Origin of the sequence: Streptomyces sp. NBC_00414 (assembly GCF_036038375.1) — a bacterium.
Lineage (GTDB): Bacteria > Actinomycetota > Actinomycetes > Streptomycetales > Streptomycetaceae > Streptomyces.
Window position 1 is genome coordinate 10092408 of sequence record NZ_CP107935.1, and the last position, 57201, is coordinate 10149608.

General features: G+C 69.5%; 50 protein-coding genes and 4 pseudogenes (2 of these 54 running past the window's edge). 18 read left to right on the forward strand and 36 right to left on the reverse strand.

Annotated features, from left to right (window positions below; all coding sequences use genetic code 11):
- The 3 genes and pseudogenes from OHS59_RS43180 to OHS59_RS43190 form a co-directional block, all read left to right on the forward strand.
- A pseudogene (locus tag OHS59_RS43180) lies at positions 1-62 on the forward strand (ABC transporter permease); its annotated part reaches 190 nt to the left of the window's first position; the annotation flags it as partial.
- 554 nt (positions 63-616) lie between these two features.
- On the forward strand, positions 617-856 hold the full coding sequence (locus OHS59_RS43185) for a hypothetical protein (RefSeq protein WP_328498809.1): 240 nt from the start codon (positions 617-619) through the stop codon (positions 854-856).
- Positions 856-1233 carry a fic family toxin-antitoxin system, toxin component gene (locus OHS59_RS43190; RefSeq protein WP_328498810.1) on the forward strand — a complete coding sequence of 126 codons (378 nt, stop codon included), beginning with the start codon at positions 856-858 and terminating at the stop codon, positions 1231-1233. The genes OHS59_RS43185 and OHS59_RS43190 overlap by 1 nt, the downstream gene beginning before the upstream one ends.
- A 140-nt stretch (positions 1234-1373) precedes the next feature.
- Here OHS59_RS43190 and OHS59_RS43195 read toward each other — a convergent pair whose 3' ends face one another.
- The 9 genes from OHS59_RS43195 to OHS59_RS43235 form a co-directional block, all read right to left on the reverse strand.
- Positions 1374-2807: a COG1470 family protein gene (locus tag OHS59_RS43195; RefSeq protein WP_328498811.1), complete on the reverse strand. Its 1434-nt coding sequence runs from the start codon at positions 2805-2807 to the stop codon at positions 1374-1376.
- Positions 2808-3093: 286 nt separating this feature from the next.
- On the reverse strand, positions 3094-5448 hold the full coding sequence (locus tag OHS59_RS43200) for a 2-dehydropantoate 2-reductase (RefSeq protein ID WP_328498812.1): 2355 nt from the start codon (positions 5446-5448) through the stop codon (positions 3094-3096).
- Entirely contained in the window at positions 5445-6263 is an 819-nt protein-coding gene (locus OHS59_RS43205) for an SDR family NAD(P)-dependent oxidoreductase (protein WP_328498813.1), read from the reverse strand. The genes OHS59_RS43200 and OHS59_RS43205 overlap by 4 nt, the downstream gene beginning before the upstream one ends.
- Positions 6263-7594: an MFS transporter gene (locus OHS59_RS43210; protein ID WP_328498814.1), complete on the reverse strand. Its 1332-nt coding sequence runs from the start codon at positions 7592-7594 to the stop codon at positions 6263-6265. Before OHS59_RS43210 ends, OHS59_RS43205 begins: the two co-directional genes overlap by 1 nt.
- Positions 7591-8589: a polysaccharide deacetylase family protein gene (locus tag OHS59_RS43215; RefSeq protein WP_328498815.1), complete on the reverse strand. Its 999-nt coding sequence runs from the start codon at positions 8587-8589 to the stop codon at positions 7591-7593. The genes OHS59_RS43210 and OHS59_RS43215 overlap by 4 nt, the downstream gene beginning before the upstream one ends.
- 198 nt (positions 8590-8787) lie before the next feature.
- Positions 8788-9810 (reverse strand): Lrp/AsnC family transcriptional regulator, encoded by a 1023-nt coding sequence (locus tag OHS59_RS43220; protein WP_328498816.1) that lies wholly within the window; start codon positions 9808-9810, stop codon positions 8788-8790.
- Positions 9811-9989: 179 nt separating this feature from the next.
- Positions 9990-10973 carry a nitrilase-related carbon-nitrogen hydrolase gene (locus OHS59_RS43225; RefSeq protein ID WP_328498817.1) on the reverse strand — a complete coding sequence of 328 codons (984 nt, stop codon included), beginning with the start codon at positions 10971-10973 and terminating at the stop codon, positions 9990-9992.
- A 248-nt stretch (positions 10974-11221) separates the two neighbouring features.
- On the reverse strand, positions 11222-12382 hold the full coding sequence (locus tag OHS59_RS43230) for a hypothetical protein (protein ID WP_328498818.1): 1161 nt from the start codon (positions 12380-12382) through the stop codon (positions 11222-11224).
- 393 nt (positions 12383-12775) lie between these two features.
- A complete protein-coding gene (locus OHS59_RS43235) occupies positions 12776-13435 on the reverse strand; it encodes a TetR/AcrR family transcriptional regulator (protein WP_443061597.1) in 660 nt (219 codons plus the stop codon).
- An 85-nt stretch (positions 13436-13520) separates the two neighbouring features.
- Here OHS59_RS43235 and OHS59_RS43240 point away from each other — a divergent pair, with 85 nt between their 5' ends.
- The 3 genes from OHS59_RS43240 (at position 13521) to OHS59_RS43250 (ending at position 15877) form a co-directional block, all read left to right on the forward strand.
- Entirely contained in the window at positions 13521-14462 is a 942-nt protein-coding gene (locus tag OHS59_RS43240; protein ID WP_328498819.1) for an aldo/keto reductase, read from the forward strand.
- Positions 14463-14634: 172 nt separating this feature from the next.
- On the forward strand, positions 14635-15429 hold the full coding sequence (locus OHS59_RS43245) for a hypothetical protein (RefSeq protein WP_328498820.1): 795 nt from the start codon (positions 14635-14637) through the stop codon (positions 15427-15429).
- Entirely contained in the window at positions 15422-15877 is a 456-nt protein-coding gene (locus OHS59_RS43250; RefSeq protein ID WP_328498821.1) for a GntR family transcriptional regulator, read from the forward strand. Before OHS59_RS43245 ends, OHS59_RS43250 begins: the two co-directional genes overlap by 8 nt.
- Positions 15878-15918: 41 nt before the next feature.
- On the opposite strand, the gene OHS59_RS44660 is transcribed toward OHS59_RS43250, so the two are convergent.
- On the reverse strand, positions 15919-16281 hold the full coding sequence (locus OHS59_RS44660; protein ID WP_443061598.1) for a GNAT family N-acetyltransferase: 363 nt from the start codon (positions 16279-16281) through the stop codon (positions 15919-15921).
- Between the two features lie 358 nt (positions 16282-16639).
- Positions 16640-17242 (reverse strand): annotated as a pseudogene (locus tag OHS59_RS44665) (GNAT family N-acetyltransferase); the annotation flags it as partial.
- Between the two features lie 45 nt (positions 17243-17287).
- Here OHS59_RS44665 and OHS59_RS43260 point away from each other — a divergent pair.
- Both OHS59_RS43260 and OHS59_RS43265 read left to right on the forward strand, forming a co-directional pair.
- On the forward strand, positions 17288-17767 hold the full coding sequence (locus OHS59_RS43260) for a DUF5959 family protein (RefSeq protein WP_328498822.1): 480 nt from the start codon (positions 17288-17290) through the stop codon (positions 17765-17767).
- A 682-nt stretch (positions 17768-18449) separates the two neighbouring features.
- Positions 18450-19283, forward strand: coding sequence for a PIG-L family deacetylase (locus tag OHS59_RS43265; RefSeq protein ID WP_328498823.1), 834 nt, complete (start codon positions 18450-18452; stop codon positions 19281-19283).
- 421 nt (positions 19284-19704) lie between these two features.
- Here the strand turns inward: OHS59_RS43265 and OHS59_RS43270 are convergent, their stop codons facing one another.
- Positions 19705-20205 (reverse strand): GNAT family N-acetyltransferase, encoded by a 501-nt coding sequence (locus tag OHS59_RS43270; RefSeq protein ID WP_328498824.1) that lies wholly within the window; start codon positions 20203-20205, stop codon positions 19705-19707.
- A gap of 198 nt (positions 20206-20403) precedes the next feature.
- Between OHS59_RS43270 and OHS59_RS43275 the strand changes: the two genes are divergently transcribed.
- Positions 20404-21099, forward strand: coding sequence for a S1 family peptidase (locus OHS59_RS43275; protein ID WP_328498825.1), 696 nt, complete (start codon positions 20404-20406; stop codon positions 21097-21099).
- A 635-nt stretch (positions 21100-21734) separates the two neighbouring features.
- Here OHS59_RS43275 and OHS59_RS43280 read toward each other — a convergent pair.
- The 4 genes and pseudogenes from OHS59_RS43280 to OHS59_RS43295 all read right to left on the reverse strand — a co-directional run bounded on the left by OHS59_RS43280 (position 21735) and on the right by OHS59_RS43295 (position 25534).
- Positions 21735-23171, reverse strand: coding sequence for an FG-GAP repeat protein (locus tag OHS59_RS43280; protein WP_328498826.1), 1437 nt, complete (start codon positions 23169-23171; stop codon positions 21735-21737).
- A 280-nt stretch (positions 23172-23451) separates the two neighbouring features.
- A complete protein-coding gene (locus tag OHS59_RS43285) occupies positions 23452-23994 on the reverse strand; it encodes a DUF6368 family protein (protein ID WP_328498827.1) in 543 nt (180 codons plus the stop codon).
- 223 nt (positions 23995-24217) lie between these two features.
- Positions 24218-24640, reverse strand: coding sequence for a VOC family protein (locus tag OHS59_RS43290; RefSeq protein ID WP_328498828.1), 423 nt, complete (start codon positions 24638-24640; stop codon positions 24218-24220).
- Positions 24641-24697: 57 nt separating this feature from the next.
- Positions 24698-25534, reverse strand: a pseudogene (locus tag OHS59_RS43295) (IS5 family transposase).
- A 157-nt stretch (positions 25535-25691) separates the two neighbouring features.
- Between OHS59_RS43295 and OHS59_RS43300 the strand changes: the two are divergent.
- On the forward strand, positions 25692-26024 hold the full coding sequence (locus OHS59_RS43300) for a hypothetical protein (RefSeq protein ID WP_328498829.1): 333 nt from the start codon (positions 25692-25694) through the stop codon (positions 26022-26024).
- A 102-nt stretch (positions 26025-26126) separates the two neighbouring features.
- On the opposite strand, the gene OHS59_RS43305 is transcribed toward OHS59_RS43300, so the two are convergent.
- Both OHS59_RS43305 and OHS59_RS43310 read right to left on the reverse strand, forming a co-directional pair.
- Complete coding sequence (locus OHS59_RS43305) at positions 26127-26429, reverse strand: antibiotic biosynthesis monooxygenase (protein WP_443061599.1); 303 nt, start codon at positions 26427-26429, stop codon at positions 26127-26129.
- 311 nt (positions 26430-26740) lie between these two features.
- Positions 26741-26962 carry a hypothetical protein gene (locus OHS59_RS43310; RefSeq protein WP_328498831.1) on the reverse strand — a complete coding sequence of 74 codons (222 nt, stop codon included), beginning with the start codon at positions 26960-26962 and terminating at the stop codon, positions 26741-26743.
- Between the two features lie 287 nt (positions 26963-27249).
- Between OHS59_RS43310 and OHS59_RS43315 the strand changes: the two genes are divergently transcribed.
- A complete protein-coding gene (locus OHS59_RS43315; RefSeq protein ID WP_328498832.1) occupies positions 27250-27807 on the forward strand; it encodes a hypothetical protein in 558 nt (185 codons plus the stop codon).
- Between the two features lie 402 nt (positions 27808-28209).
- Here the strand turns inward: OHS59_RS43315 and OHS59_RS43320 are convergent, their stop codons facing one another.
- The 5 genes from OHS59_RS43320 to OHS59_RS43340 form a co-directional block, all read right to left on the reverse strand.
- Positions 28210-28557, reverse strand: coding sequence for a MerR family transcriptional regulator (locus OHS59_RS43320; protein ID WP_328498833.1), 348 nt, complete (start codon positions 28555-28557; stop codon positions 28210-28212).
- Positions 28558-28594: 37 nt separating this feature from the next.
- Positions 28595-29533 (reverse strand): aldo/keto reductase, encoded by a 939-nt coding sequence (locus OHS59_RS43325; RefSeq protein WP_328498834.1) that lies wholly within the window; start codon positions 29531-29533, stop codon positions 28595-28597.
- 373 nt (positions 29534-29906) lie between these two features.
- On the reverse strand, positions 29907-30302 hold the full coding sequence (locus OHS59_RS43330) for a hypothetical protein (protein WP_328498835.1): 396 nt from the start codon (positions 30300-30302) through the stop codon (positions 29907-29909).
- Between the two features lie 171 nt (positions 30303-30473).
- The gene (locus OHS59_RS43335; protein WP_328498836.1) at positions 30474-31631 is read right to left on the reverse strand and encodes a hypothetical protein; all 1158 of its coding nucleotides are present in this window, start codon (positions 31629-31631) and stop codon (positions 30474-30476) included.
- 410 nt (positions 31632-32041) lie between these two features.
- A complete protein-coding gene (locus OHS59_RS43340) occupies positions 32042-32782 on the reverse strand; it encodes a vWA domain-containing protein (RefSeq protein WP_328498837.1) in 741 nt (246 codons plus the stop codon).
- A gap of 198 nt (positions 32783-32980) precedes the next feature.
- Here OHS59_RS43340 and OHS59_RS43345 point away from each other — a divergent pair, with 198 nt between their 5' ends.
- Positions 32981-33442: an excalibur calcium-binding domain-containing protein gene (locus OHS59_RS43345; RefSeq protein ID WP_328498838.1), complete on the forward strand. Its 462-nt coding sequence runs from the start codon at positions 32981-32983 to the stop codon at positions 33440-33442.
- Positions 33443-33530: 88 nt separating this feature from the next.
- Positions 33531-33846: pseudogene (locus tag OHS59_RS43350) on the forward strand (IS5/IS1182 family transposase); the annotation flags it as partial.
- A gap of 11 nt (positions 33847-33857) precedes the next feature.
- On the opposite strand, the gene OHS59_RS43355 reads toward OHS59_RS43350, so the two are convergent.
- From OHS59_RS43355 to OHS59_RS43365, 3 genes are all read right to left on the reverse strand, one after another.
- Positions 33858-34676, reverse strand: coding sequence for a hypothetical protein (locus OHS59_RS43355; protein ID WP_328498839.1), 819 nt, complete (start codon positions 34674-34676; stop codon positions 33858-33860).
- A 28-nt stretch (positions 34677-34704) separates the two neighbouring features.
- Positions 34705-35472 carry an SDR family oxidoreductase gene (locus OHS59_RS43360; RefSeq protein WP_328498840.1) on the reverse strand — a complete coding sequence of 256 codons (768 nt, stop codon included), beginning with the start codon at positions 35470-35472 and terminating at the stop codon, positions 34705-34707.
- 68 nt (positions 35473-35540) lie between these two features.
- Positions 35541-35846 carry a putative quinol monooxygenase gene (locus tag OHS59_RS43365; protein ID WP_328498841.1) on the reverse strand — a complete coding sequence of 102 codons (306 nt, stop codon included), beginning with the start codon at positions 35844-35846 and terminating at the stop codon, positions 35541-35543.
- 112 nt (positions 35847-35958) lie between these two features.
- On the opposite strand from OHS59_RS43365, the gene OHS59_RS43370 reads away from it, so the two are divergent.
- Positions 35959-36495 carry a winged helix-turn-helix transcriptional regulator gene (locus OHS59_RS43370; protein ID WP_328498842.1) on the forward strand — a complete coding sequence of 179 codons (537 nt, stop codon included), beginning with the start codon at positions 35959-35961 and terminating at the stop codon, positions 36493-36495.
- Between the two features lie 94 nt (positions 36496-36589).
- Here OHS59_RS43370 and OHS59_RS43375 read toward each other — a convergent pair whose 3' ends face one another.
- The 3 genes from OHS59_RS43375 to OHS59_RS43385 form a co-directional block, all read right to left on the reverse strand.
- Positions 36590-40834, reverse strand: coding sequence for a trypsin-like peptidase domain-containing protein (locus OHS59_RS43375; protein WP_328498843.1), 4245 nt, complete (start codon positions 40832-40834; stop codon positions 36590-36592).
- On the reverse strand, positions 40818-41129 hold the full coding sequence (locus OHS59_RS43380) for a trypco2 family protein (RefSeq protein ID WP_328498844.1): 312 nt from the start codon (positions 41127-41129) through the stop codon (positions 40818-40820). The genes OHS59_RS43375 and OHS59_RS43380 overlap by 17 nt, the downstream gene beginning before the upstream one ends.
- A 193-nt stretch (positions 41130-41322) precedes the next feature.
- Positions 41323-42315 (reverse strand): LacI family DNA-binding transcriptional regulator, encoded by a 993-nt coding sequence (locus OHS59_RS43385; protein ID WP_328498845.1) that lies wholly within the window; start codon positions 42313-42315, stop codon positions 41323-41325.
- Between the two features lie 328 nt (positions 42316-42643).
- Between OHS59_RS43385 and OHS59_RS43390 the strand changes: the two genes are divergently transcribed.
- The 3 genes from OHS59_RS43390 (at position 42644) to OHS59_RS43400 (ending at position 46552) form a co-directional block, all read left to right on the forward strand.
- Positions 42644-44362 carry a discoidin domain-containing protein gene (locus OHS59_RS43390; protein WP_328498846.1) on the forward strand — a complete coding sequence of 573 codons (1719 nt, stop codon included), beginning with the start codon at positions 42644-42646 and terminating at the stop codon, positions 44360-44362.
- Between the two features lie 268 nt (positions 44363-44630).
- Positions 44631-45965, forward strand: coding sequence for a DUF1996 domain-containing protein (locus tag OHS59_RS43395; protein ID WP_328498847.1), 1335 nt, complete (start codon positions 44631-44633; stop codon positions 45963-45965).
- An 11-nt stretch (positions 45966-45976) separates the two neighbouring features.
- Positions 45977-46552 carry a DUF305 domain-containing protein gene (locus OHS59_RS43400; RefSeq protein WP_328498848.1) on the forward strand — a complete coding sequence of 192 codons (576 nt, stop codon included), beginning with the start codon at positions 45977-45979 and terminating at the stop codon, positions 46550-46552.
- A 366-nt stretch (positions 46553-46918) separates the two neighbouring features.
- Here OHS59_RS43400 and OHS59_RS43405 read toward each other — a convergent pair whose 3' ends face one another.
- The 7 genes from OHS59_RS43405 to OHS59_RS43435 all read right to left on the reverse strand — a co-directional run bounded on the left by OHS59_RS43405 (position 46919) and on the right by OHS59_RS43435 (position 55308).
- Positions 46919-48442 (reverse strand): GMC family oxidoreductase, encoded by a 1524-nt coding sequence (locus OHS59_RS43405; protein ID WP_328498849.1) that lies wholly within the window; start codon positions 48440-48442, stop codon positions 46919-46921.
- Positions 48439-49326 (reverse strand): hypothetical protein, encoded by an 888-nt coding sequence (locus OHS59_RS43410; RefSeq protein ID WP_328498850.1) that lies wholly within the window; start codon positions 49324-49326, stop codon positions 48439-48441. The genes OHS59_RS43405 and OHS59_RS43410 overlap by 4 nt, the downstream gene beginning before the upstream one ends.
- Before the next feature lie 180 nt (positions 49327-49506).
- Positions 49507-50805: a diaminopimelate decarboxylase gene (gene lysA / locus OHS59_RS43415; RefSeq protein ID WP_328498851.1), complete on the reverse strand. Its 1299-nt coding sequence runs from the start codon at positions 50803-50805 to the stop codon at positions 49507-49509.
- On the reverse strand, positions 50796-52217 hold the full coding sequence (locus OHS59_RS43420; RefSeq protein WP_328498852.1) for an aminobutyraldehyde dehydrogenase: 1422 nt from the start codon (positions 52215-52217) through the stop codon (positions 50796-50798). Before OHS59_RS43420 ends, lysA begins: the two co-directional genes overlap by 10 nt.
- An 81-nt stretch (positions 52218-52298) precedes the next feature.
- A complete protein-coding gene (locus tag OHS59_RS43425) occupies positions 52299-53540 on the reverse strand; it encodes a metal-dependent hydrolase family protein (protein ID WP_328498853.1) in 1242 nt (413 codons plus the stop codon).
- Positions 53541-53544: 4 nt separating this feature from the next.
- Positions 53545-53922 carry an AtuA-related protein gene (locus tag OHS59_RS43430; RefSeq protein WP_328498854.1) on the reverse strand — a complete coding sequence of 126 codons (378 nt, stop codon included), beginning with the start codon at positions 53920-53922 and terminating at the stop codon, positions 53545-53547.
- Positions 53923-55308, reverse strand: a complete 1386-nt coding sequence (locus tag OHS59_RS43435) for an acyclic terpene utilization AtuA family protein (protein WP_328498855.1) — start codon at positions 55306-55308, stop codon at positions 53923-53925.
- Positions 55309-55375: 67 nt separating this feature from the next.
- Between OHS59_RS43435 and OHS59_RS43440 the strand changes: the two genes are divergently transcribed.
- Positions 55376-57201: the 5' portion of a S9 family peptidase gene (locus OHS59_RS43440; protein WP_328498856.1), read on the forward strand. 250 nt of this gene lie beyond the right edge of the window; 1826 of the gene's 2076 nt are visible here — the first part of the coding sequence; the start codon lies at positions 55376-55378; its stop codon lies off the right edge, out of view.

Below are 57201 nucleotides of genomic sequence, written 5' to 3' on the forward strand. Positions count from 1 at the left end.
GCCTGCAGCCAGCCGTCCGCGCGTCCCGCCTCTCGCCGACGCTCGCGCTCCACCCGGCTTGAACCCGTTGGACCAGGACACCAAGTGTCAGGCGGTGTTACGTAGAAGCCCGTTGGCTTTGTCCGGTCTGTGAGTGTGGGCAACTTGCCCTGGGGCAGCACCAGATGGCCGGCGAGCGGTTCGGAAGACAGCCGAACCGCTCCGCACGAGGCCCCGCCAGTGTCTCGACACTCACAGACCGCTCTCGCCCACGTCAGCGGCGGCGCAGCATCATGACGACGGCGATGATGATGATAATGACGACGACGGTACCGAGACCTATGTACACGGGTTTCTCTTTCTGTCGGAAGAGCGGCACCCATCGGTGTCGCAGAAGGCCGGGTGCCCCCGTGGAGGCCTTTCACCCCGCCCACGAGATTCCGTCGTTCTGCTGTGACCTGTGACCTGTGACCTGTGACCTGTGACCTGTGACCTGCGACCAGTGCCCGGCCTGCCCGTCGCCCGTGGTCCCGGCGGAGCAGTCGTCCGAGATCTGCTCGTACTGGATCCGTCCGCGACTGCGGCAGGAATGAGGAGCCCCTGTACCAAGACTGGTAACGACTGTTACCATGCGGGAATGGCTAAGACACAACTGGGCGCACGAGTGGACCAGGACATTGCGGAACTCGCGCGAAAGCGTGCCGCCGACCTGGGGCTGAGCATCGGGGACTACCTCGCCCGGCTGGTCCAGGACGATGCCAGCGGCCTGCGCGCCCGCAGCGTCGAGGCGGCTGCTCGCTTCCTCGCCGATCACCAGTCGGTCTTCGACGACGCCGAGGATGCACGCCAGGCGCCCGAGGGAGTACGCGTAGCCTGATGGACCTGCACATCGACGTTGCCTGGATCCTGCAGGTCGCCGAGGCGGCCGGAGCGGACGACCCCGCCCCCGACGACTACGGAGTTCCGGTCTCGGCGGTCGCCCGTCACCGGGCCGAGCTCTTCGAGCAGCGTGTCTACGGCAGTCCGTACGCCAAGGCCGCTGCCCTGATCCACACGCTGGGCCGGTGCCGCTGGCTGGAGCGCTCGAACCTGGCCGTGGCCGCCGCGACAGGCGTCATGTACCTCGACGCCGCCGGAATCTCCGTCAAGCCGACCCGTGAGGACGCGGTCGCTCTCAAGGACCTGCTGCTCGATCCCACCTGCACCGCTGGGAAGATCACCGCACTGCTGCGAACCTGGCCCACCACGACCTGATCCCTCGGCGGCCCCAGCACCGTCGCTCGACAGTGTTGCTCGATCTGGGCGAGGGCTTCTCTGTCAGTCAGACGACAACTCCGGCTTCCCCGCCTCGAACTGCGCGTGGCGGGACCGGAGTTGTGACTGAACGGTTCGGGTCACACCGTGAGCTTGATCGCTTCGAGCCAGAGGTCGTTGTTGTGGGTGCCGGCGTAGGTGAAGTCGAACCCGGCCTTGGGGTCGTCGCATTCCAGGCCGAGCCAGGCGTCGTTGTGGACGTGCGCGGTCTGGCAGACGGCTCCGCCGCCGCCATCGACGTTGATGGTGAACCCCAGCATGTTGGGGGCGTCCTTCTTGGTGCTGCCGAGGTAGTTGTCGATGCCGTCGGCGACGCCCGACCACGGGTCGGGGAAGTGCCCCTCGCCGTTGGTCGACCCGGGGTTGTGGACGAAGGCGGCGCCGGCCGTGCCCTTGGTGCCTGAAACGGCGATGTTGACGGCCTTGAGCGGCGTCTCCTTGCCCACGGTGCCGGCCGTCTCGCCGTCGCACACGGCGTCGGTCCAACCCTGGCCCGACACATAGGCCCGATAGCAGATGTGCCGTCCGCTCGGGTCCTGCGCGGCCAGTTTCTGGACGGCGGTCGCGGCGGTCTTCTCCGGAGCCTTGGTCTCCTTGTCCTCCGAACCACCGCCTCCCGCACCGGCCGCGGCTCCGCCCGCCTTCTGCGACTCGGTCGCGGCCGGGGGCACTGTGGGAGCCCCGGACGGGACCTTGGGCGCCTCGGGCGAGGCCGTGGGACTCGGTGGCAGGGTGCTGATGCCGGCTTCCTGGAGCTTCTCCGTGGCGGAGCTGCGAACTTGGGGCTTGTAGGCGATCCACAGCATCACGAAGGTGATCGCGAGGGCCATGAACACACCGAGGAAGGTGGCCAGCCAGCGTGGCAGGAAGCTTCGCTGGACGTAGGTGCCTTGGACGTCCATCGGTTCCACACCGGACCGCTGCACGGTCAGGGTGTAGGGCCGGTCCTCCTTCGATCCGAACCAGCTGATCTGGCGCGGTTTCAGCGTCGTCTTCACGAACGCCGCCCGCCCCGGCTCGATCTGTACGTTCGACGGATAGATGTCGTACGAGAGCTGGTCGCCGTTGTCGCTGCCGCTGACCGACGCCGTCAGCTTCGTGTTGCCGAGGTTGTCCACGGCCAGCTTCGGACGGCCCCGGAAACGCCCCTTCACCGTCGGCGGCACCAGCTCCGCCCGCACCTCCGTGAACGGAGTGATCGTGAGATTGCCCTCGGGGACGGTGGTCGCCTCCGGATGCTCGGTCGGCGTGATGCGTATGGCGTACGGGTTGGGTCCTGCCGTCGCATCGGGTGTCCGTGGTGGCGCGAAGGCGAGGTCCACCGAGCCCGTCGTCCCCGGATACAGCCGCAGTGTCTGCGGTTCGACCCTCGTCCAGGGTGCCAGTGGACCGACCGCCTCGAAGCGGTACTCGTCCACCACGTCACCGGTGTTGCGCAGACGCAGCCGCACAGTCGTACTGCCACCCGGGTCCACTGTCGCGGAGGCGGGTTCCAGGGAAGTCCATAGGCTCACTTCCGGAGGTTAAACGCGACACCTGTGCCGAGTCAGGAAGCGGCAGGGCACGATGGGTGCCCGAAGAGGCGGGGCCTACTGCCCCGGCTATCGGTATCGCGCTGGGCTTGTCTTCCGCCCTTCACGAAGTCACCTCGGGGCAGATCGACTACCGCTTCCGCAGACGCACCAGACGCACCAGACGCACCAGACGCACTGGCTGGACCCACTGGGCTGAAGCCTGTTGTTCAACTCGTCGGGGACACCCCCGTCGGCGACGTCCGGACAGCCTGATCCGTTTTCTGGGTCATCCCGCGGCCAACGAGGTCAGCACCGTGGCGGCCAGCGCGGAGCGTGCGACCATGCCGGACACCGAGGTGTTCTCCGAGCGGGCGTGCGCGCCCGAGCCGACCGCGCCGATGCCGTCCAGGACGGGCGTGCCCGCGGCAACGACGAAGTTGCCGTCACTCGCGCCGCCGACGGACGCCTCCCGCAGGTCCTCCCCGAGCAACGCCGCGCAACGGCGGGCCAGTTCAGCGAGCGCCGCGACCTGTTCGGTGCGCTCGAAGACGGGCCGGTTCCAGTCCCCGGTGATCTCCACGCGGGTGCGCGGATCAACCGGGCTCAAGGCGGCGAGGGCATCGGTGACGCGGTTCTGCTCGGCCGCGGAGGCGACGCGGATGTCGATGCGGCCGACGGCCCGTCCGGCGGTGACGTTGCTGCGGGTGCCGCCCTCGACCACGCCCACGTTGAGGGAGGTGCCCGCGTCCGGGTCGCGCAGTTCGGCCAGGCGCAGGATCTGGTGGGCGAGTTCGTCGACCGCGCTAGCTCCGGCGGTGGGGTCGAGTCCGGCGTGGGCCTCGCTCCCGGTGACAGTGAGGGTGAAGAGTCCGACACCCTTGCGGGCCGTCTTGATCGCACCGTCCGCGGCCGCCTCGAAGACCATGGCGAGCCTGCTGCCGCGGGACCCGGCGACGATGGCCTCGTGGGAAGCGAGGCTGCCGGTCTCCTCGTCGCCGTTCAGCATCAGGGTGCAGGCCGGCCTGGGCAGGCCCAGGGCGTCGAGGGCGCGCAGGGCCCACACCGCTTGCACGAGACCGGCCTTCATGTCGAACACGCCGGGCCCGCTGATGTGGTCGCCGTCCCGCAGGAAGGGCCAGTGGTCGAGAGTGCCGGTCGGCCAGACGGTGTCGTAGTGGCCGAGGAGCAGAACCGGCCTGCCGTCCTCGGCGGCCGGATCCCGGGCCGGGTACCGGCGGACGAGGATGTCCCCGGCCCCCGCCTCGGACCCCGTCCGCGCCCCGGCCTCCGCCTCCGCCTCCGCCCGGGGAAGAATCTCTTCGGCGTCCGGTGCCCCCAGACGCCGGTCCAGCCAGTCGCGCAGCCAGCCGAGACAAGCGGCGAGGTCGGCGGGGTCGTCGCTGGCACTGCCCTGGGAGGTGTACGCGTCGAGGTCGGCGACCATGTCCTCGCGGTGCTCGTCGAGCCACCGCCGAACCGCCGCGGCCTGCTCCGCCCCCGGCAACCGTCCGGGCACCGCGGGCCGGGAAGGCCGGCCAGGCTCCAGGCGGTCCGGCTCGTCCAGCAGTCCGGTCGCCGTCGGTCCGCTCGCCGTTGTTCCCGGCGGTGTCGGTCCGGCGAGGCGGTCCAGTTCCTCCAGCCGCGACTCCGACATCCCGTCCGGCGCGCCCTCCAGTTCGCGCAGGCCGTCCATGACGTTGCGCAGCAGTGGCGTGGGCAGTCCTTCGCGGGCCGCGTCGTCGAAGACGTCGGCGTAATGGGTGGTCACCTCGACGGGCCGGTGCCGTACGGCGAGGTCCCGCCAGATGCCGCTGCGGTCCTTCGCCTGGGTACGCAGCCACGCGCTCAGGCGGTCGAAGGCCGCGTCGCGCTCCGCCGGGTCCGTTCCTTGCCGCAAGGGGTGGGGGTCGAAGGCGTCGAAGGCCTCCAGAGTCACGCCGAGCCGGTCGGCGACGGCGAAGATCTCACCGGTGAGTCCGGCCATGGCGGGACGGTGCCGGTCGATGAGGTCGGCCATGGGCGCGTCGGCGAGGGCAGTGGCGGCGAGCATCGCCCCGAAGCCGGCCTTGGCCCACAGATACCCCTCGACGTTGTCGCTGGCCACGGCCGGGCCCCAGCTCCGCAGGTCGGCCACGACCGCGCGGACCCGGGGGCTCACCGGCGCGCCGCCGACCTCGCCGATGACGAGCGCACCGGCGCCGCCGTCCAGGACGACACCCGGTTCGACCACGTCGGCGAAGATGTTCACGAACGCGGCGACGGTCCGGTGGGCGCCCACGTGCTGGGCGATCAGGGCCTCGTTGAAGCCGTTCTGGAGGGAGACCACATAGCCGTCCGGCTCCAGGCGGGGCGCGATCCAGGCCGCCGCGGTGGCCGTCGCCTGTGCCTTCACGGCCAGCAGGACCCGTCCGAGGGTGCCGGAGAACTCGTCCGGAGTGGCGGCGGCGACCGGCACGCTCGTACGGGACTCGCCGTGTGCGACGACGAGGCCGCGGGCGCGGATCGCGGCCACGTGGGCGGGGTCGGTGTCGACGAGGGTGACCGGGTGGCCGGCCCGCGCGAGGGCGAAGGCCAGCGTGCCGCCGATCGCACCCCCGCCGACGACGGTGTAGGCGGCCCGCTGCGGGGAGGGGTCGGTCATGAGGAGAGTCCTTCCGAGGTGGCGGCCGGGATCGCCGTGTGGGGGGTGGCGCGGGTGTCGCCGGGCTGCCAGATGCGGGGCAGGTGCAGGGCGCCCGTACTGGATCCGCCGTCCACGCGCAGGACCTCCCCGGTGATCCAGGAGGCGTCGGGGCCGGCGATCCAGCACACCGCGTGGGCGATGTCCCGCGGGCTGCCCGGGCGCCCCAGCGGGTTGGCGCCGATGGCCGAGGCGTACTCGGCGGAGACGGGATTGCAGTCGCTGTACACCTGGACGAACCCGGGGCTGACGGCGTTGACGCGGATGCCGTGCTCGCCCAGCTCCAGGGCGGCGGCCCGGGTGGCCATCTCCAGAGCGGCCTTGGAACTCGCGTACGGGCCGCCGCCGGGGCGGGCCCGCAACGCGGAACCGGAGGAGATGTTGACGACCGCGCCGGACCGCCCGGCCGCCATGGCGAGCCGGGCGAACGCGGCGGTCGCGAGCACGGGGGCGCGGAGGTTCACGGCGAACAAGCGGTCCCAGGCGCGAGCGTCGACTTGCGCCATGTCCAGGGACGGGTAGACACCCGCCGCGTTGACCAGAACGTCCACGGGGCCGTGCTCCGCCCAGGCCGCCTCGACCAGGGCGGCGGGCGCGTCCGGATCGGTGAGGTCCGCGGCGTGCGCCGTCGTGCCACCGCCCAGCCGGGCCACGGTCCGTTCCAGCGCCTCGGGATCGCGGTCGGCGAGCGTGAGCAGCGCACCTCGCGCGGCGAACTCCTCGGCGATCGCCCCGCCGATGCCTCCCGCGGCACCGGTGACGAGCACGTGCGCCATCAGTCGAACTCCTTGTCCTTGGTCTCCGGCATCGTGAGGTAGACGACGAGGGAGATGAGCGCGGCGCCGGACACGTAGATCCACAACAGGTCGGTGTGGCCGTTCTCGTGCATCCAGGTGGTCAGGTAGGGCGCCGTGCCGCCGAAGACCGCTACGGCGAGGGCGTAGGGCAGGGCGATGCCCGTGGCGCGTACCTCCGCCGGGAACTGCTCGGCCATGATGACGGCGCAGTTGGCGGAGTAGCCGAGGATCAGCAGCATGCCGACGAGCTGGACCAGGAACAGACTGAGGAAGCTGCCGCTGAGCAGGTGCAGCAGCGGCCAGGCCAGGACCACGAAGCCGCCGGCGAAGGCCGCCATGGTCGGCTTGCGGCCGATCCGGTCCGAGAGCAGCCCGACGAACGGCAGCGCGACGACGAACACGACCAGGCACAGCGTCTGCGACAGCAGGGCCGTCTTCAGTGGGATGCCGGTGGTCAGATTCGCGTACGTGGGAAGGTAGTTGACCCAGATGTAGTAGGTCAGGGTGCCCGCGATCGTGATGCCGGCGACGCGCAGGGTCGCCGCCGGGTGCTCGACGAACATCGTCTTGACGGGGTTGGTACGGGTCCGGCCCGTGTCCTGCGCCTGGGTGAAGGACTCGGTGTCCTCGACCGTGACGCGCAGCCACAGACCGACCAGGCCGAGGAGCCCGCCGAAGACGAACGCGGCGCGCCAGCCCCAGGAGTGCACGGCGTCGTCGCTGAGCGTCGAGGTGGTGAGGGTGCCCAGGAGCGAGGCGATGAGGACACCGCCCGCGACCGACACCTGCTGCCACGACCTGGCGAACGCGCGCCTGCCGCGGGCCGCCGACTCCACGAGGAAGGCGGAGGACGAACCGAACTCGCCGCCCGCTGAGAAGCCCTGGACCAGCCGGGCGACGAGCAGGACGAGTGGCGAGAGGACGCCGATGGTGTCGTAGTTCGGTGTGATCGCGATCAGGAAGCCGGCGCCCGCCATCAGGGCGACCGTGAGGGTCATGCCCTTCTTACGGCCGTGGCGGTCGGCGTAGGCGCCGAGCACGGCGGCGCCGACGGGGCGCATCACGAAGCCGACGGCGAACACGGCGAGCGTGGACAGCAGGGCCACCGCTCCGTCGCCCTTGGGGAAGAACTCGTCAGCGATGATCTTGGCGAAGATGGAGTACAGGGCCCAGTCGACCCATTCGACGGTGTTGCCGATGGTGCCGGCGACGATGGCCTTGCGCTGGGCGCCGCTCAGTCTGCCCGGGGCGGGGGAGCCGCCGCCTTTGGACAGGGGACCGGCGGGTGGCGTGGCGGATCCGGTGGTCATGGCGTCTGCTCCGGGGCGTCGGGGACGGAACTGGCGGTCGTCCGGTCGTTCGGCGAGGTCGTCCCGCTGTTCGGTGGGGCCGTCTCGCCGTTCAGCGCGGTGCGGGCCATGGCGGCGAGTTGGGCGTGTGTGGCGTACCAGACGCCGGAGTGGGCGGCGATGTGGTCGAGGAGTCCGCGCAGCGCCACCAGCCGCGAGCGGTGGCCGATGACGTGCGGGTGCAGGGTGAGCTGGAAGACGCCGCCCTCTCGGTACGCGGCGTCGAATTCGTCGGTCCAGATCTCCAGCACGTCGCGCGGGCGGCTGTGCGGGCGGACGGAGCCGTAACGGTCCATCGTGAAGTACGGGGCGTCGTCCCGGATCCAGTCCACGGGAATCTCGACCAGGCCGGTGGGCCTGCCGTCGGCGACGATCTCGTAGGGCTCGTCGTCGGCCATCAGCGAGGAGTCGTAGGCGAAGCCGAGTTCGAGCATGATGTCGAGCGTCGAGTCGGAGAAGTCCCAGGACGGTGTGCGGATTCCGACGGGGCGCTGCCCGGTCAGCGTGTCGAGGGTGTCCAGGGCGCGTGCGGTCAGTTCCCGCTCGTCGGCGCGGCCCAGCAGCGTGTTGCGCTCGTGGATCCAGCCGTGGACGGCCAGTTCGTGCCCGTCACGCGTGTAAGCGCGGGCCTCCTCGGGGTGCAGGAGGGCGGAGACCGCCGGCATGAAGAACGTCGCGGGGACGCCGTACCGGGCGAGGAGGTCCAGGATCCGGGGTGCGCCGACGCGGGCGCCGTACTCGCCCTGGGCGAGGCGGCCGGGGCTGGTCTCGCCGTCGCGCAGCGGGATCGTCTCGTGGTCCGAGTCGAAGGACAGCGCGACGGCCACGCGGGCGCCGCCGGGCCAGCGGTCGGGGATCAGCCGCCGTCCGGCACGCACGGCGTCGGTGTGAGCGCGCCAGGTCTGTTCGGTCCAGCGCCAGCTGTCCGCGGGCAGGCCGGAGTCGTCTGTGGGCATGGTGACTCCACGAGGGTCGGGGACGGGACGAAGAAGAGAAGAAGTGGGGGACGAGAGGTGGGACCGACGCCGGGAGCCGTCGCGGGGCCCGAAGGGGCGGGCGCTCGCTGAGGAGTGACGGACTCACGCAGTACGGACTCAGGCAGTACGGACTTCGGCGGTGCGGACGCAAGCGGTGGGGACGTAAACGGTGGGGACTTAAGGGGTACGGGCTGCGGTGGGACGGACCATCCGGTGCCAGGAGTACTTCATGGTGACGAGGTGCAGTGTCACGTCGGAGGCCATCAGTCCAGGCAGCGCCCCGATGACGTCACTGGTGTAGCGGAAGAGGTCGGTACGGCGGGGCAGCACCATGTGCCCGACGAGGTTGAAGCGGCCGGTCGCCGCGCCCAGGAACTTGGTTCCCGGATGCCGCGCGAGCTGGCGTCCCGCGGCGTCGAGCCGGTCGGGCTCGATCGACAGCCAGACCATGAACTCCGCGTCGTACCCGATCAGCGCCGGTTCGACGAGGGTGCGGAACTGGAGGACGCCGCGGGCGATGAGCCGGTCCATGGCCCGCGCGACGCTGGACTCGGTGTGCTCCAGGTTCCTGGCCAGGGTGCTGACCGGGGTGCGGCCGTCCTCCTTGAGGGCCGCGACGACCGCCTGCTCCAGGGTGGTGAGCGCTTGTGGTGTCACGTCCCAGTCGGCGCGGTCGCAGGACGACGCCAGGGTTTCGGGCCGCAGGTCGGCCGCCGCCTCGGCGGGCAGCAGCCCGGTGTCCCACATCGACGCCGAGGTGAACGCGCGGATGACCGGTACGGCCTCGGTGCTGGTGATGAGGTCGGCCGCCGGCAGATCGGTGAAGAGCATCCGCATCATCTCCTCGTTGTCGCGGGCGACGAAGTCGACGATCAGGTCGGCGGCGCCGGTGACGACGGCCACGAAGCGGACGTCCGGACTGGCGGTGAGCCGGTCCGCCACCTCCAGTCCCCGTCCGGGCCTGGCCTGAACCCGGACGAGCATGGAGGATCCCTCCCGCGTCCGGTCCAGCTCCAGGGTGCCGACGACCCGCAGCAGCCCGCGCTCGCGCAGGGCCCGGTAGCGCCGCTGGGCGGTCGTCTCGCTGGCGTCCACCCACCGGGCCACCGCGCTCCACGGGGCACGACCGTTGAGCTGGAGCGCGGCGATGATGCGCCGGTCCAGTTCGTCGACGGTGTCCGCGGGGGCTCGGTGGTTCATGGCGCCGACGCTAATGAGCACCTGGGCCGCCGTCAATGAAGGAATCCTGCATCGCCCCTGGTCAGGGTCGTGTCATCCAGCACCCCGGGGGTTACGGAGGCGTAAAGGACGCAGTTGGGGCCCGTACGCGCGCATGGCTGGAAGATGACGGATTACGCCACATGCGTGTCTGAAAAAGTTCACTCGGCGTCAGTGTGTGGGGTCCGCCCGGTGGTGACCGCGGTGCGGGGAGTCTCGTCGACGCGGAGGCTGAAGATGTCCGGGCGGCCGTAGTGGCCGGTCGGATCGAAGTCGAAACGGGCCCGGGTGAGGTCGTCCAGGTCGAGCCGCGCGCTCAGGATGCCCTCGCCGTCGCGCAGCGGACCGGCGAGGACGTCGCCGAGCGGAGAGACGATGACCGAGCCGCCGCCGATGAGGACGGTGTCCGGAGCGTCGCCCTGGACGGGACGGACGTCGGCGGGCAGGGCGTCCCGGCGCAGGTACTGGCTCGCGCCGAGGACGAAGCAGCGGCCCTCCAGGGCGATGTGCCGCATGGTGGCCTGCCAGGCCTCACGGTCGTCCACCGTCGGGGCGCACCACAGGTCCACGCCCTTGGCGTACATCGCCGTGCGGAACAGTGGCATGTAGTTCTCCCAGCAGATGGCCGCGCCGAGGCGGGCGGCACCGGTGTCGATCACCGGGAGGGTGGAGCCGTCGCCCTGGCCCCAGAGGTAGCGCTCGGCGGCGGTCGGCATCAGTTTGCGGTGCAGGCCCAGATAGCCGCCGGGGCCGAGGAAGAGTGCCACGCAGTAGAGGGTGCCGCCTTTGCGTTCGACCGCGCCGACCACGGCGTGACACCCCAGTTCCCGGGTGAGCGCGGCGAGGGCGTCCACCTCGGGGCCGGGGACGTCGATGGCGGAGGCGTGATACCGGCGGAACAACTCGCGGCCCTCCGGAGTCCGGCTCCCGACGGTGATGCCGAAATCGAGGCCCTTGGGGTAGCCCCCGAGGAACGCCTCGGGCAGGACGACCACCTCGGCACCGTGTTCGCCGACGGCCTGCCGGATCAGCTCCTCGGCACGCGCCACCGCGGCCGGCGTGTCGAACAGCGGGGCCGCGGCCTGGACAACGGCGGCGGTGACGAAACGGGGCTGGACGGCGGGCGGAGGAGTCACGGTATTCATGCGGCGAGGCTAGGAAGCACCCGGCACATCGGGCAAACGTTTCGCCGAGCAGTGTTCTCGGCACTTGTCGCCGGACGGTGTCCCGGGAGACCTCGAACCGCGAACCGCGAACCGCGAACCGCGAACCGCGAACCGCGAACCGCGAACCGCGAACCGCGAACCGCGGACCGCGGACTCCGCAATCTGTGGCCAACATCCGTGGCCAACATCTGTGGCCAACACCGGACGGTCGCCACGCGCGGTGGGCGTCACATGTCTTGTCTGCTCGGGTCCCGGAAGCGGCCGAGTCCCTTTTTGATGGCGTTCAGCGGTGAACTGACGGCCTTGGCCGTATCCGACACGGGAGGCCGGGGCGTGCCGTCACCGCTGCTGAACTCGGCGAGCGCGGCCTGCGCCGCTTCGGCCGCCGCCTGGTAGAGCTCGCTGGACTTCGTCATGGCGTCGAGTGCTTCGGCGTACTTGACGACCATGGCCTGGGCGTGGACCAGTTCCTCGTCCGGGGTCAGCAGGTGCCAGCATTGGCGCAGCTGCGTCAGAGCCTGCTCGGCGCCCTCCGGAAGCGGTCGCGGCAGCTCGGCGAACTCCTCGATGAGGTCGAGGAGCTCTGCTGGTTCGGAGCCGTCCAGGAAGACGCTGTGCACGGTGAAGTGCTCCGCGTCGTGGTCCCGGTTCCGCGGCTGCGTGGGTAGGACGACGGCGCCGCCGCGCGGCAACCGCACGTTCAGCTCCCGCTTCATCGCGAAGTCGGCGATCTCCGCCTGGGCCGGCGTGGCCCGGTGCTCGATGACCTGGTGTCGCAGGCTCGGCGGCAGGAACGCGGAGACCGGCCGCTGCCCCTTCGCATCGGGTGTCATGGCTTCATGCACCACGACGTGGATGTACCAGGTGTTGCGGGAGACATCCCGCAGGTGGCGGCGCAGTTCGTTCTGGTCCGTCGGCATGTGGTTCGCCGTCCGCAGGCGCACACCGGGCAGCACGTCGTGGTCCCAGGCGACTCGGTCGCTGTCGGGCCAGAACATGGTGGCGGGCGAGGGCCACCGGGGATCCCATGCCGCCTCCGCCTCGGCGGCCAGGACCCAGGTGATCCCCTCGCTGTCCGAGCGACGGCCCCCGGGCTCGTACGTGGTCAGCTGTGCGCGCACCATGACGCCGTCGGTCACGCGCCAGCGGGCCTCGAAGAGCCGACGGGCCGACGGGCCGGGGCCGGCGGACTTCTCCCGCGGGTACAAAGGAGTGGAGCGGGCCGCCTCCACGGGGTCGAGGTCCAGATAGTCGTCGAGGACCCCGGCCGCTTTGAGAGCGATCACGTTGCGTCGGACGTCCTGCTCGGGATCGGGCCCGAGATGGCGCCCGCGTGCCAGCCATACGGTGCCGGGGACGGTCGTCGAAGAGCTGCTGTTCTTGGTCATGGAACCGTTCTGTGGAAGATCAAGGCCCGACCAGTATGGTCCCTGCCGCTGTACACGTCGTGCCGCCCCCCGTCCAACGGCGTGGCCGGCGAGGTGGTTACCGCCGCCTTCGACACCAACGGCCCGCGACGGTCTCCGGTGACGCCTGATGATGCCTGACGGAGGTCCCGCGCAACCTGCGCGAGGTGCCTGGCGTCGGCTGATCGGCGCCCGGGTCGTCACTGCGGCCGACGAATGGGCCGATGAATGGGCCAATGAATGGGCCGACGCCGACGCCCCACGCAGGGTGCGGGTCCGGGGGCGTCGCCGCACCCGGGCCGCGGATTGCTGCGGCCCGCCCCATGGGGCCCGCGTTACGGGGCCCGCCCCCACCCGCCGCCGCTGATCAGAGCCTCAGGCCCGGGATCCGCCTTCCGTCACCGGCCGCAGCGCATCCACCACCAGATCCAGCAGCCGTCCCGTCAGCTCCGGGCTGTTGCCGGCCGTCGTGGACAGGAACACCCCGAGGACCATCATCGTGACCTCCTCCGCCTCGACGTCTGCTCGCAGAGAGCCGGACCGCGCTCCGGCGTCGAGGATCAGCGCGATCGCCGCGGTGATCCGTTCCCGGGTGGCCGGTGTCGCGATGGTGCCTGAGGCCCAGCCCGCCCGAAGGGTCTCGGAGATGCCGCGCTTGGCCGCGGAGAAGGCCGCGTAGCGGTCCATCCACGCGCGCAGCGCCGCCTCGGGCGGGAGCTCGGAGAGCAGAGTGGGGGCGCTGGTCACGACCGCGTCGAGTTCGGCGGCGTATATGGCCTCGACGAGTGCTTCGCGGGTGGGGAAGTGGCGATAGAGGGTGCCGATCCCGACGCCGGCCTCGCGGGCGATGGCGTCGAGCGTGGCCTTGCCGTCGGTCGCGGTGAAGGCGTCGCGGGCGACGGCGAGCAGCCGCTCACGGTTGCGGCGGGCGTCGGCTCGGGCCGGGCGTCCGGCCGCTTCCGCGGCCCGGTCGGGGATGGCGGAGTCGGGGGTGGGGGTGAAGGAGTCGGGAGTGGGAGAGTCGGGCACAGTCAAAACGGAGGCCCTCCGGTTAGTGTTACGGTGCTCATTAACGGAGTCCCTCCGTTTACCCTCATCGTCTCACGAGAGCGAGACCGTCATGGCTTCGACCGCCCGGTCCGACCGGCTCACCGAAACTGCCGTCGGAGCGGCACGACCCGGCGGGCCCGGCGCGCTCGCGGGCCGCACCGTCTCCCGCGTCGGCTACGGCGCCATGCAGCTGCGGCGCCTGGATCGTGAGGCCGCGGTCGCGCTGCTGCGTCGCGCCGTCGAGCTCGGCGTCGATCACGTCGACACCGCCCACTTCTATGGCGACGGCTTCGTCAACGAGGTGATCGCCGCCGCGCTCCGCCCCGAGGACGACGTCCTGGTCGTCAGCAAGGTCGGCGCCGAGCCCGCCCCCGACGGCCCCGTCCCGCTGCGCCTCGCTCAGCGGCCCGAACAGCTGCGGGCCGCCGTCGAGGACAACCTCAAGGGCCTCCGACTCGAACAGATCCCCCTGGTCAACCTGCGCCGCGCCGACCGCGGCCCCGGGCTGCGCCCCGAGGGCGACCAGATCGTCGACCTCGACGACCAGCTCGCTGTGATGGCCGATCTGCGGGACGAAGGCAAGATCGGCGCCGTCGGCCTCAGCGGCGTCAGCCTGGACGGACTGCGCCAGGCGCTCCCGCTGGGCATCGCCTGTGTCCAGAATGCCTACAGCCTGGTGGCGCGCGACGACGAGGACATGCTGCGGCTCTGCCTCGCCGAGGACGTCGCCTGGGTGCCGTACTTCCCGCTCGGCGGCGCCTACGCGGGACTGCCGAAGGTCACCGACGAGCCCGCCGTCGTCACCGCCGCGCAGGCACTGGGCGTCTCCGCCGCACAGATCGGCCTGGCCTGGCTGCTCCACCACGCCCCGAACACGTTCCTCATCCCGGGCACCGCAGACCCGGAACACCTGCGGGCGAACACCGAGGCGGGCGCGATCACCCTCGACGAGGCGACGCTCGCCGCCCTCGACTCCGTCCCCACGCGCTCCGGCGACATCGAACTCGGATAGCGCCAACCCGCCCGTCGCCCGTACCGCCACCCGCTCCACGGAGGGCGAACTCGAAACAGCGCCAACCGATCCGGGAGTCTGCGGCATCTTGTATCGAGCGTTTGACACAAGCGCTCGGCCTGAGCCATCTTGTATCCACTGCTTGGTACAAGATGACCCGGGGGATCTTCACATGCTCGACGCCGTCCCGCTCCAGACCCGGATCCTCGACCACGCCGACCACTACGCCCGCTGGTCCTGTCTGGCGATCGGGATCGTGGCCGCACAGCATCTGGTCATGATGAACAGCAGCGACATCACGCTGCCCCTCGTGTTCGCCATCACCGCTTTCGGCCTGTGCGCGGTGGGCGGTGCCCTGCTCGGCGACGCACTCGCCCTGCACCCCCAGGAGGCGGTACGCACCGCGAGCCTGGCTCCGCGCCTCGTCCGGGACCAAGTGCCGCCCCGTATGGCGCCCTTGCTCCTTCTGCAGGCGGGATTCCTCGTGACCCTGCTGGTGATCGGCGCGTTCACAGCCTCCTCCAACGTCGACCGGCCCGACAGAGCGGGGGGTGTCCTCAACGTCACCTGCGAAGGGATGCGCACATCACTCGGCCCCTGGCCCGGCCTGTACTACAGCGGCCCGATGTTCGCCGCGCTCGCGGTCGCGACCCCCGTCTGCGTCTGGGCTCTGCGCCGCATAGCCCACGGCACGGGTGACGAACAGCAGCGCCGCGACCGTGCGTGGGCTGTCACCGGAGCCTGGGGGCTGCTGGTGTCGAGCCAGGTGCTGCTCGTCGTGCTGATGCTCTTCGTCGCGCTCACGGACAAGGCCTGCCTCGGCCCGCTCGGCGCTGCCACGATCGTGGCGCTCTGCCCCCTGGGCCTGCTGGGCATGTTCACTTTCGGATGGTCACTGGTCACTGTCGTGGCCCCCAGGGCGGTCGACGACGAGGCAGCCGAGAACGGGGTGTTCGACGATGAGTGAGCCCGCCGTACGCGTCGACACCACCAGCCAGGTACCGCCGTACGAGCAGATCCGCGCCCAACTGGCCGCGCTGATCCGCACCGGACGGCTGGCCGAGGGCGAGCGCCTGCCGACCGTGCGCCAACTCGCCACCGATCTCGGTCTGGCGCCGGGCACCGTGGCCCGCGCCTACCGAGAGCTGGAGGCCGCCGCGCTGATCCGCACCCGCCGTGGCGCGGGCACCCGGGTCGCACCGCTCCCACCGGATCCATACGCGCACGATGCCGACCAACTCACCACTTTGGCACGGGACTTCACCTCGGCCGCCCGAGCGCTCGGCGCCGACACGGAAGACATCCTGACCGCCGTCCGTGACGCCCTGGATCCAGAGGCGGCCTCCTCTCCGGCCGCGGACGGAAAGAGGAGGGACGGCCACAAGACGGCGGGCGTCACACCGGTGGTTCAGTAGCCGGGCGGGGGAGGGACAGGGTGAATCGTCCGGTGCTCAGCTCACGGGAGCTCCGGCTCCTGATGACCAGTCAATCTCGTTTCTGCTGAGGCAGCCTGACCACACGGCGCAACCCTGTTCAGTGCTTCAGAAAGGCAGGTCGCGCAGATCCACATCAACGGTGGGATGAGGCAGGCCAGGTCGTAGATCATGGTGGTCAGCGGCGAGGTCCGTTCACCGTCGGGCTGCCGGAAGGTGACGGGCACGGAGAGTCGGCTCCACCCCAGCTGGGCGTACAGCGGGACCAGGTCCGGGCTGCAGAGCAGAACCATGGTCTCGGCGCCGGCTGCCCGTGCGTGTTCGACCGCCACGCTGATCACCGTCCGGGCGATGCCCCGGGTTCGATGCGCGGGGTGCACCAGCACGCCGCCCAGCCCCGCGGTACGGCGACGATCCGTCGAAGAGCATGTCCCCCAGCAGCCATCCCGCCGAAGCCACCGGTCGTCCTGCGGAGACAGCGGTGAGGGTGTGCTGCTTGTCGGCCCACACCAGGCCGAGCCCGTTCACCCCGAAGGGATCGGGCAGGCCGTCGCGGAGTGCGGCTTCGTCATCCGCGGACCCGGGGCCCGACACATGGATCAACCGGAGGTCCGTACCCTCGTCGTCCACCGCATGCTCCGCGGCGGCTGCAGCGGCGGTGGCGGTCGTGGCGGCGGGGCCGAACCGGTAGCGCAGGCACTGCAGGCCGCTGGACCGGAGGGTCCCGTCGGCCTGGGCGCCCAGGCGGCGCAGAGCCGCGATCGAGGCCGTATTGCCGGGCAGTACGAAGGCGAAGACGGCAGGGAGCGTGAGGCGGCGAAACGCCAGGTCCAGGCACGCACGGCCCGCCTCGGAGGGGATCCCACGGCCCTGGGCCCGCGGGTGTACGGCGAAACCGAGGTCAACTCCGTGCCGTGCCCGATTACGCAGTCCCACCCGGCCGAGAAACGTGTGCGTCGCGGCATCCCTGACCGCGAAGTCGCCGTAGCCGTGTCTGGTCCAGTGGGCGACGTGGTCGTCACACATGGCCTCGGCCGCGGACCGACTGTCCGCCCGGCCGGTCGCCAGCCAACGCATGACGCTGTCCTGACTGACCACGGCCTCGAACAGGTCGTCACTGTCCCCGCGCCCGATCGGCTCCATCACGAGCCTCTGGGTACGCAGAACAGGTCCACTCGACCGGGCCACTCGGCAACTCCTCTCGACCGGGAACCGAACGAGCGTACACAGCGGCTGTGTTGGACCGATCGGTTGGCAACCGCCGGTCCGCCGAACCGGCGGACCGGTCCGGACACGGCGCCGGGGCCGGTTCGCGACTCGTGCATCAAGACCTGGAATGTGCATCATGATCCGGAGTAATAGCGGTATCAGGAGTACCGGGAGGGCGCGGGGATGAGTGACGGGGTGGACCTGATTCGCCTGATCCGCCTGATCCGCCCGATCGACCGGGACGGCAGCGTCCGACTACGCGTACTGGGGCGGAACAGGCCCGGGGACACGCCGTACAACGACTACCTCGGTGCCGAGCTCATCATCACGGGCGCCTTCGCCGGCGGGCACCTCGGGCTGTGCTTGTCACCCGAAGCCCTGGATGACTGGTCCACGGCCCTGGAGGGGTTTTCCGACAGGCAGGGCATCCGTTGGACGGCCATGGGCGACACCGAGATCCGGATCGAGGCCGACAGACAATTCTCGGTGCCCCGTCCCGTCGTCACGGTCGACGACAGTGTCGAGTCCGGCGTTTCCGTCACCGTCGTACTGGATCCGGGGAACGGCTGGGTGGACGAATTGCGTGAGCAACTCGTCCGGGTCCGGCGGACGTGGCCGAACGAGGTGGCGACGACACCTCGGTCAGGAACCTACTGGCAATGAGTTCAGGCGTGGCCAGAAGGTGAGTACGCATCCGGGAGTGAGGAAGACCTCGTCGATGTCGTCGCGGATCGCCCGCCGGATCCGCGGGCGGCGGTGCAGGTGCAGTTGGGCTAGTCCGTGTCCGTGATCACGGCGACGCCTATTGCGCCGTAACGAGGTACATACCGCCCGGATGGCGAGCGCAGTTGTTCGTTCGCGTGAAGGCGTTCGAAATGGAGTAATTCGCGCATGGTGACCTTTTCTCCACGCCCCCTGCCGTGGTGACGACGGCCGTGCGGGCATTTTGTCGGGTGCCACCGACAATCGCCCGAACGTGGAGCCTCGCCGGTACGGTGCGCTCCGTACCCCCGAACATCCGATGCGATCTTGTAGGGTCTCGAATCTCGTGTCTCGTGCCGGAATCTCATGTCCGGTGCCGGAAGAGGTCGGAATCGACGTGGCGCCGAGGCGTGCAGGTCGCGCCTGTGCGTCAGTCGCGTCGAAACGCCGATTCCCACAAGGCCAAACGGGCCGCACCGGGAACAGCAGGTGCGGTCGGCACGGTTGTATCGAGCGAGGCACCGGCGCCGCACGGGGACACGGAGACCGCAAGGTTGTCCGCCGCGCCAGGATCCGGGCCCCGGGATCGCGGTACAAGCACCGCGTTTTCATACCTTGACGTAATTCTGCAGAAGGATTTTTCATGACTGACCGGCCTTTGACGCTGATGGCAGTGCACGCCCACCCCGACGACGAGGCCACCGGCACCGGAGGGGTCCTCGCACGGTATGCGGCGGAAGGCATCCGCACGGTTCTCGTGACCTGTACCGACGGCGGTTGCGGCGATGGGCCGGGGGGTGTCAAGCCGGGCGACCCCGGTCACGATCCGGCGGCCGTCGCCTTGATGCGCCGTCAAGAACTTCAGGAGAGCTGTGATGTCCTGAAGATCAGCGATCTGGAGACGCTGGACTACGCCGACTCGGGGATGATGGGCTGGCCGAGCAACGAGGCCCCCGGATCCTTCTGGCAGACCCCCGTGGAGGAAGGTGCCGCCAGGCTTGCGGAACTCATGCGGCACTACCAGCCCGATGTGGTCGTCACGTACGACGAGAACGGCTTCTACGGCCACCCCGACCACATCCAGGCCCACCGCATCACGATGGCGGCGCTGGAGATGACCACGCTGACCCCGAAGGTGTACTGGACCACGATGCCCCGCTCGATGATGCAGCGGTTCGGCGAGATCATGCGCGAGTTCCACGAGGACATGCCGGAGCCGGATCCTGCCGAGGCCGCCGAGATGGCCAAGATCGGCCTCCCCGACGATGAGATCAGCACGTGGGTGGACACCACCGCGTTCAGCGGCCAGAAGTTCGACGCGCTGGCCGCGCACGCCAGTCAGGGCGAGAACATCTTCTTCCTCAAGATGGGCAAGGAGAGGTTCGGTGAACTGATGGGCGTGGAAACCTTCGTACGCGTCCAGGACGCCACCGGCGCGGCCCTCTCCGAGAACGACCTCTTCGCCGGACTGCGCTGACGCGTCGGTCCGACGGCCGGGAGAGCGCATAGGCCGCACCGCGCGATCGGGCAGGTCCCGCGCCTGGAGGCTTGTGCGCTCTGTGCCGCCACCTGAAGGCGCGCCGTCACACAGATGGTGCGCCTTCACGACGACATCGAGGCGAGCCGGATCGTCGTCCCCGCCCGTCGCGAAGCGAGTACACGGCGCTTTACTGACCGCCTGCTCGCCACGCTCGCCCCCCTCCGGCATGGCGGTACACACGACGTACGGATCTGCTGGGTGGGTGTGGACCGTTCCTCCGTCGCCCGTGCATCAACCGTGCGATCGCAACGTCAGCGAGCTACACAGCCGGATGTCTGCATCCGGCCGCGCAACCGCGCTGGGTCGGCAGGGGCCGAATCTCGCCGTGTCGCGGCCGTCGGCGCACTGTCGTGGCCTTTCATACAGCACGTTGCATGCACACCAGTTGCCCCCGCTCGTCCCATGACCGGGTGACGGTGAAGCCGAGTCGTTCGTACAGGGCAATGGCCCCGGTCCGCCATTCCCACACCGAGAGCCGGATGGTGTCCACGCCGTTCTCCGCAGCATGAGTGAGCGCGGCGCGGAGCAAGGCGGACGCAATGCCCCGGCCGCGGAACTCGGGGTCGGTCCAGAGCCGCTTGATCTCCGACTGCCCGTGTGCGAGGGAGGTCACTACAAGACACCCGACGGTGGCGTCCCCCTGGCGAGCCACCAGTACGACATCCCCGGCGAATGCCGTCCGAGGGTCGGTGATCTCTGCCCGGTAGCGATCCGGCAGCTCTGCAACACCGGCAACTGGTGCGCCCTTCTCGGCCTCGGTCCGCAGATGGTAGGCCGTCAGCAAGGCGGCCAGGCCGTCCCCGATCGGAGGGGTCTGGTCGGGCCAGCGGACGACGGCAACCTCGGGGTGATCAGCCATGATGCGAGCATCACACGACAGCGACCGCGTTCCGCGCGAGCCCGTGATGTTGGCGTGGAGGGATGCAGGGCTTCTTGGTGTTCCCCCCCGTTCCCGGTGGTGTGCGGTTGGCGTTTTTCGGCCTGGTCATCGGGGTCCGGGGGGCCGCATGCTGGCAGGTACATGCTGTAGGGGGTCGCCGTGATTGTCATACGCTCCGTGAGGCTTCTGCGAGTCGTTGTTCGTGCCGTTGTCGTACTGGCATTGCTCTTCGGCGGGTCCGTCGCTGTCGGGTCGGCCGCTCACGCCGGGGAGCGGGCAGGGCGGGAGGCGGCTGTCGTGGTGCGTGGGGGTGACACGCTCTACAGCGCGGGCACCCGTTGCACGGTGGGCTTCAACGCCCGTTCCGGCTCCACGCTGTACGCCTTTGTCTCGGGCCGGTGCGCTCAGGGTGCGAACACCTGGTACGCCGATGCCGCTCTGACTGTCAGCGTCGGGGTCACTGTCGGGGTGAGCTTCCCGGGCAATGACTATGCGACTGTCCGGTACACGAATACGGCGGTCACCTACCCGGGTGAGGTCTCGCTGGGCGCCGGTGCTGGTACCCGTGACATCTCCGGCGCGGCGAATCCCGTGATCGGGCAGTCGCTCTGCCATGTCGGGAGGGTCGGCGGATACCGCTGTGGCAGCGTCCAGGCGGTGAACGTCACCGTCAACTACGGCGGGGGAGTGGTGTCCGGGCTGTTCAGGTCCACCATCTGCTCCGAGCCGGGAGACACCGGAGGTCCGGCCTTCTCGGGAGGCATCGCGCTCGGCGTCATCGTCGGCGGCAGCGGGAACTGCAGCTCGGGAGGGTTCACTTACTACCAGCCCGTGGTCGAGTGGCTGTCAGCGTACGGCCTGAGCATCTACTGAGATCGCCGGGCACGCGAAGCTGGTCGCCTCCTGGTTGGCTGCCCGCCGTCTCTTCACGCGCGCGCTGGCGCACTGGTGAGGGCTCCGGTATGTGGCTGGAATATGCCATGGGCACGCGGGGCGGTGAGATAGTCGCTGTTGGAGGGCGTCGCCGGAGTCCGGCGGCTTCATCGAGCGCCGTACGACCGGAGAGCTCACGGCGCTCTCGCAGGCGGCCCCGTTTCGCCTCCCCGCCGGGCGGGGCTGCCTCAGTCCGACCGGACCGCTGCTGGAACTGGTCGGAGCGCCACGATCGAGCACGGAATGCTCAGCGCCTCCGTCATTCAGTGACTCGCAGTCGACTGACGTAGTGGCGCACGCTCGCGGGCCCGCGGCTTCGTGCCGTCGACGTCCCGCGATACAGCCGACCAGGACATGAACGTACCCGTCACGGTTCAGGTCGGGCCCCAGGCTCGGGCTCCAGGTGGCCGCCGCAGACGTGGCGACGGCCGCCCGGAGCCCGAACCTCGCCGATGCGAGGACGGCGGCGGAGCCGGGCAGGGCGGCCGAGAGGCTCCTGATCTCCTAGGGTGCCCAGGTGGTCCAGCGCACACGTAGGGAAGGCAAGAGCCAGGTGCCGGAGGGCGCGTGAACGGCTAAAGCCCCAGCACTTCGCCGTACTTGATGGCGCCGTAGGGCAGCGCGAAGCCGTAAGGCGTCAACGACTTGCCCAGCGGGTACGTCTCCTCGGTGCTGCCCGGCGCGAACCAGACGCCACCGGACCTGGACTCACCGGCGTTCTCCCCTGGTGCGCTCACCGCGGTGTCCCACAGTCCGTCACGGTTGTAGTCGCCGACGGACACCTGGGCGCCGAAGCGGTCGCCGGCCTCGGCGGTGCCGGGCATGTTCGGAGTGCTCTGGCTGCGGGCCAGCCCTCCGTAGGGGCCTTGCTCCGTACCGTTCATCGTGACGTATCCGCCCGCGTCCTTCACGCTGCCCACGTCCTCGCCGGGCACGCCGACCACCAGTTCAGGACGAGTGTCGTCGTTCAGGTCGCCGGCGGACAGCGAGGCGCCGAAGTCGTCTCCTTCCTCGGAGGCGCCGCCGACCTCCGGGTTCGACTGGGTGATGCACTCGTACTCGGTGCCGAAGTTCGCGCTCTTCGAGCCCTTGAGGAGGAGCACCGCACCGCCGAGCCGGTTCTCACAATGCGTGCTCTCCGAATCGGGGTTGGGCTGGACGAGCCCGACCGCGAGGTCGTCCGTTCCGTCCCGGTCGAAGTCGGCGGTGGCGAGCGCGCTGCCTCGGTCGGAGTCGGCGTACCACTGGGCCGGCTCGGCCTGATCGTCCCAGCGCGTGATGAAGGTGCTGGCGTCCTCCACGCCCTGCCAGGTGGCGGCGAGGTCGTCCCGGCCGTCGCCGTCGAGGTCGCCGGTGGCCAGGGCGCGGGTGGCGCCGCCCATGCTGTAGCGGCGCAGGGTGCTGGTGGTCACCGGGTCGGCGGTGAGAGGGCCCGGGCGGAACCGGAGCGCGCCGTGTTCCTCGCCGTTCTCGCCGAACGCGAGGTCGGTGTCACCGTCGCCGTCGTAGTCGCCCGTGGCGATGGTGCGGCCGATGCTGCTGTACTCGGACGTGCCCCTGGCCACGGTGGTGCCCTTGGGCTGCCACTGCAAGCCGTCCAGGACGGTGATGGTGCCCTCGTCCTTGAGCTGGTCGGAGGTGAGGGACTCGCCGCTCGCGCCGACGACGAGTTCGAAGACGCCGTCGCCGTTCACGTCGACGGGTGCCACGGAGGAGCCGAAGCGGTCGCCCGCCTCGGGCGTGCCGGGAATGCCGGCCTCGGCCTGGCTGATGACGCCGGTGGACTGGTACGGGCTCTGCGCGCCGCCGTAGATCACGCTGACGTAGCCGGCCTTGGCCTTGCCGTCCACCGTGGCGTTGGGCATGCCGACCGCGATGTCCGCGTATCCGTCGCCGTTGAAGTCGAACCGCGGAGTCGTTGCCGCCACGGCGCTTCCGGCGAGCGGCAGAGTCAGACCGGTGGCGGTGAGCGCCGCTACTGCGGCGGTGGCGGCCAGGGTACGTACACGCACAGGGCAACTCCCGTAGTCAAAAGGGAAAACAAGGGGAAGGGGCTTCCGGGGCTGTGACTCATGAGGCGTACGAAGGGTTGTGCGGAGGTGTCTCTCCGGTGAACTCGACCTGTGTCAGCACGAGTTCACCTCCCAGGGGTCCGCCGGAGCCAGGTATGGAAATCCGGCGCCGTCGAAGGCCACGTCAACCGGATCAAGACTGAGGCGGCGGACGTTCGGCCGAGCAGGCTTCCCCCTGTACGCAAGCGTGCTTCTGGCACGAAAACTCACTGGCCCGCAGCTACTTCAGGAGCCGGAAGCCGGGCTGCCGAGCCCACGCTCTGAGGAAATCCGCTGAACCGTAGGCGGCAGGCCACGGATCCGTCATCGTCGCGATGACGCCTGGAAGGCCGGTCACAATCGGGATTTGATCCTCAAGAAGTTCGGCATTGGCGACGCCGCCGATCACGTCCATGACGGCAGCGGTCAACAGGGCCGTGGCGACGTGGTCGACCGGCCCGTTACAGAACGCTATGACGTCGACGGCGTGGGTCGGGATGAAGCCGATGAGGGGTTCCTGCTCGGTCTCGTCGGCATGCTCGGCCTCGAAGACGGCTTCGTCGCCGATGCCGGGTCCCCTGAGAGAGACCATGACAGGCCGGCGTCCGTCGATGCCGCCGGTGTCGGCGATGCCGAGGCTCTCCGCGTGAATGTTCAGGTCGTACTCGCCGACCCGTTTTTCCTCAAAGTGAGATGAGGAACGGACAAGGAGGTCCCGGAGCCGCTGCATGGATACGGGTGGGACGGGCTTCGCCAGCTCAATCACCAACACCGGACCGCTCATGACGAGAGCCTAGCCAGCCTGGGGTCCTGTGCCCAACCGCTTACTCAACGTGCCCTCACCACACAGGCTGAGCCAGAAACCCTAGTCAGGTTCTGGCCTCAGGTTCGGTGGTGACAACGCTGGGTGAGCGGGAAAATCTCTCTGACGGCGGGGGAAGTTGCCCCCCCAAATGATCAATCGTGATTGAGAGCCTAGGGCGTGTTTGGAGAGTCGGGGGTAGCTGTTAGCCAGTGGTTGGTGAAGGCGATGAGGTGCGTGGGCGATGGGCTCGAACGTCCACAGGCCGTCCATCGGGATCGCGGGCTGTCATCGTCCACTGCGTGGGCAGGGTCTCGATCTGTCCGACCGGCCATCCAGCGGCCAGGATCTGGTCGCGGACCTCACGCAGTTGCGCGTGTGTTCCTACGCGCAGCCCCCATCCGGCCTTGCTGAGAGGATCGAGATCAGTGGTGGGGGCGGTAGTGGTTTCGACGATCATCAGGTGGTCATCGCTGCCGACATCGACGACTGCGATCCGAGGATCAGCAGGGGTTGCGGCGCGCTCGAATGTGAGTACTGCTCCGAGCAACTCCGTGTAGTACGTCACGAGCCGGTCGAGGTCGGTTGTGGACAGAGTCAGATGGTTGATTCCGAAGAGTTCGGGCATGGTGGGCCAACTGTATTGCAGCCGCTGGAGGGCGCCTGGGTCGTGGTTGCGATGTGGTCACAGCGCCTGGCGTATCAAGGTGAGTCGGATGGTGGCCTCGTAGCGGACGGCGAGTTTCTCGTAGCGTGTCGCGACACCTCGTGCCTGCTCGAGGAGACCGATCCGGCACTCGATCTTGTGTCTGGCCTTGTATTTCTCATGGCCGAAGCCAGGTGGGCGGCCGTCGGCCGAACCTCGGCGTCGGTGGTGGCCGGCCTGGTCGTGCTTCTCCGGAATGGTGTGAGGGATCTGCCGACGGTGCAGATACTCGCGGATCTGGCGAGAGGAGTAGGCGCGGTCGGCCAGTACGCCGGCGGGTCGAGTGTGCGGATGTCCGCCGCCGATCCGCGCAACGCGGATGCGGTCCATGACCTCGGTGAAAATCGGGGCATCGGCTCGTTGTCCAGCGGTGACGACGGCGGTCAGGACGTGGAAGGAGGCGTCGACGGCCAGGTGAATCTTGGTGGTCAGGCCACCTCGCGAGCGGCCGAGTGCGTGGTCGTCCGGCTCGGCCGCCGGCCCGTCCGGACTTGGTCGGCCTGGATCGGCAGCCCGCTTTGCGAGCCCCGGCGGCGTGCTGGTGGGCCCGGCTGATTGTGAAATCGACCGACACCTCCCACTCGGTGTGTCCAGCAGCATCGGCTTTGACCTGCAGCTTCTTCAAGACCTGGCCCAGGTGCCGTCGATCTGCCAGCGACGAAGGAGCGTGTAGGCGGTCTCCCACGGGCCGTACCGCTCAGGTATGTCCCGCCAGGGCGAACCGGTGCGAGCACGCCATCAGATCCCGTCGAGGACCTGCCGCCGGTCCCGTGGCGGCCGACCCATCTTCGGAATCGGCGGCAACAGTCGCTCCAACCGTACCTACTGTTTGTTCGTCAGGTCACCACGAGCCATCCCAAGATCGTGGCACGACCTTGATCAACCTCTCAAACACGCCCTAGTAGTGGGGGTGGAACGGGGTTGCCCCTGCATTTGTAAGCCCTATGTGACCTTCGATAGGTAATATGCGGCCATGGGATCAGGTCTGGGCGAGGGTGATGGTTGCGAACTGCCCGCCACCGCTGTCTGCTGGCTCGCCGACGATCCACAACCGGGCCTCATCCTGGTGGAGTTCGCGGACGTTTACGACCGCCCCCACCAGCTGGTGGGTAAGACCGCCTACTTCGACGGAGACCTGCAGCCGACCTCGCCCTACCCGTGCCCGACCAGCATCCAGTGCACGATCGAAGAGGTCGCTGACGACGTTGCGACAGTGAGCACGTGGTGGTTGGAGGGTGGTCCCAACAGCACGCGTTTCGTCTTCGACCTCTGGTTGGACATCCTCGGGCCGACTACCGACGTCTGACTTGGCGGCTTTGTTCAGGATGTTCGGTTCTGGCGCGACTTCCGTGCAGAGGTCGCCGGGAGTGACCGCCGACGATGGAGAACACCTTCAGGCGGTCGGGAGTCAGGTCAAAGATGCGAGCGTGAAGTGCCGCACCTGCAGCGGCCCAACGAGGTACTCGTCCTCACCCGGCAGGACCACGGGTTGGTCCCGCCAGTGCTCGCCGGCGTAGTTGGCCAGGTCCTGCTCGCTGCGCCAACGGCTGACGTACAGCAGTGAGTCAGGCGGCGCGAGCAGTACCTCGTGGTCTACCAGACCTGGATAGCGGTCGGGGAAGTCGCGCACCGCGGAGACGATCATGTCGCGGAATGCGTCAAAACGTTCCGGACGTACGCGTGCCTCACTCACTCTGATGATCACGACCATCAGAGTGGCACATGGGCAGCTGCGGCGTCCTCTTCTTGGCGCCGGCTGCACAACGTGCTCTCACGGGAGAACGCTCACTTCGAGGAACCGCCTCCAGGATGCTCAACGACGTTCCACTGAAGCTGAGATGAGAGACAGGCGCGCGAGGTCGTCGGGAGGGGGCTGGGGGCCCCAGCGCGTACAGGTGTCCGCTCCAGCGCGTACAGGTGTCCGCTGTAGCCGACGGCGACCGTGCGCCGCGCCAGGTTGTTCCCGGACTGTTGTCTGCCTGCCAGTGACGACCCGCACCGTGTCGGCAGGTGGGCCCGGGATCAGAACAGTTCGGGCTGATCGAAGTGCGGGGACGGACGCTTTTTCGCGCCCTGGGGGAGTGCGGCGGGAGTCTCGTCGCCGAAGAGCGGAGCCGTGCCGCACTCGTCGGGTACGGCCAGGACGGCAGCTGGCCCAGCGCGCACGTCCGGACGCAGTGGCGCATCCTGGTCGAAGTCGTCCGGGGTCATGCTCGTCCAGTCACGTCCGTGCTGCTCGCTCACTCGCCGCCTCCCGTCGCCGTTTCCACGAGTTCCCTGCTGTTCACCTTCCCCGTATCCAGGCTCGGCGATCATGGTGTGCATTTCTTCGTCTCGAAAGGTGAGCGCCGGGCCCCGCGCCGCCCATCTTTCGAGAGATACGGGTTGTGTGCCGGTGTGCAGCTGAGGAGGATCTGGCTCAGCTTGTGTGCTCAGTGCACGGTGAGTAACAACTGACCTCCTGCTGTGACTTCGGGAAGTTGCCTCAAGGCGAGCATTGGCGTGAGTGACTGGGCCTCCAGTTCGGGGCTGTGAATGAGACCTTGCTCCGGCTGGAGGAGCTGCTGTTCCCGTCGATCGCCCACATTGCGGTGCTGTCGGTAGACGTGCACATCGCATTAGTGCGTGTTGATGTGCGGTGCACCGCCGCAGGCGCCTCGTGTCCGGGTTGCGGAGCGTGGTCCGCCCGGGGTCACGGCTCCTACCTGCGGTTTCCCGCTGGCGAGCGGTTCCTCGACGAGTACGAGGGGATGCGCGCGTTTCGGGACCTGCGACCGGTGATCTTCTCTGCTGTCCAGCCCTTCCTCGGCCACGAGAGCTCGGAGGCACGCAACGCAGCTCTCGTGGCCGCCATCCCCCTCGCAGAGCAGCCCCTTCTCGCCGAGCATCGGGCCGAGTTGGCCGATCACGCCCGCCGTCTGCCGGCCACCAGAACTGATCGCCACAACCGAGACCGCGTCCTGGATGCGCTGAAGGCATGGGGTCACGACACCAGCGATCTGGAGAACGCAGCCGACGTCGCAGCCCGCGAACGTCATGCCCGTCTCAGGACCGAACGCGCCTCCTGGGTAGGCAACTGGACCGATTGATACAGCGAAGACCCGCCGTTCTGACTCAGGCACCCGCACTGCCCCAGCCATCCGCTGATTACCGAGCGTGGCCACACCACCCAAGCTGAGCCAGAACCGTTGAGAAGACAGGCAGGTGACGCCAATGGCCGACGCCGACGAAGTCCTGACCGATCTGCAGCTGCTGACTGACTGGTCGATGAGGCGCACATCCCGGAGCGCGCTACCCAACGTCGTCGACGTTACGCTCTGCCTCCAGGAGGCGCCTGACCAACCCGGGCGCGACCGGTGCGGCACCCTCACCCGAGCCGCACATGACAGGCATCACCGACGGGGTCGGACACTGGGCTGCACTTCATGCACTGTGGGCCCCCTGGACCAGGGTGCGCCCTGCGGGCGATGGCTGTGGGCAGGGCTCCCGGTTCAGCTGTAGTAGTCGATCTTTTCGTCGAGGACTCCAATGGCCCGGCGCAGTGCCGCCACCCGCTGCTCCAGGGCGGTACGGCGCTCGCGGAGGAAGACCACTCGGTCCTGCGCGGAGTGCTCGGTGCGCAGGATGGCGACGAACTCCCGCAGGTCCGCGATGCCCAGGCCGGCGTCGCGAAAGCACGTGACCAGGCCGATCCAGAAGACGTCCTCCTCGGTGTATTCCCTGCGCCCGCCGGCGGAGCGCCGGATCGGTCCGATGAGCCCTTCACGCTCGTAGTAGCGCAGCGTGTCGATCGAAACGCCGGTGCGGTCAACAGTCGCCGCCGGGGTGAGGATGGTCATGGGACTCCTTGTGTGACCGGGTGACCGGGTGACCGGGTTACCGCGCTTCAGCGAAGCGCGCCAGATGCTCGTCGCCGAGCCGCACGCGGCGCGCGGCGAGTGCCTCCTCGATCTGCTCCACCCGGCTTGCGCCGACGATGGGATCGATCCCCTGCCGCATCAGCCATGCGAGGACGACCTGGTTCGGTGTGGCCGACAGCTCGTCGGCGACCTCGTCCAGGACCGACAGGACCCTGGTCGTTCCGGGATGATCATAAGTTTGCGGAAGCGGCTTGTCCGTGCGCACGTAGGAACCCCACAGCAGCGAGCTGTACGACCACACGGCAAGCCCGTGCGACCGTGCGAGGTCCAGGTCCTCGGCGCCGAGCATGCGGTGGCCTGCCTCGGCCACCGGGGTGAGGGGCCGCGGCTGGAGTAGTGAGTGGCGCAGTTGGAGGGACGTCCACGGTTCCACGCCCTGCTCCCGTGCCAGCGACCGGGCCTGCTGCACACGCCAGGCGGCATGGTTGGCCGCCCCGACCTGCAACGCCACACCCTTGGCGACGAGTTCACCGAAGGCGCCGACCGTCTCCTCCAGCGGTACGGCGCGGTCCTCGGCGTGGGCCCAGAGCAGGTCAACGTGATCGACTCCCAGGCGTCGCAAGCTCTCCTCCGTACCGGCGTGAACGGCGCGGGCGGAGAGTCCTTCGGCGCTCTGGGGCCAGGAATGCGGCACGAGCGGATTCTGCCGGACCTTCGTCGCGATCCGCACCACGTCGCGCGCACCCGGGCGGGCCCGGAGCCACGCGCCGATGAGGCGCTCGCTGGCGCCTCCGACGCCACTGGGGTCGGCCCAGAAGGAATAGCAGTTAGCGGTGTCGAGCCAGACACCGCCACCGGCGACGAAGGAGTCGAGAATCGCGAAGGCCCGATCAAGGTCGACGCGAGTGCCGAAGTCCATGGTCCCGAGGACGATCTGAGAGGCGGTGGTATTCATGCCACCCATCGTCGGATCTGGAGCGCGCTCCAGATCAAGAGCGGTGGTGGCGGCCGATCCGGGGCGACCGACGGGAGTTGGCTGCGGCGCGCACCGTACCGACGACAGCCGACTGCCCGACGACGACAAGGAACTCGTCGAACGCTTAGGCGGGGGAGTCCTCGACGACACACACCGGCTCCTCAGCTCGGGATGCGAAGACCCCGACTACGACCTCGCGGCCATGTCGGTCGGCCGAGCGGGAGCAAATGCTCGCCGACCTGTGGAAGAGCGAACCGAAACCCCATCAGTTCGCGGCGACGGCACCTTCCACGAACCCCGCGTCCCGCACGCGATGGCTGCATGAACCAGCCCACAGGCAGCTCGAGTCACATCAGCATCTTGTGCCGTCCGCCCACGCCGAGACCTCCGCGGCACCCCGACGGACAGCTGCTTCCGGGTCCCTGGCGAGTTGCCCGCAGACCGCCGCGACGTCCAGCACACCATCCGGCCCCACGAGCGCGTCATGTACCCCGGTCTGCAGCCAATCAGCCTGGTGGTCGGCAGCCTCGGCAACCGCGAGAGCGATGAGCCTTACGGCGGCCACCGTCCCCACCCGGGCCAGCGCCTCCGCCGTATGCCGGGTCACCGCCGTGTCCTCGACGTCCAGCAACAGCCCCACCAACGCTTCCGCAGCCTCGGGAACATCAGCGAAGGAAGCGAGGTCACGCCCGGCACGAACACGTTGCGCCCACGAAGGAGACGAGGCCTCAACCAGGGCCGCCTCCAACCCACTCCTCGTCTCCGACACGACCAGACAGTCTCACGCCCCACGCAGAAGATCGAACCCCAGGCCGACGCTGCCACCCGCTTGACCAAGGCCACACAGGCACCCCTACACATGGCGATGGCCACGCCCACGCCCGCCGACTCCGCCCCGAGCACGTCTCTCCGACTCCGGCTATGTGTAGCCGCCCCGGCGAGGCATGTAGTGCTCGTCCCGCAACTGATCCTCCGTCGTGACGCGCATCCCCTTGCCCGCGTGCAGCAGCTTCGACGACTCCGTGCCGGAGACGGTCGCGGTCTCCTCGTCGTCGAAGGCGGCGACGTTGATGCCGTGCTTGTTGTGCTGGGCGTGGATCAGCTCGTGGCCGTAGAGCAGGAAGAAGGGGGAGATGGCCTCGCCCGGCTTGGCCCCCTCGCTGTCCTTGAAGTCGTGCGGCGCGGTCACCGTGGTGCTGGAACCGGCGCTCGGCCGGTCCGCCGAGGCGGCACGCGCGTCGGGCATCGAGTTGGAGTCCGCCTGCGCCGCGAGGTCGGTCTTCCCTATCGCGTCAACGACTTCGGGGTGGTAGGGAACGACACTCACCATGGGCGAGTGGGCGTTCGACGGCGAGGTCAGATCGTCCACCAGGGCGCGGCCACGCTGTCGGGAGAGGAGCCGGGCGTGCGCGGACAGCATCTGGGTGCCGTACCCGGGCAGCGCGGCGGGATCCCGGTCGTCGCCCACCGGGCGGGGCTTGTCCGACGTAGCGATGCCCTGCCCGCTGACGACCCGGGACCAGGTCTGGGACAGCTCGTCCTGAGCCTCGGTGTCGTCGGCGTCGATGTCCATACCGACGGGTCGCGTCCCGCTGTTGTTCCGCAGGATCTCGGCGTAGGAGAAGTGCCGCTTCTGGACGGCGTCGAGGAGTTCCTTCAGGCCGGTGTTCTTCGCGTTGTCCTCCCTGCCCCCGGGATCGTCGCGGAACTGCCGGTAGACCATGTGCTCGGCGTTGTCGAGCGTCTGGCCGAGCTTGTCGAGGTGCGCCTGCCGGGCCGGAGCCGCCTTGAAGCGCCAGGCGAAGCCCTTGGCGTCACCGATGAGTTTGTCGGCCGCGCCGAGCAATTCCGTCACGAAGTCGTGGATGTGCCGCACCTCCTCGGCCGGCTCGGTCGCCGTGTTCATGCGCTGCACCGGCGTGAGGGTCCGGGCCACAGCGTCGTTGCCCGCCATCCGTTGCAGGGCCAGCACCCCCTGAGGGCTCCGGTCGTGCGGCGACAGATGGTTCGCCTTCAGTACCGGCCGCTGCCCTGGGCCGGCCTCTGTGGCCCGCTCGGACTGCTTCTGCGCACGCATGTCGCTCCCATGACAATGACGGATCTCTACGTCGAAATTTATAGATCACCACGGGCGCCCGGCAGTTGGAAGGGCCATGGGGGCACACCCGGGGGCAGCAGGCTATCGGGCCGGGCGCAGGGCATCCGACCCTGTTGACGTGGCATGGCCAGTGCGGTCCGGCGGAGAAGGACTTGACGGCGCTCTTCCGCAGGCGGGTCAGACGCAGCCTCCGCCCTCCTGGACGATCCCTAGCTGCGTCGGTTCCTCAAGCACCCGAGCCTTCCGGCGTCTCCGGAGGGAGGCGGGAGTTCGACTGCTCAGCACAGAACCTGGACGTGTTGTTCGACATTCTGATCGCCCTGCTGATCGTCGGCGGCCACGCGGACCACTGCGGACTGGCGAACTGATCAAACGGGGAGCTTCAACGTTTACGTGATGACTTCAGCGCTGCGTGCGGCTGTCAGCCAGTGCGGGAATTCCTGCAGAAGTCGGTCGTACAGCAGTTCGTCGTCCAGCGTGCGGGGGTCGCGGCCGGCGTGGAAGAAGCCTGCGTTGTCGACGATACGGCAGGCGGGTACGGCCAGGGTGTCGAGGCGGTGCAGGAAGGCGAACTCGTTGTCGTCGGGGTCGCCGAATCCGACGAACTGCCAGAACAGCGGCAGGCGGGCGGCTTTGCACAGGTAGCGTTCGGCGGCAGCCCTGCTGGTGGGCCCGCCGTCCGTCTGGAAGATCACCAACGCAGGGTCTGTGCTGCCTGATTCGAGGTAGTGGTCGATGACCTCGTCCATGGCCCAGTGGTAGTTCGTACGCCCCATGTGGCCGAGGTTCTCGTGGAGTTTGTTGATGCGGCCCGGGTAGTTGCCCAGGTGCAGGTCGGTGGATCCGTCGATGTCGGTGGAGAAGAACACGACAGGCACGGTGCCGTCGTCGTCGAGATGGGCGGACAACGACAGGACCTGTTCGCTGAAGTGCTGCATGGTGCCGTCTTTGTAGTACGGCCGCATCGATCCGGACCGGTCCAGGACCAGATATACCGCGGCCCGCACTCCCTCAAGGCCGTGTGTGCGCAGGCTGGTGCCGGCGGTCTTGTAGAGACTGACAAGGTTCGGGGCTTGGGCCTGCACTTTGGTCAGGCTGATCGCCGGAACAGCGTCGTGTACCTCGGTCATGGTCGCCGTTTCTGTAGCGGGTGCGGTCGCCGTGGCGCGTGCCCTGGTAGCAGTGCGAGGCCGCTGCCGTCACTCCGGACAGTCTCGGCGACAACCGGGCAATCACATCACGGAACAGTCACTGTCCGCCAATAGCCGCACTCTGTCCGGCATTCACGGGCCTATCCTCACTTCTCCACCACATCAGCAGGGGGACACGTGAGCAGTCCGTACACCACACCGCCGGCTCCGCAGCCGAGCCGCACCGCTCCCCGATGGGCACGCAAACGCTACGTGCTGCCCGCCCTCGGTCTCGCCTTCTTCCTCGGCATCGGAGCTGGTGCCGGAACCCCCGACCCTGCTGACGACACCCGGACCGCGGCCGGCACGTCTCACCCCACGGCAACCGTCACGACCACCGTGACAGTGTCCCCGAAGGCGGAGCCTGCGCCCACCGTCACCGAAACGAAGACCGTCAAGACCAAGGTCACCGAGACCGTGACAGCGCAACCCGCCGTGGACACTGGCAGCGCAGACAACGACGACAGCGGTGGCGACGGCACCTATTACGCCAACTGCGATGCGGCCCGGGCCGCCGGAGCCGCGCCCGTCCACCTCGGCGAACCCGGCTACGCGCGTCACCTCGACCGTGACGGCGACGGCACCGGCTGCGATTCCTGACGGACCGCACACGCTCCTGAGAAAGGGAAACCTCGCAGGCTGGACCGCCTGGGCTGTGCCCTGGTCGGCAACGTGCGGATCGGTGTGTGTGAACGGGACGCTGGTGCCCACCCGCGATCACGCGGTGGCCGCGCGCGCGAAGAACTACCGGCTCACCCTCCACCGATCACCAGGTCGTCATCGACGCCGACACTCGCCTGCTCGTTGTGGTCGGGAGGCCGCTGCCGGGCAACCGGAACGACCGCGAAGCCCGGGAGGGGGCGGGGGGCAAGGCAGTGGTCGGTCGGACGAGCGTGCTGGCTGACGTCGGCCGTCCAGGAACCGGATCGATTATGCCGCACCGCCGTTCCTACGGCGAGGAGCTGCCCAGCTGGAAGCGGGAGCACAACCGCGCACACAAGCAGGGGGTGCCTTGTCAGTGTCCGCCAGGAGGCGGCGTGTGCCGCGGCCACCGCGTGCCAACCTGTTCCACAGCAGCGGCCCGGAACGCTTCCAGGAGGACACATCCGGGATACATCCCGAACGCTCCGTACTTCCAGCGGTAGTAGCAAGACCAGTAGCTCACCACGCGCCGCTCAGTGCGGGCGAAGAAGGCCGGGTTGCGAGCGATGAACTCCCCGTAGAGCCGGCGCTGCGGTGAGTCCGGCTCCGCGAGCCCGGGCAGTCCCCGGCCGATCGACTCAATGATCTCTAGCACGTATTCGCCGGCCAACTGCACCACGAACGGAACCACCCACGGCTCACCCGCCGCCGTGAGCTGATCGAGGTGCCGCTGGCGGACCCGGCCATCGTGGTGGCGGGAGTACAGGCAGTGCAAAATCATCTGCTGGGTTCCGGACAGGGCCCGCTCGAACCCGGCGTCCGGCTCCTCGTTGTAGACGCGCGACGGGATGGCGACGGTCTCGCCCTGCACCTCGACCTCGAAGGGCATCATCGGTGCGGAGCTGGTCTTCGGCATGACCGCCAGGGCACTCTGTACGTCACCGGCGAGACGGGTCGGAAATGCCGCCACCAGGGTGTGGGTGACGTTCGACGTATTGCGAGGCAACTGCACAACAGGAGGGTAGGCGGCGAACCTCTCGGTCTCTCGACCGCCCACCTCAACCTTGCGGGACAGCCCCAGCGTGCACCACTGGAGCTGCTCGACGAGAAGCGTGGCCCGTGTGGGAGCACCGCCCTCGGTCCGCAGCGCGATCAGCAGGCCGACGGAGTTCCGGCTGTTCCCCGCGTGCACGGGGATGGACCGTCGCGGCCGCCGCCTGCTACCAGTTGATCTCGGTCGCAAGGAAAGGCTCGTTCTCCGGAGCCTGCTTGCGGGCCGCCAGCACGCGCTCGGCGGCCGCGCCGACCGGTACGCGCAGGGGAGGTTCGTCCTGTTCGACGGTGTCGGCCACGGCGGAGGCCACAGCTTCCGGGGTGACCGACTCACCGCGCAGGGCACCGAGCGCGTCGAGCAACGGAGCGTACGGGTCCTTCTCCTTCACGAACACATGGGCGCGTTCAGCACCACCGGAGGAGACCGCGCCGGGCTGGATGACACTCACCTTGACGCCGAAGTGACCTGTCTCGATGGCGAGTGTCTCGGCGAGCGCCTCCAGTGCCCATTTACTGGCGCCGTACGGGCCGATCATCGGCAGCACCAGGCGACCCTGGATGCTGGAGATGAAGACGAGCCGCCCCGCGCCCTTTTCCCGCATCGCGGGAAGCACGCCCTGGACCACCCGCAACGCACCCAGGGTGTTGAGCTGGAAGAGCCGTTCGACCTCCGCGAGCGGCACGCTCTCCAGGGGCGCGCGCACGGTGTCCCCGGCGTTGCTGATCAGTACGTCGATGTCGCCGGCGTCCCTCATGGCCTGGTCGACACTCTCCTGGTCCGTGACGTCGAGGCGCAGGCGCCGGTCGACGGGGAGGTCGGCCAGCTGGTCCGGACGGCGTGCGGTGGCGACCACCCGGTGGCCGCGGCCGGCGAGTTCGCTGGCGATGGCCCGGCCGATACCTCTGGACGCGCCGGTGACGAGTACGGACGACATGGTGAACCTCCTGGTTCGTCGGGGGTGGACCGACCCGGCCGGGGAGTCGACCGGGCCGGGGCTTCGGCTCAGGCGGCGGCCTTGTCGCCGACGAGGTTGCCCTTCATGAGCCATGTCGGGCCTTCGGCGTAGGCACTGGCCTGCGCGAAGAACGCGGCGAAGTAGGGGCCACCGGCGTGCGCGTTGAAGGCGTCGACGTCCGCGTAGACCTCGTTCAGATAGAAGACGTCGGGATTCTCCTCGTCGGCGATGACCTCGAACCGATGCGAGCCGGGTTCGTTCGCGAGTGAGTCGCGCGCGGTCCGCCCGGCCGCTTCGACGAAGTCGTCGCGGTGCTCGGGCTGGACGGTGAAGGAAACCAGGAATTGGTACATGGGCCGCTCTCCTGAAGCTCGACATCCCGACAGTTCAGTGACTGAACTGCTCTGCTCGTCACCGTAGCACGCACCAGTTCGGTGAGTGAACTGGCTCTGTTAGAATCGGCGTATGACGCTCCCCAACACCTACGCGGACCGGAACTGCCCGCTGGCGCGGACTCTGGAGGTCGTCGGAGAGCGCTGGACACTCCTGATCGTCCGAGACGCGTTCTACGGGGTGCGCCGGTTCGGGGACTTCGCCACGCAGCTCGGGATCCCGCGCGCCGTCCTGACCTCGCGACTCAAGTCCCTGGTGCAGGAGGGCGTACTCACACGTGACGACGACAGCGCGGGCGGCGTCGAGTACCGGCTGACCGCCAAGGGCATCGCCCTGTGGCCGGTCGTGCACTCCCTGATGAACTGGGGCGAGGCCTTCTACTCGCCCGACGGACGGAAGCGCGTCCTCCGCCACGACCAGGACGGAGGCTTCCTCGACACCGAGGGACGCTGCCAGGAGTGCGGCTCGGCCGTCCGGGTTCCGGAGATCCGGCTGGAGACCGGCCCCGGATTCCAGCCGTCGGACTCCGTCCAGGACCCGGTGTCCGCCGCGATCAACACCCCGCGCCGCCTGCTCGAACCGATCACGCCACCACGCGCATCCCGCTGAGGGCTTTCGGCGAAGCGTTCGCGGCCGCCGTGGGCAGATCGCCTCCGGTTCGGCGGTTCCCGAAGGCTGCGACGGCCGGCCTGGATCCGGGTCCTCAGGTGTCGAACCCGAGGTGGGCGAAGACGACGTCCCGTACCCGCAGAACCGCGCCGGGATCGATCGCGGCGAGTACCGGTACCGCGTGTTGCCAGCCCTCCGGGGTGAGGGCCTCGGCGAGGAGGAGCCGTGCGCGCGGGAGGTCGGGGCCGGAGGGGGACGGGAGGAGGCGGGTGGCCAGGCGGCGGGCGAGCAGGATGACGTCGGACGGGTCATGGAGCGGAACCGGTACCCGGTCGCCGGGCAGCAGGGCGGCGTACGCGGCGAGGTGCGCGAAGGCCGCCGCGCGATGCTCCGGGTCCTCTCCGCGCTCGGCCGTGGTCCGGGCGGTCCCGTGGTCGCCGAGCGCGGCGTGGACGAGGGCCGACCCGCTCACCGCCCGGGCGTCACCGGGCCTCGGCGGCGCGTATCTCGGAATCCTGTCGAGGCGCCTGCGCGCGCCGGCCGGGTCGGTGGCGGCAGTCAGCAGGCCGAGCAGTACCTCTCTGCTGTCCGGGTGGGGCCCGTCGTGGCCCGGGTAGCCGTTGCCGTCCTCGTACACGAGGTCCGGGACGGCCGGGGAGTGCGGCGAGTGCGGGACCTGCCTGACGCGCGCGCCGAGTTCACCGTCGTGGAGCCCCACCGCGACGAGCAGCGGTGCGAGGGCGAGCACGGGATCGCCGCCCACGCCGCCGGGTACGCCGCCGAGCAGGTCGTCCACCAGCCGGGCCGCCGCCGCCGGATCGTGCGGCCACAGTCCCGCAGCGGCCTCCACACGGGCACGATCGCGGTCGTACGTTCTCGGCGGGTCGTCCTCGTGCGCCGGTGCCCGCAGGATGTCCGCGACGCGTTCGGAGGCGCCGGCCCATGCCAGGGACTGGACGGCGGTGGTCATGGGGGAGGGAGTCGCCCAGTCTCCGTCGAGCGCGAACGACAGATCGACGGCCGCTTCGGCGAGACGCAGCGCCCGGCCGGGGTCGAGGGCGGCGACGGCCAGCGACACGGCGGCGAGGCCCCAGGCGCGTACGGATGGTTCGGCGATCGCCGCCACGAGTCGCTCCGCCTCGTCGGGCCGGCCCGCGGTGGCGAGGGCACCCGCCAGGGCGGCGAGACGCTCCTGATCGACCGGGGGTACCTCCGTGGTGGTTCGCCGCGGTCCGTGCTCCGCTGTGTGGAGCAGTTCCAGTGCCCGCCGCGGGTCGGTCGCGGCGAGGTGCCCGGCGAGGACGACGAGCACCTCGGCGGCCTCCCACCAGGAGGGGCCGTCCGGTGCGGAGTACTCCTGGGCGACCAGCGTGGCCACCAACTGCTCGGCGGCACCGGCACCGGCACCGGCACCGGCACCGGTGCGTAGGAGGGACTCGACGACGCGCTGAGTGGTGTCGTCGATGTCGCCGTCGAGTACGCCCGCCCGCCGGGACCGTTCGCGTGCCGCCCAGGCCTCGGTGGTCGAACCCCGGCGGGCCCAGCCTTCGGCGACCACCGACCAGACGACCCGCTGGGCACGCAGCCTGCCGGGATCGCCGAGGTGTTCCGCGAGCCGGTGGGCCTCTGTCATCCGGCCGGCCGCGACGAGCGCGCAGACGTCGCCACACGTCGCCTTGTCATCGGCTCCGTGACCGGCACCGTACTGACCTCCGCGCGGCCTCGCCGCGGGCTGCAGGGCCAGGCGCTCGGCCTCGTCGGGGTGCGTGTCCCGAAGGGCCTCCGCGGCGATCGCGTAGAGGTTCTCGAAGTCGCTGGTGTCACGACACCGGGCGAGCTCGGCCACCTCCCCGCAGAGCCGTGTCGCGTCCTCCGGAAGGCCGCACGCCGAGTACGCCCCGGCGAGGGCCGCCAGGACACGCACCCGGTCCGGAAGGAACTCGATCAGCTCGGCGGACTCCTCCGCGAGCCGCAGCGGGCCGGCCGCGGCGGGCGGGTTCCGCAGCACCCCCGCGGTCGTGATCAGGGCCCTGACGAAGGCTTTGGTGCCCGGCCCGTCGTGTGCCCGGGGCTTCTCGGGCAACCCGCGCCCCGCCTCTTCCTCACGACCCGCCAACGCGAGGGCGGTCGCCCGCATGCCCTGCGCTGCCGACAGGCCGTCCGTGCGGCCGGACACCGCCTCGTCCATCGCCCGCTCCGCCAGCCGCGCCGCCTCCTCCGCCAGCCCGGCCGTCCGGCCGTCACCCGTCTCCGCCAGGACACGTGCCACACCGAGCAGGGCCCTGGCGCGGTCCCCGGTCCTGAAGACGCTGCGGGCCAGGCCGAGGGCATGGCGGACCCGGCCGAGTCGCGCGTATCCGGCCGGGATGTCCGGATGCAACGACTCGTTGCGCCGGGCCACCAGATCCTCCGCCGCCGCCAGCGCGCCCAGCGCCCCCAGGTCGTCGGGGGTGACCCGGCGAACGGTCTCCCGCGCCGCCGCGATCTCCGCGAGACACGCCGCGTCGCTCCCCGTCGCCTCCCGCAGCCGGTTCCGCCGCCCCAGGTCCGTGGCCAGGGCGGTGGCGCGTCCCGCGTCCCGGAGGAACGCCACCAGACGGCCGTAGGGCTGGAGCAGATACAGCGGGGTGTTCTCCGGCCAGCCCCGGCGTTCGTACGTCTCGGCCCAGACGCGCAGCCTTTCCCAGTACGTGTCCACGTCCGGCCCGAGTTCGTCCCGGGCGGCCACGAGGAGTGTCTCGTGGGCGAAGAGATAGCCGCGGCTGGTCGTGTAGAGCGTCACGTCGGCCTCGCCGGAACTGCCGAGACCGCCGCCCCGCAGCCGCAGGATGCGGCCGAACACGCTCCCGAGTCTCTGCCGCAGCAAGTAGCCCGTCTCGCCCGTCAGTTCGCGCAGGTCCTCGACGGAGAGGGTGCCACGGGCGGCGGTGAGCAGGCCGACCACGTCACGCTCCAACCGGTCGCCGGCCAAGGCCTGCTGCAGGTCGAACTTCGCCTCGTGCTCGGTGTGGCGGGCCGCTTCGGAGGGGGCCAGTTCCACGACCTGGCAGTGGCGCAGCGGGTGCCCGCCCGGGACGTCCGGCGGGACGCCGGGGCTCGGGCGGCTGGTCACCAGGACGCGGACGTTCGACGGGAGACGTTCCGGCAGCAGGGAGGCGATGCTGGTGCCTGCGCCACCGGGCATCCGGGACTGGTCCTCGTCGAGGCCGTCCACGACCAGCAGCAGCGTGCCGCCGTCCTCGGCGACCCGTTCCGCGGCCTCCCGCAGCAGCAGTCGGCGTTCGCCGTCGCGGGCGGCCGGGGAGCCCGCGACGGCCGGCTCGCGTCCCGCGATCGCCGCGAGCTGTTCGACGACGGCCGCCGTGTACGCGTCGCTGTCGGACTGTCCGGCGTATCGGGCGGTGATGAAGAACCACACCGGCACGACCCCACGCGGCGGACGCAGCGCGAACCAGGCCGCCAGCGCTGTCTTGCCCGTCCACGGACGGCCCTGCAGCCAGAGGTACGGCTCCGGCCCGCCGCAGAAGGAGACCAGGCCCGCCAGTTCGGATTCCCGCCGGTCGAGCAGCCCGGGGGCGATGTCGGTGAGCTGGGCCCGGTACGCCTCCTGGACGAGGTCGAGGGCGGCGGCCGGCCCGGTGGAGGGCAGCGTCACGAGGTCGTGGCCCAACAGGCTCTCCAAGCGGGCCCGTTCGGGCGCGCTCAGCCCGTCCGCCCACCGGTCGACACGCCCCGCCGCGATCCGTCCCGGCCCCTCCCTGCGGTGATGGCGGCTGACGACACCGACCAGGTGCGCGCCGCTGAACACGGCCGCGCCCGACATGCCCTCCCAGGCGTCCCGCGCGGGGTCCGGGTCCTCGGCGGGCGGCGCGGTGATCCGCAGGTCCAGGGTGCCCTCGCGCCGGTTGGCGAGCACCGCGCAACTGGCGTCCATGTGCTCGGCGTCCCGGAAGCGCCTGCCGGCCGCGTCGGTACGCAGTTTGAAGCGGGGGAATCCCATCGCCGTGCAGCTCAGCACCGTGTCCTGCTCGTCGATCCTGCCGAGGGGAACGGGCGGGACATCCTCAGCGGCGGTCTCCGGCAACGTGAGAACGGCGACGTCGACGGCGTCGTTCGACCAGGCCAACGCGGCGTCGACGACTCGCTCCCCGGGCCGGCCCGCCTGGAAGCGGACACGGATGCCGTCGGCGCCCGCGACGACGTGCGCGGCGGTGAGAACCGTGCCCGACGCCACGAGGTACCCGGAACCGCGCCGCCCACTGCCCCCGCCCGCCGGCATGCTGACGATGATCTCCGCGGTACGCTCCGGCCGCATCCCGCGCTCAGATCTCGTCGTCAACCTCGTCACCCGTGATCAGCGCCGTCTCCGCCGGACCCCCGCCCGGCGGCACGAGCTTGGGAACGAGCGTGAGCGTGATCCGCTGCGTCTCGGCGTGCCCGTACTTGCCGCTCGCCCCGGCGTCGACGACCCACAGCCGTACCTTCGCGTCGCCGCCGCCCTCCCGGGTGACGGCGACGGACGCCTCGACCTCCACGGGTCCCAGTTCGAAGCGGAGCATCCTGCCGTCGCCGTCCGCCAGGGCCGAGGTGAGCTGCTCACGCAACTCCCGGATCATGTCGGCCAGTTCGATCACGCGTCCCCCTGGTACGGCTTGTACGGCGGTGCTCAGATGTTACAAGGCGGCGCGGCGACGACACCGCGGCTCGCGGGGTCGGCGCCGCGCGGCTGTACCCGGAGACGGTACGGGCACGGGCAGAGGCTCGGGCGGACCAACGGAAAGGCCCGGAGGGCCTCTTGGCCGTACTGACGGGAGATCAGTCGCGTGATCAGGTCGATTCGCGCACCACGAGTTCGTTCGGCATGATCACCGGGTCCGTGGGGCCGCCGTCTATCAGGCTGAGGAGCAGGTGGACGGCCGCGGTCGCCTGGTCCGCCATCGGGCTGCGTACCGAGGTGAGCGCGGGGCTCGTGTAGGACGCGGCCTCGATGTCGTCGAAGCCGATCACCGCCACGTCCTCGGGAACGCGTCGGCCCGCCTTCTGGAGGGTGCGCAGGGCTCCGATCGCCATCAGGTCGTTGGACGCGAACACCGCGTCGAGGTCGGGATCGTCCTCCAGGAGCTGGCGCATGGCTTCGGCGCCGGAGACTCTCGTGAAGTCGCCCAGTGCCACGATCGAGCGACGGCCGGTGTCCCGCAGCGCCTGCCGGTAGCCGTCGAGGCGCTCACGCGCCTCGTAGAGTTCGAGCGGCCCGGTGATGGTGGCGATCCGCCGCCGGCCGCGCTCCAGAAGGTGGCGTACCGCCAGTGCCGCTCCACCCGCGTTGTCCAGCGCCACGTACGGGACGTCCTGTGCGGAGGTGCGGTTGAAGGACACGACGGGCAGACCCTGCCGGGCGAGCGCGGCCGGCAGCGAGTCCGTGCCGTGCAGGGCGACCAGGAGCACACCGTCCACGTGCCCGCCGGCGATGTACTCCACCACGCGGGTCCGGCTCTGGTCCGATTCCGCGAGCATGAGCACGAGCCGTTTGCCCGCCTTCTCCAGCTCTCTGCTGACGGCGCGGACCACCGCGGAGAAGAGGGGGTCGTCGGAGACGACTCCCTGCGGCGGGTCGGAGACCACCACGGCGAGGGTGTCCGTGCGTCGGGTGACGAGGTTGCGGGCCGCCCCGTTGGGCACGTAACCCAGTTCGTGCACCGCCTGCATGACGACGTCCCGGATCTCAGGGGCGACCGTCGTCTCGCCGTTGATGACGCGGGAGACGCTCGATTTGGACACGCCCGCCCGCGCGGCGACCACTTCCAGAGTGGGCCGTTTCATACCTGTCCGTCCCCTGTGCCGCCGCCCGGGTTCGTGCGCGGGGCGGGTTTTCTCATCAGGGCGACCTCCGGCTCAGCGTCATGACGTTGTGAGCAGAGTATCCGCAGGCCGGGGCGTCATGAGCATGCCGAAGAGCCTTTCGCGCCCTGCGCCGCCCTCGGGTCGGCATCCCGCCACGGGTGCCCTCAGGGACCGCTCCCTCCATAAGTCGAACGCGTTACGCCCCTGTTTTTTCAAGGTGAAACAACTCTTGACAGCTCTCACGCGCCCCTCCATTCTCCCCTTCAGGGAGCGCTCCCTCACCTCGCCCCCATTTGAGGAGTCGCCCATGCAACCACTGCTGCGTCGCTTCGCCTTATTTCTGACACTCGCGGCCTCACTACTCACTTTCATCGCTCTGCCCGCACCTCCCGCACAGGCTGCGGAGGTACTGCTCTCGCAGGGAAAGACCGCCACCGCCTCAAGTACTGAAGGGGACTTCAACGCTCGGAGCGCCGTCGACGGAGACCCCGGGACCCGGTGGTCCAGCGCCTTCGCCGATCCGCAGTGGATCCGGATCGACCTCGGGGCGAGCGCCGAGATCAGCCGGGTCGTCCTCAACTGGGAGGCCGCGTACGGCACGGCGTTCAGGATCGAGGTGTCGAGCGACGCGCAGAGCTGGACCACCGTCCACCAGACGGCCACGGGCACCGGCGGCACCCAGAACCTGACCGTCTCCGGCACCGGCCGCTATGTGCGCATGTACGGGACACAACGCGCCACCGCCTACGGCTACTCGCTGTGGGAGTTCCAGGTGTACGGCACCGCAGGCGGTTCCGGCGGCGACCCCGGCAGACTGCTCTCCTACGGCAGGCCGGGCGCGGCCTCCTCCTCCCAGAGCGACGGGAACTGCTGGGAGTGCACACCGGCCAGGGCCTTCGACCGGGATCCGGCCTCCCGCTGGGCCACCAGCTCCACCACCGGCTGGACCGACCCGGGCTGGATCTCCATCGACCTCGGCGCGACGGCACAGATCGACAAGGTCGTCCTGCAGTGGGATCCCGCCTACGCCAAGTCCTTCCAGATCCAGGTCTCACCCAACGGCACCGACTGGACGCCGATCTACTCGACGACGTCCGGCACGGGCTTCAAGCAGACCCTGGCCGTCTCCGGCTCCGGCCGCCATGTGCGCATGTACGGCACGGAACGCGCGACTCCCTACGGCTACTCGCTGTGGGAGTTCCAGGTGTACGGCTCCGGTGGGGCCCCGATCACGCCCCCGCCCCTGCCCAGCGACCCCGCGAACCCGCCGCGGCTGGTGTGGAGCGACGAGTTCGACGGCGCCGCGGGCGGCAGGCCCGACGCCTCGAAGTGGCGGGCCGACCCGGGCACCGGGCCCAACAACGAGCTGGAGTACTACACCGACCACCGCAACGCCTCGCTGGACGGGTCGGGACACCTGGTGATGGAGGCCCGCAAGGAGGTCACCGCCGGATCGTCGTGCCCGCGTGACCCGTTGAGCGGCAGCACCACCTGTCAGTACACCTCGGCGCGGATGAACACCGGCGCGACGTTCCAGTTCACCTACGGGCGCGTCGAAGCACGCATCAAGGTACCCAAGGGCAACGGCCTGTGGCCCGCGTTCTGGATGATGGGCGCCGACTTCCTGACGGGCCGGCCGTGGCCGTACAACGGCGAGATCGACATCGTGGAGGTCCTCGGCAAGGACGTGAAGACCGCGTACTCGACCGTCCACGCGCCCGCCTACAACGGCGGCGGCGGAATCGGTTCGCCGTACACCCTGCCCGGGAACGCCGACTTCTCGGACGACTTCCACACCTGGGCCGCCGACTGGAACAGCAAGGGCATCACCTACAGCCTGGACGGCCGGACCGTCTTCACCCTCGACAAGGACCAGGTGGAGCAGACCCGCGGGCCATGGATCTTCGACCACCCGCACTACATGATCCTCAACCTCGCGGTCGGCGGTGACTGGCCGGGCCCGACGGACGCGAGCACTCCCTTCCCGTCCAAGATGCTCGTCGACTTCGTGCGGGTCTATCAGTAGCCCCGGTTCCCACGACAGCCCTCGGTTCCCGAGGCCGAGGCCGAGCCCGAGGCCGACCGAGCCGAAGACCGGACCTCTGCCACCCCGGCGTTCGTTCGCGACGTCCCCGGGCCGCTCCGCCCCGTCCCTTCGGGGCGGAGCGGCCCTGCGGCGGCAAGCAGCCCTTTCGCTCAGCCCTTTGCCCAGCTCCCTAGTTCGGTTCCTTCACCCCCGATGTTCGTGAGGAAGTGAGATGCGCAGATATCGCGTCCCTCTGTACACACTCTTGGTGAACGCCCTGGTGGTCGCGCTGGCCGCCACCCTGAGCCTGACCGTCTCGACCCAGCGGGCGCAGGCCGCGACGGTCACCGTCCAGGCCGAGTCCTACGCGGCCCAGTCGGGCGTCGCGCTGGAGGCGACCGCGGACATGGGAGGCGGGCAGAACGCCGCGTTCCTCGCCGACGGCGACTGGATGCGGTTCGACAACGTCGACCTCGGTACGGCCGGCCGGCTGACGGTGTCGGCCAGGATCGCGTCCGCCGTCGGCTCGGGCACGGTGGAGCTGCGTACCGGCAGCCTCACCGGACCGCTGCTCGCGGTCATCCCGGTTGCCCCGACCGGCGGTTGGCAGAACTGGGCGACCCGGGAGACCGAGGTCTCCAGCCACCCGACCGGTTCGCAGACGGTGTTCGCCGTACTGCGCGGCACGGGGTCCGGTGACTTCGTCAACATCAACTGGTTCTCCTTCGTCGGTGAGGGCGGCGGCGCGGCGCCCGGCTGGGTCCCCGTCGACCAGGCCAAGTGGAACGCCCAGCTGAGTCAGTTCCGTGCGATGACACCGGCCGCGGTGCCCGGCCATGTGGTCCGGGTTCCGGAGTTCAACGCCACCTGCACCTACAGTCACTCCAAGCCGGACGACCCCATCGTCCTGCCGGGCCTGCCCGGCGCGTCCCACATGCACAGCTTCTTCGGCAACAAGAGCACCGACGCGTTCTCCACGACCCAGTCGCTGCTCACCAACAAGCCGACCAGCTGCACCCCTGCCGAGGACCTCTCGGCGTACTGGATCCCCAGCCTCTACGAGGGCGACAAGGCCGTCGAAGCCGAGGGCATGATCGTCTACTACGGTTCCCGGCTGCCCGACCCCTCGGCGACCGTGCCCTTCCCGGAGGGATTCCGCATGATCGCGGGTGACGCCAAGGCGCAGACGCCCACTCCGGCGGGATCGACCGGCCAGTACTGGTGCTCCGGCGAGGGCGGTGAGATCGGCCGCAGCGCCGACGGCAACTGGCCGGTCTGCGCCCCGAAGGCCCACCTCACCCACCAACTGGTCTTCCCCGACTGCTGGGACGGCAAGAACCTCGACAGCCCCGACCACAAGTCGCACGTGGCGTTCACCTACGACGGCAAGTGCAGCGGCGCCTACCCCGTCGCCATCCCCAACCTCTCCTTCGTCGTCAGCTACCCGACCAGCGGCAGCAGCGCGGGCTTCCGGCTGGCCTCGGGCATGGCGTCCTCCATCCACGGCGACTTCTTCAACGCCTGGGACAACGCCGCGCTCGGACACCGCGTGAAGGACTGCATCACCCAGAAGGCCAAGTGCAACTCCGCCGGCACGTTCTGACCCTGTGGTCGGTGTGCGCCGCGGCTGTGGCGCTGCTGGTTGCCGGCTGCTCCGCGCAGCCGGCAACCGGCGGTACGTCGCCGCAAGTTGCCGCGTCGCGGACATCGGCCTTCAACGCGACCGACACCGCCTGGATCCTGCTGATGATCCCCATGGCCGAGCGTGCCCGGCAGCTGACCGACCTGGCGCCCTCCCGCTCGGCGGACCCGGCCGTGACCACGCTGGCGGCGAAGACCGGCTCGACGCTGCGTGCGGACCTGCGCCGTCTGCGCGCCGCGCTGAAGCTGTCAGGTGTGCCGGACACGCGCCCCCACGAGGGGCACGACATGCCGGGCATGGTCAGCCTCGACACCCTCGACAAGGCGGCCGCGACGAAGGGGCGGCCGTTCGACCGGATCCTCACCGACGCGCTGCGCGCCCACTTCACCCAGTCCCGGGTGCTCTGCGCCGGCGAGCAGAACCAGGGCCGGGCCGACGCGGCGACGGGACTGGCCGCGGCCATCGCGAAGAGTACGTCCCAACAGATCTCCGGGCTGGACGGACTGCCAACAGCACGTTCTGCGACGCCGGCAGCAAGACCACGGTGAAGCCTGAGGGCCCAGGCAGAACCGCGGCCACCAGGTGAGCCGGCTGCACGCCCCGCGCACTGCCGAACTCCCGTCTCGTACCGGGCGGGTCGAGGTGAGCGGGGCGCCGCACAGGATCAGGCGTTCACGCTCAAGCCCACCTCCGTCACAGCCTGGATTGCCGAGGTGAGTGCGGTGTCCCTGCTCCCTGAGGGCTGGAGCGATGGCGGCGGCCGTACGCAGTTGAGCGGCCGGGATGGGGATGACGGCCCCCCGGTCGCGGGCGGTGTTCGGCGGCGAGGGAGAGCCGGGTCACCGGCACGACTCCTATGTGAGTCATGCACTGCACGGGAAGCCGGTCATCCCGGAAACGGCGGTGCGGGCCGTTCAGGGTGTCGTTCCGGTCATGAAACCGGCGATTCTTTCGGCGACCACGACGGTCGGCAGCGCCGGGGTGGCGCGGGGGATGTCGGGAAACACCGACGCGTCGGCGACCCGTAGCCCGGTGACACCGAACACCCTTCCCTGATGGTCGACGACGGCCATCGGGTCATCGGCGGCGCCCATGGCGCACGTACCGGCGGGATGCCAGTAGTGGGAGTGGTGGCGCCTGACCCAGTCGTCCAGGCCGTCCTCGTCCGGCGGGACCGGTTTGAACAGGGGAGTGCCGAGGTGGCGGTCCATACGAGGTACCACGTTCTCAAGCGTCCAGCGAACGCCGTGGCGGACGCTCTCCAGGTCGGCTCCGGCATCGTCACTGAAGAAGCGGGGATCCACGGTCGCCCGCGCGTCGGGTGCGCGCGAGGTCAGCCGTACGGTGCCGCGTGAACGCGGACGGAGCTGGCTGATCGGCAGAACGCAACGCCAGCCGTACTCCTGCGTCGGATCGGGCTCAACCCACGGATATACGTGGAGGTCGTACGGTCCGTCGGAGACTGGGGAGCGGAGTTTGACGATGCTCTGTTCCTGCGGCAGCCAGCCGCCCCCGGAGAACCGGGCCAGTTCACGGCGCAGTTCGGCGGTGCCCGCGAACTCCAGCAGGGCAGCGGGGTGATCGTGCAGGTTGGATCCGACTCCCGGTCGGTCGCTGACCACCGTGATGCCCAGGTCCTCCAGATGAGCCGCGGGTCCTATGCCCGAGCGCAGCAGGACTTCCGGGCTTCCGTACGCGCCCGCTGCCAGGACCACCTCCCGGGCGCCGACCGTCGAGGTCCGGCCGTGTCGCGTGACCGTGACGGCCTCGACCGCGCCGACGAGGAAGTGGATCCGGTCGACGTGCGCGTCGGCCGCGATGGCGAGGTTCGGTCGGGCGCGCTGTGGGTCCAGGTAGCCGAACGCGGTGTTGATCCTGGTCAGATCGCGGACGTTCACGGGCGCGCATCCCACGCTCTGTGACGCTCCCAGATCCTCCAGGTCGTCCAGGGCGGGTATTCCCGACTGCCGGCAGGCACGGATGAACTCTCGCTGGAACGGCTGGATCTCGTCCTGGGTGTAGCGGCGGAACCGCAGGAGTTCGGCGGCAGCGGTGAACAGGGGGGCGAGGTCGGCGGCACTCCATCCCGGGCAGCCGGCGGCGGCCCAGGCGTCGTAGTCACCGGCCCAACCGACGCTCTGGCTGCATCCGTTGTGTGCGGAACACCCGCCGATGACGCGTGCGCGGTCGTACGTCAGCGGCTGTCCTGCCGCCCCCGCACCCTCGTATCCCCAGTCGTGGGTCGTCGGCAGTTCGGCCGCGTCGAGGAGTTCCGCGGGCCAGTTGCCGTCCTCGAGCGCGCCGTAGTCGGGGCCTGCCTCAAGGACGAGTACGGACCGCCCGTTCGCGGCGAGCCGCGCCGCGATGACGCATCCCGCCGTGCCCCCGCCGATCACGACGGTGTCTGCCTGCTCCGGCAGCGATCTGAACGACTTCATTGAGCCCTCTCGGATGCTGCCGTGTCGTCGGGACCGCCCTCGGACACGCCGAGCGGAACGGCATCGGGTTCGCCGTGGGGTTCACCGTCGGCAGCGGGATCGGTGTCGGTGTCGGTGTCAGGAATCGGTTCGCTGAACGCGTGGACCACGCCGAGATAGGCGCTCGCCTGGACGGTCCACCCGTTGCGGTCCGTCCGGTTGGGAATGTCGGGGTGTGTGCGCGAACGCAGCAGATAACCCACGGACAACGCCTCGATGGCCCAGATCAGGTCTTCCATGGTGCGGTCGGCCCTCAGGCGCCGGCGTGCGTATCGCAGCAGAATGCCCAGCAGGTGATCGGTCGCGTTGACGTAGCGTTCGTTCGCGCCGGCCTGCGCGTCCCGCACCATGTCGACCGGGGCCAGCGCCCCCAGCCCGAGGGCCAGGAACAGTTCCGGTGACGCGCTCGTCCACCGGAAGTCGGCCTCGCTGATCTGACGGAAGATCTCCTCGGGTGTTTCTCCGTCGGCGACCAGCTCGAACGCGAGTGCCTGGATCTGTCCCGCCCCGGGCGTGGCGATCTCGTCCATCACATGGCGCATCAGTTCCTGTTGGAAAGCGGCCTGGTCCTGCCAGATCTGGTAGAAGGCGCCCGTTGTCAGCTTCTTGTCATCGGGATTGCGCCGGTTCACCTCGACGAGGACATCGGAGATACGGATGTCCGCGAGCGGGTTGTGCAGTTTCGCCGACTCGGGGCGGGTCCGCTCGATGGCGAGGTTCGTCGCGGCGTTCAGCAGCATGGCGCGAGTCTCCTCGCGGGGGCGGTGCCGGCGCTGAGGACGCTTGGGGTCGGTCGACTTCGTGCGCGTCGACTTCGTCGCGCCATCTTTCGGGGTATCCACCATGTGGCCAGAGTACTCCGTATCGCGAGATCGTAAGAATTTTACCATCAGCGAGCCCTGTCCGGTCGAGGGTGCCAGGACCGACCGCGACCTGCGCACTTGCGCGTCTGGCAAAGCTCACGGCCTGGCCGCCCGCACCCCTGCGTGCCGCCCCCTGCTTGCTTGCGTGCTCGCACACCCGCGTCATGGCGCGTCGAGCCAGTCCGACGTGTCGCGGGCGAAGAAGTCGGCGAGGGTCTCTCGGCGGACCACCTCGCGTGCCTCGCCGTCGGCGCAGAAGACGACCGGTGCCTTGAGCGCTCCGTTGTAGTTGTTGGCCATGGTGTGGCAATACGCTCCGGTCACGGGTACCGCGATGACGTCGCCGACCCGCGGCGAGCGCAGCGTGACGCCGGAACTGATCCGGTCGCCCGACTCGCAGTGCCGCCCCACGACGTCGACCTCTTCGCCGTCGCCGTCTCCGTCGCCGACCTTGTCGACCAGGGTGGCCTCGAACCGCTGGCCGTAGAGCGCGACTTCCATGTTGTCCCCCATGCCGCCGTCCACGGCGACGGTGACGCGGTCTCCTCTTTTGACGTTGACCACGCGGTACAGACTCACCCCGGAGCGGGCCACCAGACTTCGACCCGGTTCGATCATCAGCTGGGACGATACCGGCAGATAGCGGCGAGCGGTCTCCGTGATCGCGCCGATCCATTCCTCGGGTTCGGGCGGGTGGTCGGTGTAGGTGTAGCGCGCGCCCAGGCCGCCACCGAGGTTGTAGGTCTCGAACTCCCCGAGGCCGGCAAGTGCCCGGACCGCGGCGGCGAACGGCTCCACGCCGAGGATCTGGCTGCCGACGTGCGTGTGCAGTCCGGCCAGATGCAGTTTCGCACTGGCACGTACGCGCTCGATGGCTCGCGGTACCTGGTCCAGCGGGAGTCCGAACTTGGAGCCCTTCTGTCCTGTGGCCACCGCCTCGTAGGTGTCGGCGCGGACCTCGGGCAGCACGCGCACGAGGACGTCCTGACGGGTGACCCCGGCGTGTCCCACCGCGTGTTCCAGGCGGTCGAGGTCCTCGAAGTTGTCCACCACGACCAGGCCGACACCGGCGGCCACCGCCATGTCGATCTCGGTCCCGGTCTTCGCGTTGCCGTGCAGGACCAGATTCCTGCCCTCGACACCCCCGCGAAGAGCAGCGGCCAGCTCACCGAGGCCGGCCACGTCGACGCCGATCCCCGCCTGTGCCATCAGTCTGTACGCGGCCACGCACGGAAAGGACTTGGAGGCGAACACGAGCTTCGAGTAGGGCCAACCGGCGCTCAACGCCTGTCGGTAACGCCGGACCCGTGTGCGCAGGTCCGCCTCGTCGACGACGTAGGCGGGGGTCGAGAAGCGGTCGGCGACCTCGGACAGGGCGACGCCGGCGACCATCAGGCCGCGGTCCGCTTCGATGGTCGTCCCCTCGGGGAACAGCTCCAGGATGTCGGGGTTCACGCCCATGCGAGCATCACATGCTTGATCCGGGTGTAGGCCTCCAGGCCGTACAGGGAGAGGTCCTTGCCCTCGCCGGTCTCCTTGAAGCCGCCGTGCGGCATCTCCGCGGCCGTCGTGATGTGGGTGTTGACCCAGGCGACACCGAAGTCGAGCGCACTGGTGACGCGGATCGCGCGGCCCACGTCACGCGTCCACACACTGGACGCCAGGCCCTGGCGGACGCCGTTCGCAAGGTCGATCGCCGTCTGTTCGTCGGCGAAGCTCTGCACGGTCAGGACGGGGCCGAAGATCTCTTCCTGCACGATCTCGTCCGCCTGCTCGACTCCGGTGATGACGGTCGGCTCGAAGAAGAAGCCCGATCCGGCCTCCGCCTTGCCGCCGGCGGCTACGCGGGCGGTGCCGCTCCGGCGTTCGACGAGCCCCGTCACCCGCTGCAGCTGGGCCCGGCTGATCAGTGGGCTCCTGCCGTCCCGGGTGTTTCCCTGGTCCACGAGCGCGAACGACCGGGCGTGTTCGACCAGGGCATGCACGAGCCTGTCGTGTACGTCGGTGTGCGCCAGGACACGCGAGGGCGCGGTGCAGTCCTGGCCCGCGTTGTAGAAGGCGGACTCGGCGATCAGCTTCGCGCAGTGGGCCACGTCCGCGTCCTCGAAGACCAGGACAGGGCCGTTGCCGCCCAGTTCGAGGTGCGTGCGGCGCAGGTCGTGGGCGGCGGCGCGAGCCACCTCGCTTCCGGCGCGGGTCGAGCCGGTGATGGCGACCATGTCCGCGCGCGGGTGCCGGGCCACGAGCTTGCCCGTCTCCCGGTCTCCGCAGACGACGTTCACACAGCCCGGGGGGAGGTGGCGGCCGAGGATCTCGGCGAGGAGCAGCGCACTGGACGGGGTGGCCGCGTCCGGCTTGAAGACCACCGTGTTTCCGGCGGCGACGGCCGGAGCCAGCTTCCAGACCGCGGTCATCAGCGGGTAGTTCCAGGGGGCTATCGAGGCGATCACACCGACCGGTTCACGGCGCACCATGGACGTGTGGCCCGGAACGTACTCGGACGCGGCACGCCCTTCCAGCATGCGGGCCGCGCCGGCGAAGAACCGGAGCTGATCGATGATCGGCAGCAGTTCCTCCGACCGGAAGAGCTCGGTCGGCTTGCCGGTCTCACCGCACTCGGCGGCGACGAACTCGTCCGCCCGCTCCTCCATCTCGGCCGCTGCGGCCAGCAGTGCCGCCTGACGTTCCCCGGGCGTGCTGCGCCTCCAGGTCGCGAAGGCCGCGGCTGCCGCGTCGAAGGCGGCGTCGACCTCTTCGGCCCGGGAGATCACGGCGGATCCGAGGATCTGACCTGTCCTCGGGTCGGTCAGGGGTGACCGTCCGGGGGCGGCGCTGCGGGCGCCGTTGATGAAGTTGACGACATGGTCGGTCATACGGGAACTCCTGTCGTACTACGAACACTGGGTTGTCATGCGCGACCGCTTGTTCGTCCTGGGCAACGAGGTGACGGCTCGTCATCCGGACCGTGACTCCACCAGCGCACCGTCCATGTAGACGGCGTCGATCCGGTGGGCCAGGCAGGTGAAGTCGGTGGCGTCGCCGGACACGACGACCAGGTCCGCGCGCTTGCCCGGCTCGATGCTGCCGTACTTGTCCGAGACACCCAGCAGCCGCGCGGCGTCCAGGGTGCTCGCGCGAAGCACCTTCGAAGGGCTCAGGCCGTTGGTCGCCATCAGCTCCAGTTCTTCGAGGTTGCGGCCTGGCGCGAGCCCGACCGCGTCGGTGCCCATGGCGATGGTGACGCCCGCCTCGCAGGCCTTCTTGAAGGAGGCGAGGTGGGTGTCGGCGACCTCGTGGGCCTTGGCGAGGGTGGCGTCGGTCAGCCGTGCGCCCTTCGCCGCCGCCTCCAGCACGCTCCTCGGGGCCAGCAGGGTGGGCACGAGGAACGCCTCGTGTTCGAGCATCAGCTCGATGGCCTCGTCGTCGAGGAAGATGCCGTGCTCGATGGATCGCACCCCCGCGCGCAACGCGTTCTTGATGCCGACGGCGCCCTGGGCGTGGGCCATCACCGGCAGACCGGCCGCGCGGGCCTCGGTGACGGCGACGGTCAGCTCGTCGAGTCCGAAATGAGCGTGGTGAGGGTTGTCGCGCGGCGACATGACCCCGCCGGATGCGGCGACCTTGATGACGTCGGCACCGGCCCGGATGATCTCGCGAACCGCCTTGCGCATCTCGTCGACGCCGTCGACGACTCCACGGGGCCGTCCGGGGTGGGCGATCCGGTTCTCGACGCAGTTCCCGGAGGCCAGCCAGCCGTCCGAGTGCCCACCGGTCTGGCTGAGCATGGAGATGGCGATCTGCAGCCGGGGCCCGTCGATCAGACCGTCCTCCAGGGCGGCTTTCACTCCCAGGTCGGCACCCGCCGCGTCCCTCGCGTGGGTGATACCGATCTTCCGCAGCGTGCGGAGGTGCCGGGCGGCCTGGAAGAACGGGTAGGAGAAGGGTGCTTGCAGCCGGTCCACGGTGTCGATGCTCGCGATCATCACGTGGACGTGGCAGTCGATGAGACCAGGCAGGAGGGATCTCCCCTCCAGGTCGACCTCGACGTCGCCGTCCAGACCGGTTCCGACATCGATGATCCTGGCGCCCTCCACGACCACGTCGCCGCGCCGCGGCTCGGCGCCGGTGCCGTCGGCGACGAGGCCGTTGCGGAACAGGACCCGCCTGGGGCTTGCCGGACGATCGATCGAACCCATCGTGCTACCTCCATATGCCGTGCGAAGTTCTGGTCCCGGACGACTCCGGCTCCTGCTCCTCGGCATGGACATCACCGATGTCCATGCCGAGGAGCAGCGACCCGAGGCATTTGCCATGTGTGTCGAGGTTGAGGCTGCGGGTGACGCCACCGTCCAGCGCGCCTTCGAGGACGAATTTCAGCGCGCCCAGGTGCGGGAGTTCGTAACGCCGCACATCGCTTTCGTCACCTTCGAGGAGGGCGGAGAAGTGGCGCCGTACCCGCTCGGCGGTCACGCGTTCCCGTACGAGGGGGAAGTCCGCTGTCTCGTAGACGATGACGGTGATGTCCGAGACGTTGCCCTTGTCGCCGGAGCGGGCGTGGGCGAGCTCGTGCAGAAGCATCTAGACCTCCGCGAACGTGACCGACGATGTGACGTCGGAGCGGGGCAGGAACACCGAGGCGATGGCTATCCGCTCGGTGACGGAACAGACCACACCGCCGCCGCCGGCGGGGCCGTTGAGCCACATCGCGCTGACCTCGTGCGCGATCCGGCGGGCCTGGTCGGCGGAGTCGGTCCGGCCGGCGACGCGGACACGGACCTCGTTCAGCCGGTCCGGATCATCCGTACCGGTACCGAGTCCGAGGCCGCGGCTGACGGAGTCGACGCCGATGAGCTCGTAGCGTGTCGCCCCGGGGTCGATGCCCTGCTTCTCGATCCGCTCGCGCAGGATTTCCAGTGCCAGTCGGGCTCGGGGGAGGGCATTGGGGCCGGCGTAGGAGATCTGGCCTTCCCCGGTGAATCCGTCGCGGTAGCCGACGGAGACCTTCAGGTCGTCCGGACGCCGCCGTCCCCGTGCGCCGCGGACCAGCACGGTGTCATGGCCGGACTCGTCGAACCGGACCTGGGAGAAGTCGGCCACCACGTCGGCCGACGGATACGCCGACGGGTCGTGCACCTCGTAGAGCAGCTGCTCCGTGCACGTGGCGGTCGTCACCTGCCCGCCCGACCCCTCCACCTTGCTGATCCTGAAGGTCCCGTCGCCGTGCACCTCGGCTATCGGGAAACCCAGATCGGCGAGACCGGGGACGTCCTTGTGACCCGGATCAGCGAAGTAGCCGCCTGTGACCTGGGCCCCGCATTCCATCAAGTGCCCTACACAGGCGCCCTTGCCGATCAGGTTCCAGTTGCTGGTGTCCCAGCCGAATTCATGGACAAGGGGTGCAATATATAGCGAAGGGTCCGCAACTCGGCCCGTGATCACTACATCGGCACCCGCACTCAGGGCGTGGGTGATCCCTTCGCACCCCAGGTAGGCGTGGGCCGACACCACGCGCTCGCCCAGGGAGCCGACGGTCCCCTCGCGCTCCAGCAGCGGGAGATCGGGTCGCTCAAGGATGCGATCGAGTACATCGTCGCCCGTCACCACGGCCACCGACAGTCCGCGCAGTTCTCTGGCGCGCGCGAACTCGGTGACGAGTGCGCCCGCCGCCCGCGGATTGGCCGCGCCCATGTTCGTGATGACGCGGATCCCCCTGCGTGCGCACTCCGGCAGGACGGCCGCCATGCGGTCGGCAAGCCACGGGTTGTATCCGCGGTCGGGATCCCGGCGCCGCTCCAGTTCGGCCAGGGCCACCGAGCGTTCTGCCAGGCATTCGAAGACGAGGTACTGGATGTCTCCGTGTTCGACCAGCTGTACGGCCGGCTCGATGCGGTCGTCGGCGAAGCCGGCTCCGGAGCCGATGCGCAGGGCGCTCCGCTCACTGCCTGAAGCCTGAAGAGTGACCATGCCCAGAGTCTACATACATTTTTTGTAACTGGTAATATTTTTATGAACTTCAAGCCGAGGAGTAGCCATGCCTCCGACAGACACCGGATCCGACCGGGTGTTCCCCCGGGCCGTCGACGCTCAGGCCGTTGAGGTGATGGAGCTGATCCACAGTGCCGACCTGAGCCCGGACGGCACGCTCGCCGCTTGGTCCTCATCCCGTATCGAGGGGGACGCCGAGCGGCGAAGTGTGCGCCTGAGCAAAGTGACGGAGGGTGCTTCGGGTTCCGTCGTCGTCGAGTTCGGCGACTGCGACCACACCCCCTTGTTCTCGCCGGACGGCAGTCGTCTGGCGTTCCTCTCGAACGACGGGCCGAACACTCGCATCGTGCTCGTCCGCCCCGCCGAGGCGCCCGACTTCCGATGCGAGGTGCTCCTCGACGCGGAGGCACCGGACCGCTCGGTCTTCGGAAAGCCCGCGTGGAGCCCGGACGGACGCCGCCTCGCCTACGCGGCGACGCTCCGAACGCGGGTCCCCGGGGCGCCGTACCGGATCACCCGCGTGATCGGCTGGGTGGACGGGCTCGGCCTCGTCGACGACGCGACCGCGGACATCTTCGTCTACGACCTCGACAGGGGGACGCATACGCGGCTCACGGACGACGACTGGGTCAACAGCCAGCCGACGTGGTTGCCGCACTCGGAGAACGGTGGCGACGGTGCCGGTTCCTCGTCGTCCTGGCGGATCGCCTACCGCGCCGGCCTCGGGCCCGACGAATGGCAACAGAGCGTCGCCGCCGTCCGCTCGGTCCGCGCCGACGGGACCGACCCGGCACCCGCCGAGCACATGCGCGCGCTCGACATCTTCTCCCTGAGGGCGTTGGACGACGGACGGATCGCGGTGACGTCCGCCGGCTCCAAGGCGCATTCGGTGGGGCGGCTGTGGACCCTGCGGCCTTCCGACGGTCCTGCCGCCGACTCCGCGCCCTGGCAGCAGACCGACCGCGCGGCGGGCCTGGACCTCGATCTCAACGGTGACGTCCTGGGTGACATAGCTGTTCCGTTCATGGATCCCGACGCGAGACTGCTCCTGCACGCGGGAGACGCGGTTCTGCGCGTGCACGTCGAGGACCGTCTGGAAGTGCACCGCATCGCGCTGGAAGGCGAGCCGAAGGCCGAGCAACTGCTGGCCGGCACGGGCTGCTTCTATCCGTTGGCGGTCGCCGGGCAGCGCCTGCTGTATGCCAACGGCACCCTCACCAGTCCGCCCGACCTGTGGCTGCGCGACCTGGACACGGGCCAGGACGTACGCATCACCGACACCGCGACCCACAACATGTCCTGCACCGTGCCGTGCACGGTCACCACCTTCCGGGCACCCACGGGGAACGGCTCGACGGTCCAGGCCAAACTCCTGCGGCCGGCAAGTGCCGTCGGCCCGCTGCCGACCGTCCTGCTCATCCACGGCGGCCCCAGATCCGCCTACGGCGAGGCCTACGTCACGGACGCCCACGTGTTGTGCGGCGCCGGCTTCGGGGTGCTCATGGTGAATCCCCGCGGTTCACGCGGCTACGGCATGGATTTCGCCGACGCCATCATCGGCGACTGGGGCAACAAGGACTTCCAGGACCTGCTGGCGGCGGTGGACTTCGCGGTGGACGAGGGATGGGCCGACCCGGACCGCCTCGGGGTCGCCGGGCTGTCGTACGGCGGCTACATGTCCAGCTGGATCGTCGGTCACACCGACCGGTTCAAGGCCGCCGTGATCGAGAATCCGGTGACGAACTTCTGGAGCATGTACGGAACCAGCGACGTCGGGCTCAGCTTCCTGCCCGCGATGCTGGACGCAACTCCGCAGACCGACTTCGAGCGCTACCGGCGGCTGTCGCCGCTCAGCACCGCCCACACCTGCAC

Excerpts from the sequence above, each read along its gene's own strand:
- OHS59_RS43290 (WP_328498828.1), bottom strand. The coding sequence starts at position 24,640 with ATGCCCGAACTCTTCGGAATCAACCATCTGACTCTGTCCACAACCGAC.
- OHS59_RS43430 (WP_328498854.1), bottom strand. The coding sequence starts at position 53,922 with ATGCTTCTGCACGAGCTCGCCCACGCCCGCTCCGGCGACAAGGGCAAC.
- OHS59_RS43200 (WP_328498812.1), bottom strand. The coding sequence starts at position 5,448 with ATGACCGACCCCTCCCCGCAGCGGGCCGCCTACACCGTCGTCGGCGGG.
- OHS59_RS43300 (WP_328498829.1), top strand. The coding sequence starts at position 25,692 with ATGGGATCAGGTCTGGGCGAGGGTGATGGTTGCGAACTGCCCGCCACC.
- OHS59_RS43260 (WP_328498822.1), top strand. The coding sequence starts at position 17,288 with ATGAGTGACGGGGTGGACCTGATTCGCCTGATCCGCCTGATCCGCCCG.
- OHS59_RS43365 (WP_328498841.1), bottom strand. The coding sequence starts at position 35,846 with ATGTACCAATTCCTGGTTTCCTTCACCGTCCAGCCCGAGCACCGCGAC.
- OHS59_RS43245 (WP_328498820.1), top strand. The coding sequence starts at position 14,635 with ATGCTCGACGCCGTCCCGCTCCAGACCCGGATCCTCGACCACGCCGAC.
- OHS59_RS43335 (WP_328498836.1), bottom strand. The coding sequence starts at position 31,631 with ATGCGTGCGCAGAAGCAGTCCGAGCGGGCCACAGAGGCCGGCCCAGGG.
- lysA (WP_328498851.1), bottom strand. The coding sequence starts at position 50,805 with ATGGGCGTGAACCCCGACATCCTGGAGCTGTTCCCCGAGGGGACGACC.
- OHS59_RS43190 (WP_328498810.1), top strand. The coding sequence starts at position 856 with ATGGACCTGCACATCGACGTTGCCTGGATCCTGCAGGTCGCCGAGGCG.
- OHS59_RS43205 (WP_328498813.1), bottom strand. The coding sequence starts at position 6,263 with ATGGCGCACGTGCTCGTCACCGGTGCCGCGGGAGGCATCGGCGGGGCG.
- OHS59_RS43410 (WP_328498850.1), bottom strand. The coding sequence starts at position 49,326 with ATGGTGGATACCCCGAAAGATGGCGCGACGAAGTCGACGCGCACGAAG.
- OHS59_RS43230 (WP_328498818.1), bottom strand. The coding sequence starts at position 12,382 with ATGACCAAGAACAGCAGCTCTTCGACGACCGTCCCCGGCACCGTATGG.
- OHS59_RS43425 (WP_328498853.1), bottom strand. The coding sequence starts at position 53,540 with ATGGGTTCGATCGATCGTCCGGCAAGCCCCAGGCGGGTCCTGTTCCGC.
- OHS59_RS43285 (WP_328498827.1), bottom strand. The coding sequence starts at position 23,994 with ATGAGCGGTCCGGTGTTGGTGATTGAGCTGGCGAAGCCCGTCCCACCC.
- OHS59_RS43405 (WP_328498849.1), bottom strand. The coding sequence starts at position 48,442 with ATGAAGTCGTTCAGATCGCTGCCGGAGCAGGCAGACACCGTCGTGATC.
- OHS59_RS43240 (WP_328498819.1), top strand. The coding sequence starts at position 13,521 with ATGGCTTCGACCGCCCGGTCCGACCGGCTCACCGAAACTGCCGTCGGA.
- OHS59_RS43215 (WP_328498815.1), bottom strand. The coding sequence starts at position 8,589 with ATGCCCACAGACGACTCCGGCCTGCCCGCGGACAGCTGGCGCTGGACC.
- OHS59_RS43185 (WP_328498809.1), top strand. The coding sequence starts at position 617 with ATGGCTAAGACACAACTGGGCGCACGAGTGGACCAGGACATTGCGGAA.
- OHS59_RS43385 (WP_328498845.1), bottom strand. The coding sequence starts at position 42,315 with ATGAAACGGCCCACTCTGGAAGTGGTCGCCGCGCGGGCGGGCGTGTCC.
- OHS59_RS43370 (WP_328498842.1), top strand. The coding sequence starts at position 35,959 with ATGACGCTCCCCAACACCTACGCGGACCGGAACTGCCCGCTGGCGCGG.
- OHS59_RS43250 (WP_328498821.1), top strand. The coding sequence starts at position 15,422 with ATGAGTGAGCCCGCCGTACGCGTCGACACCACCAGCCAGGTACCGCCG.
- OHS59_RS43320 (WP_328498833.1), bottom strand. The coding sequence starts at position 28,557 with ATGACCATCCTCACCCCGGCGGCGACTGTTGACCGCACCGGCGTTTCG.
- OHS59_RS43220 (WP_328498816.1), bottom strand. The coding sequence starts at position 9,810 with ATGAACCACCGAGCCCCCGCGGACACCGTCGACGAACTGGACCGGCGC.
- OHS59_RS43390 (WP_328498846.1), top strand. The coding sequence starts at position 42,644 with ATGCAACCACTGCTGCGTCGCTTCGCCTTATTTCTGACACTCGCGGCC.
- OHS59_RS43360 (WP_328498840.1), bottom strand. The coding sequence starts at position 35,472 with ATGTCGTCCGTACTCGTCACCGGCGCGTCCAGAGGTATCGGCCGGGCC.
- OHS59_RS43225 (WP_328498817.1), bottom strand. The coding sequence starts at position 10,973 with ATGAATACCGTGACTCCTCCGCCCGCCGTCCAGCCCCGTTTCGTCACC.
- OHS59_RS43325 (WP_328498834.1), bottom strand. The coding sequence starts at position 29,533 with ATGAATACCACCGCCTCTCAGATCGTCCTCGGGACCATGGACTTCGGC.
- OHS59_RS43270 (WP_328498824.1), bottom strand. The coding sequence starts at position 20,205 with ATGGCTGATCACCCCGAGGTTGCCGTCGTCCGCTGGCCCGACCAGACC.
- OHS59_RS43340 (WP_328498837.1), bottom strand. The coding sequence starts at position 32,782 with ATGACCGAGGTACACGACGCTGTTCCGGCGATCAGCCTGACCAAAGTG.
- OHS59_RS43210 (WP_328498814.1), bottom strand. The coding sequence starts at position 7,594 with ATGACCACCGGATCCGCCACGCCACCCGCCGGTCCCCTGTCCAAAGGC.
- OHS59_RS43420 (WP_328498852.1), bottom strand. The coding sequence starts at position 52,217 with ATGACCGACCATGTCGTCAACTTCATCAACGGCGCCCGCAGCGCCGCC.
- OHS59_RS43435 (WP_328498855.1), bottom strand. The coding sequence starts at position 55,308 with ATGGTCACTCTTCAGGCTTCAGGCAGTGAGCGGAGCGCCCTGCGCATC.
- OHS59_RS43305 (WP_443061599.1), bottom strand. The coding sequence starts at position 26,429 with ATGGTCGTGATCATCAGAGTGAGTGAGGCACGCGTACGTCCGGAACGT.
- OHS59_RS43265 (WP_328498823.1), top strand. The coding sequence starts at position 18,450 with ATGACTGACCGGCCTTTGACGCTGATGGCAGTGCACGCCCACCCCGAC.